Genomic DNA, 57671 nt, shown 5'->3' on the forward strand with positions numbered 1-57671 from the left:
CAAAACACTTTAATAATAACTACAATGTAAATTTAGGGTTTGCTTATAATTTTTAATCTAATTACCCCTTACTTATTATCATAATGAGAAGGGGGTAATTATAAATGTTTGATAAGTGTAAAAGTAACTATATAAATAATTTTAAATTAAGAAATATAAAATATTTTAGTATTTGTCTAATTTTTATAATTCAATTTATATTTAAATTAAATTTAAATCCATAAATATTTACATATTGTTTTATCAAAATCATATATTTAATAAAAAATACAATTAAAACATATATAATTTTAAAATTAATTATTTAGTTAATTTATTTAAGTATAATTTAATAATTACTTTATTTAAGGAGTATTAATGCAAAGAAGGGAATTTTTAAAAGGCTCTGCATTTTTAGGTTCATTGGCCTGTATTAATCCAGTTTTGAGTGCTAATGCCTTTACAAACGGGGATAAAAAAAGTGTTTTTTCGGTTTGCGAGATGTGTTCTACTCGCTGTCCTATTGAAATAAGCGTTAAAGACAATAAAGGTGTATTTATTAATGGTAATCCAAAATTTAGCACAAATAAAACTAGCGTATGTGCAAGGGGTGGAGCAGGAATTAATCAATTATATGATAAAAACCGCCTTATTAAGCCTTTAATTCGTGTAGGTAAGCGTGGGGAAAACAAATGGCGTGAAGCTAGTTGGGACGAAGCTTTAAACCTAGTTGCAACAAAGTTAAATGAAATAAAAGAAAAGCACGGAGCTAGTAGCGTAATATTTACAAGCAAAGCCGGAGAATCTCACACTCATATGAGTAATTTTGCCTGTGCTTACGGCAGTCCTAATATATTTTCACATTATTCAAGCTGTCCGATTACTTATAATATGGTTTTAGAGCATACTTATGGCGGCGGCTTATCAAGAGATTTTGCTAATGCAAAATATATTGTAAATTTCGGACATAATTTATTTGAAGGTATAGTAATAAGTGATGCTAAAAAACTAGCTAAATTTGCAGCTGCAAGTGATACAAAACTACTTGTCCTTGAGCCTAGATTTAGCGTAGTTGCTGCTAAGGCTGATGAGTGGCTACCTATTAAGCCAGGAACTGATGTGGCGTTTTTAATGGCATTAATTCATATTTGGCTAAGAGATGAAAAATACGATAAAGAATTTGTAAATGAATATTGCATAGGACTTGATGAACTTAAAGCTAGTGTAAAAGATACAAGCCCTAAATGGCAAGAAAGTATCACTGGAATTAGTGCTGATACCATTGAGCGAATTGCCGATGAAATCTATAAAGCTGCTCCTAAAGTAGTAATTGATTGGGGACATAAAACCACTACTACTTATGCAGAATATCAACGCACAAGAGCTATTGCAATAGCAAACGCTTTAATGGGAAATTACGAGAAAAAAGGTGGCATTCACACTAGCAAAAATACAAATACTTTAAACAAAATCATAGGCGAAGATATTTTCCCTACTCTTGATAATCCTAGCAATGTTTTTAAGGTTCCTAACACTCCTAGAATTGATGGTGCAGGTGAAGATGGAAATAAAAATTATTTTGTATCCAGAAAACACGGAGTTTTAATGGATATTGCCCCTGCAATACTTAGCAAAAAGCCATATCCTATTAAAGCTTGGGTAAATACTAGGTTTAATCACTTAGTAAATGTAGCAAATGTAAATGAGAGTTTAAAGGCTATAAATGAGCTAGATTTTATAGTAAGTATTGATATATATTTAAATGATTTTAGCAATTTAGCTGATGTGGTATTACCAGAAAGCTCATATTTAGAGCGAGATGAGAGCATTTTAAGCGTAGGCAATGGCTATTATATGAGAAATAAAGCCGTAGAAGTTATAGGCGATACAAAAAGTGGTTTTGATATTTTTAGAAAACTAGCAAGTATGATGAAAATTGATGAGCTTTATACTTATACAACAATAGATGAGTATAGAATGCAACAAGCTAAAGGCAATGTAGATTTACTAGCAAATCTTAAAAAAGATGGCATAGTAACTTATAAAGTCCCTAGTCTTTATTTAAGAGAGCCAAAAACCATAAAAGAATTTGCTAAAACTTATCCGCAAATTAAAGATAAAATTGATAGTAATGGCGAACTTAGTTCGCTAATTAACTTTAAGACACCTAGTAAAAAAATAGAGCTTTTCATAGAAAAAGTTGAAAACTTATTCCCAACTCACGGCTGTTTAAATACAACTGATTATGATGTGTTTAAAAATCATGAATTTTGTCTAACAAGTGGCAAAACTCCAATTCATACAAACGCTCATACTCAAAATATCCCAATTTTAAATGAATTAATGAGTGAAAGTCCTGTGTGGATAAATGAAACTAAGGCTAAAGAATTAGGCTTTAAAGATGGCGATTTAGTATATTTAGAAAATGAATTTGGCAAAATCCAAGTAAAACTTATGCTAACTCAAGGCATTCGTCCTGATACATTGTTTATTTATCACGGATTTGGTCGTAACACTCCAGCACTTAAAAACATTCACGAAATAGGTGCAAATGATAGCATAGTGCTAGGTTCAAGAAGTGGTTATGTTTGTAGCACAATGGTTACAAATATAGGCGTAGATATTAAAAGGGCTTAAAGATGAAAAAGTTTGTAATGATTCACGATGAAAATTTATGTATAGGTTGTCAGGCTTGTAGCGTAGCTTGTAAAAACGAAAATCAAATTCCAAGTGGGGTTTTTAGAGTGCAAGTTCATGCGAAAATGAAGGGAGTTTTTCCAAATCTTCAAACAGATTTTACAAGGGCAAGTTGTGTAATGTGCGAAGATAGCCCGTGTGTAAGCGTATGTCCTACGGGAGCTAGTTTTAAACTAGCAAATGGAATAACATTAATTGATGAAAATTTATGCGTATCTTGCAAATACTGCATATTAGCCTGTCCTTATAATGCAAGATTTCTTAATCCTATCACAAAAGCAATTGATAAATGCACTTTTTGTTATCCAAATAGAGTAAGCGATGGTTTAACCCCTGCTTGTGTTAGCGTATGTCCTACTGATGCACTAATTTTTGGGGATATAAATGATAACAATTCAGAAGTTAATAAAGTCTTAGCAAGTAAAAGCGTTGAATATCCTAAAGCTCATTTAGGCACTAAACCAAAACTAGGTTTTATAAAAAATACAAAAGGAGGACGCTATGAATAATATGGCAGGAAGCTTAATGCAATATAATGAGATTTATTGGCCTTGGCCTATTGCACTATATTTGTTTTTAGCAGGGCTTAGTGCTGGGTGTTTAATGGTTTCATTAATAGTAAAATTTAATAGATTTACACATAATACTAATAGTATTTGGGACGCAACGATTAAAGCAGGAGCGTTAATTTCTCCACTTGCTATTAGCTTGGGGCTTTTGCTTTTAATAATTGATTTAGGCAAACCGCTTACATTTTATTTATTGCTAATAAAATACAATTTTACTTCGGTTATGACTTTAGGTGTTTTATTTTTATTAGTTTATACACCTTTAGCATTTTTATACGCATTAATCATTTTTGAGCGTGAAATAGGGCTTTATTTTAGGTTCTTAATTCCTATTACAAATTCCATAAGAAAAATGGCTAATTTTGCAAAGATGATTGAATATGTATTGTTTTTCTTAGCTTTATGTGTTGGTGCTTATACTGGGTTTTTATTAAGTGCGATTTCTAAAATCCCTTTATGGAATACTCCTATTTTACCATTGCTTTTTGTGGTTTCTGCGTTTTCTTGTGGAATAGCTGCAAATATACTTGTGGGAATTTTATTTTTTAAAGCTCATTTAAATAAAGAAAACATAAAGTATTTATTAGTTTTAGATTTAAGAGCAATAATGCTTGAAATTCCTATCTTGCTTTTACTTTTTGTAGGAATGTATTATAGCGGGGGCGAGAGTTTAATATCGCTTAAGGCTATATTTACTCATGAGTTTTATTCAAAATTATTTTGGTTTGGAGTGCTAGGAACAGGGCTTATTTTACCTATTTTAATAGCCCTAACCGCACTTAAAAACCACGCCTATAAACCTGCATTCATAATAATAAACTCTCTTGCTGTGCTAGTTGGAGTAATAATGTTAAGATTTTTTATCGTTTATGCAGGACAAGTTTGCATTAGCTAAAGGTTTTTCCTTTAGCTAATAATAGATTTTGGAATTTATCTAAGATAAATTCCAATAAAATTTTATGAACGTTCAATATACCAAGTATCATTTATTTTTATCAAATCCACGCGATTATCAAAACTTTCACCATTTTTGTATGTTACCAAAACTTTAACTGTAGCTGTGTCTTCAAATAGATATAATAATTTTGTTTTAACTGATTTGATACCACCCGTTTTTTTTATAAATTCTTCTTGTCTACTTTTTGCTTCATCTGCTGATTTATCTATGAAAGTTAAGAATTCTTGTCTTTCATTTTCTTGAATACACTTTGCGAATTGTTTCGCTTGATTTATTTCATTTGTATAAAGCATATCAAAACATTTTTTTGCTACTACTTCGGGAGCATCACCGGCTTTAGGAACATAATTCCCACAAGCTACAAACATTACAGCAACAGCTACAAAACTAAATAATTTTTTCATATTTTCTCCTTTTGATTTGGTTTAAAGCCTAATGCTTTGCATTATGCTTTTTGTAAAATCAGTATAATACCCCCCCCCATTCTTAAGTTTTACTTAATTTATATTTAAATTATGAAAAATTTATTGTTTTTTGTTATGAGTTGTATTTGTTAAAGTTATAAATGCTTTTAGGTTTTGATTAATGAAATTCCTATTTCAAATTCTTTGATATTTTCGATGAATTTCCTATTTGAAATTCTTAGAATTTCAAATAGGAATTAGAATTTAAAAGCTCTTTCTTAAAGTCATATTAAGTGAATAATCTACATTCAAATCACCAAAAAATGTCCTTTCAAACTCGGTCATTAGCCTTAAATTATTCGTGAAATTATAATTAAATGAAGCATTAGTTAGCATTCTTGCGCTTTTTTGCCTTCAATTTGTCTAATTATATTTAAATCTCTTATGGTTTTATCGCCATTTTTAGCTAAATTGTGAGTTGAAATTCCTATTTTAAATCCAGCCTAAAATATAAAAATTATTATCTAATTTTGTAGGCAAGTACTTGCTAAAGACACTTAAAACCTGCTCATCACAACCAGTTTAATAACCTAAATCACAAGCTTTAACATAAAGTTCTTTTGCTTTTTAATTGATAAAAACTATTTTATCACTACCTAACATAATAAATTTCTAATTTTATAGGGTATTTTATGGTGTTTGGTGTCTGTACTAGTATTAACAAATCAAATAAAAATTTATAAAATTTGACTTTTATTTTAGTAAATATTGTAATTTTTTTATAAATTCAAAATTATAAATTTATCAAAATAACGCTTTTTAAAGATTTATGCTTTTATTTATATCTTTAAATGTCAATATATATTAAAAATTACAAATTTTAGACTTTGTTAAGTAAAAAAAAATATAATCTTGTCCGATGAACGAAAGGGGTAGACTTCTGCCCCACTCTAAGTTTCAAACCGTGTTTATTTTCTACTTTATTTTATATATTTAAAAATTGCTTAATATCCACATTTATCATATCTAAAACATCATCAAGAAAGACATTGATTTTATCTGGCATAATTCCTATTGTTGTGTTTTTGATATTTGTTGAAATACGCGGAAATACTTTGTCTGGATTGTTATTATTGATTTTTGTTTTTAACATATTTTCCCAGTGATAACTTCTGTTTCTAATATCAACAAGCAAACTTAAGATTATTTTCATCTTTTGCTGATTAGAAAGTTTTATTTTTTCGCCTTTGATATTTTTATAATAATTTATATTTAAAGAACAATATTTTTTAAAATCAATATTATCTATATTATCAAAAAACACAGAATGATTTAATCCACTTTGTTTTATAAGATAAACAACTTGTCCTAAAGTTAAATTTGATAAATATTGTTCGTGGTTAATACTATCATTGCCATATCTGTGTTGGATTATTTGAACTTGTTTTAAAATCTCATTATCTTGACTATTTATTATCCAATCTTTGGGCTGATACATATCAAATATATTTCTAACGCATATTTCAATTGTTGCTATTTTAGGCGTAATTTTGCTTATGAATATTAAGTTGTCAAAATGTTCGTTTATGTTTTTATAGCAGGATAATCTTTTTGCTGAAATCAAATCTTTTAGGCTTAAATTATTTGCCATAACGCTTCCTTAGTTTTGGCATATTATATCTTAAAACAAGCATTTAAAGTTTTTTATACAAACAAAAACATAAACTAAACTTAAAATATACGAAATTTATATAGATTAAAAAAGGTTCTTGGTTTTGTTTCAAATCAACAAAACCAACAGCATCTAATGAAAAGTTTATGCTATTCAATTATTTTCTTATATTCATCACAAAGGTTTGAATATTACTCCATAATAAGGGTCTAAATCACAAGCTTTTTTAAAGTATTTTTTAGCTTTTGATAGGTCTTTTTTTACAGATACTCCGGATTTATACATAAACCCTAAGTGATAACAACTTTTAACATGAGTTTTATTCAAAATTATTTTGGTTTGGAGTGTTAGGAACAGGGCTTATTTTACCTATTTTAATAGCCCTAACCGCACTTAAAAACCACGCCTATAAACCTGCATTCATAATAATAAACTCTCTTGCTGTGCTAGTTGGCGTAATAATGTTAAGATTTTTTATCGTTTATGCAGGGCAAGTTTGCATTAGCTAAAGGTTTTTCCTTTAGCTAATAATAGATTTTGGAATTTATCTAAGATAAATTCCGATAAATTTTTAAATTAAAATTTTAGTGGACGTTTAAAATACCAAGTATCATTTATTTTTATCAAATCCTCGTAATTATCAGAACTTTCACCATTTTTGAATGTTACCAAAACTTTAACTTCAGCTGTGTCTTCAAATAAAACTGATAATTTTGTTTCTAATGATTTGATACCACCCGTTTTTTCCATAAATTCTTCTTTTTTACTTTTTATGTTATCTGCTAAGTTATCTATATAAGTTAAGAATTCTTGTCTTTTATTTTCTTGAATACACTTTGCGTATTGTTTCATTTGATTTATTTCAAATGTACTATACATATCAAGACATTTTTTTGCTACTACTTCGGGAGCATCACCGGCTTTAGGAACATAATTCCCACAAGCAACTAGCATAAAAGCAAAAACTAAAAAACTTAATAATTTTTTCATATTTTCTCCTTAATTTTTCAAGTTTGAATTAGCTAAAGGTTTTTCCTTTAGCTAATAATAGATTTTGGAATTTATCTAAGATAAATTCCAATAAAATTTTATAAACGTTCAATATACCAAGTATCATTTATTTTTATTAAATCCACGTTTTTATCAAGACTATCACCACTTTTGAATGTTGCCAAAAGTTTAACTCTAGCTCTGTCTTCAAATAAACCTAATAATTTTGTTTCTAATGATTTGGTACCATCCGGTATTTGATTACTTCTTACTTTTCTTTCCATAAATTCTATGAAATTTTTCTTTTCATCTTCTGATTCAAAACGAAAGCAGTTAGCAAATTTTTTCACTTCTCCTTTAGCAAGCTCATCAAAACATTTTTTTGCTACTACTTCGGGAGCTTCACCGGCTTTAGGAGCATCACTCCCACAAGCTACAAACATTACAGCAACAGCCACAAAACTTAATAATTTTTTCATTAATTCTCCTTTTGATTTGGTTTAAAGCCTAATGCTTTGCATTATGCTTTTTGTAAAATCAGTATAATACCCCCCCCCAATCTTAAGTTTTACTTAATTTGTATTGTTTAATATGATTAAAAATTTTATTGCATTACAAATCCTAAAAATTAAATTAAAATATATTTTAAATTTTACTGGAATTTATTTTTGTATTTTTTAAAGAGTGCGTGTTAATATAATTTTATTAATTTAGTTTGGAATTTATTTTCGCAAATAAATTCCAATAAGTCTTAAGCTAAAATTATTTTTTCATAATATACCAAGTATTATTTACTTTTATCAAATCCACATTATCATCAAAACTTTTACCATTTTTGAATGTTGCTAAAACTTTAACTGTAGCTGTGTCTTCAAATAAAACTGATAATTTTGTTTCTAATGATTTGATACCACCCATTTTTTCATTACTTTTTGCTTTTTCGCCCGTAAATTCTATGAATTTTTTCTTTTCATCTTCTGATTCAAAACGAAAGCAGTTAGCAAATTTTTTCACTTCTCCTTTAGCAAACTCATCAAGACATTTTTTTGCTACTACTTCGGGAGCTTCACCAGCTTTAGGAGCATCACTTCCGCAAGCAACAAACATAGTAGCAACAGCTACAAAACTTAATAATTTTTTCATTTATTCTCCTTTTGATTTAGTTTAAAGCCTAATGCTTTGCATTATGCTTTTTGTAAAATCAGTATAATACCCCCCCCCAATCTTAATATTTACTTAAAATTTAAATTTGATTGAATATTGTTTTCAAGTAGCTATGGATTTTTAAATAATTTTAATATTTTAGCACCCAAAATAGGGTGCTATTAAATTTATTTCGTATTAAATATGAATTCATCTTTAAAATCCACATAAATTTCAGATTTTAAACTACCTTGTAAAATAAGCTCACTAAGTCTTGAATCAATTTCTTGATATATAGTTCTTTTTAAGGCTCTAGCACCATATTCATCACTATAACCTAGATTTAAAATTTCTAATCTTGCATTCTCACTAATACTAAAGCTAATTCCAAGTTCAGCTAATTTATTGCTAGTATTTTTAAGCAAAATATCAACAATTTGTAAGCATAAATCTTTATTTAAAGCATTAAATCCTACTATTTCATCAAGTCTATTTACAAATTCAGGTTTAAAGTATTTTAATAATTCTTTATTTATTAATTCATTTCTTTCTTTTTCATTTTTAATATCTACAAACTTAGCTGCTCCAATATTACTTGTAAATATTATTAAAGTGTTTTTAAAATCAACCCTAAAGCCTTTGTTATCACTCAAAGCTCCTTCATCTAACATATTTAAAAATATATTAAAAATATCAGGATGAGCCTTTTCTATCTCATCAAAAAGTAGCACCGAATAAGGTCTATTTTTAACAGCTTCTGTTAATTGTCCGCCTTCATCACTTCCTACATAACCAACCGCAGAGCCTATTAAATTGCTTACTCTATAACTTTCAGCGTATTCATTCATATCAAAACGAATTAAAGCCTTTTCATCATCAAAAAGCTCTTTTGCAATTGCTTTTGCTAATTCAGTTTTACCAACTCCTGTAGGCCCTAAGAATAAAAAGCTTCCTATAGGACGATTGCTATCACTAAGCCCTGCTTTATTTGCCCTTACTGCACGAGCTAGAGCTTTTATAGCTTTATCTTGTCCTACCACACGAGTTTGTAAATTATTTTCAAGATTTAAGTATTTTTCACTCTCATTGCTTAGTAATTTACTAACCTTTATTCCTGTCATTTTTGCCAAAATTAAAGCGACTTGCTCATCATCAACTTCGTTTTTAAGTAAAGTTCCGCTTTGTTTTAACTCTTGCCAATTTGCCTTAGCATTCTCAAGCTCGTTTTTAACTTGTGGGATTTTCCCATATTCAATCTCTCCTGCTTTTTGATAATCTCCTTTATTTTTTGCAATATTTGCTTCATTTTGCAAATTATTAATCTCGTTCATTTTCTTTGAAATTTCGGCAAATACTCTTTGCTCGTTTTCAAATTTCATTCTTAATTTTCTTTCTTCTTCGCTAAATTCACTTAATTCATTTTCAATTTCTTTTAATCTTTTTTTATTTTTTTCTTCGCCTTCCATTAATAAAGCTTCTTTTTCAACTCTTAATCTAACGATATTATTTTTTACATTTCTTAAAGCACTTGGCTCACTTTCAATTTGCATTTTAAGTTCAGCCGCAGCTTCATCTATTAAATCTATTGCTTTATCAGGTAAAAATCTTCCTTGAATATAACGATTACTAAGCTTAACAGCAGCTACTAAAGCTTTATCATTAATACTTACATTATGATGAGCACTTAATCTTTCTTTAAGACCCCTAAGCATTGCTATTGCATCATTTACGCTTGGTTCATTCACAATTATGCTTTGAAATCTTCTTTGCATTGCAGCATCTTTTTCAAAATATTTTTTATATTCTTTTAAAGTGGTTGCACCAATGGTTTTAAACTCGCCCCTACTTAAAGCAGGTTTAAGTATATTAGCAGCATCCATACTTCCTTCGCTTGCACCTGCACCTAATATTGTATGAATTTCATCAATGAAAATTATAATATTAGGATTTGCTTTTACACTTTCAATTATATTTTTAAGTCTTTCTTCAAATTCTCCGCGGTATTTTGCTCCTGCAACAAGTGCTGCTAAATCAAGACTTAATATTTGTTTATTAGCTAAAGAGCTTGGCACTTGTTTATTAGCAATTGCTTGAGCTAGGGCTTCTACTATAGCTGTTTTACCAACTCCTGGCTCACCTAATAAAATAGGATTATTTTTGCTTTTTCTAATTAAGATTTGCATAAGCCTTTCTAATTCATTATCTCTTCCTGTAATTGGGTCAAGTTTGCCTGATTTTGCTAATTCAACTAGATTTGTGGTGTATTTTTCTAATTCTTTATTACTTATATCATCTTGCTCTTTTTCGCTAATTTTTCTATCACCTCTTAAAGCATTTAAATCGCTTTTTAATACAAGTAAATCTAAATAATCTTTTAATAACTCACAAATTCCACCCTTATCACACTCACTAATTATCCACATATCAGTGCTTAAGTAGCTATCACCTTTACTTAAAGCAAATCCAATAGCCTTTTCAAGTGAAGTTAAAAGTGCATTACTAGGTTTTACATTATTAGCATTTACTCCATCGCTTTTTACTAAATTATCAGCCTTACTTTTTAGCATTAATGAAATTGCAGTTTTATCTATTGATAATTTATTAAATACTTGATTAAGAATAGAACTTGAATCATTAGCAATAGCCCATAAAATATGAAATGGTTCTATATTTGGATTTTTATTAAATACACATAAGCTGACTGCTTGACTTAAAGTTTCATTAAATTGATTTGTTAATTTATCTTGAATATTCATATTATCTCCTTTAATTGATATGGTTCGCATTATATTACTTTAGTCTATTATTGTCAAGTATAAAATTAAATTTATCACTTAAATATCTTAAGTGCTAAAATATAAATGCAAAAATGTTTAAAATTCTTACATAATATTAAAAAAAAACAGCTAGAATTAGCGTTTATCTTAATCTTATTGGAGCTATCGTGAAATTTAATAAAAAATTATTTTTATGTGTTGCATTAGGACTATCATTGTTCGCAAAAACCGATGAAGAAGCTGAAAGACAGGCGTTTTCTAAATTGATTCAGACTTTTAGAATGATTGAAGCAAATTATGTTGATGAAATTACTATACAACAGCTTGTGGATAAATCTTTAGAAGGATTATTGAGTAATCTTGACGCACATTCAGCATTTTTAAATGAGAAGAATTTCAAATCTTTACAAGAAAGCACAAACGGAGAATTTGGCGGTCTTGGAATGACTTTATCAATTAAAGATAATGCAATAACCGTTATTGCACCTATTGAAGGAACACCTGCTGATAAAATTGGTATAAAATCAGGCGATGTTATTTTAAAAATTGAAAATGAAAGCACAATAGGAATGAATCTTGATGACGCAGTTTCTAAAATGCGTGGCAAACCAAATACTAAGATTAATATTACAATATATAGAAAAGGCGAGAAAAAGCCACTAGATTTTACGATAACAAGAGATATTATAAAAGTTGAAAGCGTTTATACTAAAAAAATAGAAAATACAGACTTTTTATACATTAGAATTACAAGTTTTGATAGAAATGTTGTAAGTAAAGTAAAAGACGCATTAGCTATTAATAAGGATATTAAAGGGATAGTAATTGATTTAAGAAACAATCCAGGTGGTTTATTAAACCAAGCTACAGATTTATTGAATTTATTTATTGATAAAGGTATTTTAGTATCTCAAAAAGGAAGAAATGAAGAGAGTAAAGAAGATACTGTAGCTATTAAGAGTTTTGCAACTCATACTAAGCTTCCTATAAGCATTATTGTAAATGGTGGAAGTGCAAGTGCAAGCGAAATTGTAAGTGGAGCTATGCAAGATAGAAAAAGAGCGATTATTGTTGGGGAAAAAACATTTGGCAAAGGTAGTGTTCAAATGGTAAGAGAGATAGGAAATAATGAAGGTGTAAAATTAACAATAGCAAAATATTATCTACCAAGCGGAAGAACTATTCAAGCAGTAGGAGTTACCCCTGATATTATTGTTTATCCTGGCAAGGTAAATACTGAAGATAATGGTTTTAATATTAAAGAAAGTGATTTGAAAAAACATTTAGAAAATGAATTAGAAAAAATTGACGATAAAAAAGATGATAAAAAAGATGATAAAAATTTAATTACAGAAGAAAATATTAATAATGATGCACAATTAAAATCAGCCATAGATGCCTTAAGGATATTGGTTATTAAAGGAAATTAATGAAAAAAATATTATTGTTAATATTTAGTATCATTATGTTTGCAGCTCCTACAAAGGAGCTTAGTGTTATGGATGCGCAAGTTTATACAAATTTGACACAGAATGATGAAGCTAATTTTGATAGTAATGTTAAAGAAGAATTTAATGATAATATTGAATTAGTTATAGATACTAAATTTTCTAAAAAAAATGTTAAAGTAAATGAGATTTTTTATGTTGATGTTGTTATAAATAGTAATTATGAAATAAATTTTACACCTGAAATAAGTTTTAATAACAGTGTTGATATGCAAATATTAAATAAAAAATTTGATTTTATTAGCGAAAAAGGCGTATATAAAACAAGAATTTATATGCAGGCAAATACGGCAAATGCTAAACTTAGTGGAATGAGTGCTAGTTTGTTTAGAAATACTCAATTAGTTGGTAAAAGTAGTGTTTTGTTTGAACCAATTATTATAGAAACTTTACCATTTAATAAAGATTATTCAAATTTGGTTGCTAGTAATTTAGAAATTTCAGCATTAAAATGTACAATGTATGATGATGAAAATACTATTTGTGGTATGAATGCTAAGGCTAATAACACAAATTTTAATAATTTTTTATTTAAAAATGTTAAATCTCAAAGTATTACTAATATTGGAAAAAGCTATGAAGATGCTACTTGTTCAATAGCATTAATTTTTGATAATCATATAAAAAATTTTTCTTTTTCATATTATGACCCATTGGAAAATAAATTTATAGATAATAAATTTGAAGTTAAATTAGAAATAGATGAGGTTAGTACACAAACTGAATTAAATCCAATAAATAAGGAATTTAATTTTTATTTACAAATTATCAGTTTGTTGATAGCTATTATTTTATTAGTAATAGTATTGGTGTTTAAGCGCTTTTTTTCTTTGGTTGCTGTTGCTTTATTGCTGGCTGCTTTTAGTTTTTTAGGAGATACTAGTATTAAAAGTTCTACATTAAAAGATGGTGCTAATATTAGAATTTTACCGACTGATAATTCTACTATTTTTTATAAAAATAATGGCAAAAAAGAGGTTAAAATTTTAAATGAACAAAAAGGATTTGTGAAAATAGCACTTGATGAAAATACAAGTGGTTGGGTAAAAAATGAAGATATTGAATAAAATCTTAAGTATTTTTCTAGCAATAATCATAGCAATCAGCATTGCTTTTGTAATTGTTTTAATGTTTATTTTCCCTAAAAAAAATTGGGTTATTAGAAAAACTTGGGCAAAATTTATCCGTAAATTGTGCTGTTATAAAATAGAAATAAAAGGCGATTTTAATCCTAATGCAAGAATGATTATCCTAAATCATCGCTCAATGCTAGATATTATCGCACTTGAAGATATATATCCATACGATTTAGCTTGGATTGCAAAAAAACAGATTGAAGAATTATTTTTCTTTGGAAATATCATAAAATTACCTAAAATGATTTCAATAGATAGAGAAAACGCAAGAGATTTTGTAAGAGTTATAAATGAAGCAAACGATAGATTAAATAATAATAGAAACATATCTATGTTTCCTGAAGGAACTAGAAGTGATGGCTATGAGTTATTAAGATTTAAAAAAGGCGCTTCAATGCTAGCTACTAAATTAGATGTTTTAGTTCAACCTGTTGTAATTATTGGTTCAAAAGAGATTTTAGATAGTAAAAGAATAACAATTCACTTAGGTAAAAAACTTACAATAATACCTTTACAACCACTAAAAGCTAATGAATTAGACAATGCAAAAGACTTAATGCAAGAAGCAATTAATGAATATTTCAAGGCTAATGAGTGAATATTTTTATGGTTGCTTTAGGTGGAGCCATTGGTGCTGTTTTAAGATATATTTTAAGCACTTTTATAAATCGTAATTTTGATTTTAAATTCTTTATAGCTGGGACATTAATCGTTAATTTAATAGGCTGTTTTTTGATAGGATTATTTTATGCACTAGCTAAAAATTACGAGAGTTTAAACGAGATAAGATTATTAATAGTAGTAGGATTTTTAGGTGCTTTTACTACTTTTTCATCAATTACTTATGAGAGCATAACATTATTAAAATCATTAGGCTTCGTTGCCTTTAGTGCAAATATTATTTTAAATGTAGTATTTGGACTAATAGCAACTTATATTGCTTTAAATTTTTTTAAATAGGAGAAAATATGGAATTTAAAACCGAAGTAAATCAATTACTTAATTTAATGATTCATTCACTTTACTCAAATAAAGAAATATTTTTAAGAGAGCTTATATCAAACTCAAGCGACGCTATAGATAAGCTAAATTTCTTAAGCCTTAGCGATGAAGCTTATAAAGGAATTAGCTTTAATCCTAGTATTAAAATTAGCATTAATAAAGACGCTAAATTATTAATCATAGAAGATAACGGCATAGGTATGGACGAAGCTGATTTAAATAATAATTTAGGCACAATTGCTTCAAGTGGAACTAAGAAATTCTTAGAAAATTTAAGCGAAGATGCTAAGAAAAATAGCGATTTGATAGGTCAATTTGGTGTTGGATTTTATTCAGCATTTATGGTTGCAAATAAAATTGAAGTTTATACTAAAAAAGCCTTAAGCAATGATTCGTTTTTATGGAGTTCTGATACAAATGGTTATGAAATCACTAAAACAAATAAAGATAGTTTTGGCACAAAAATAGTTCTACATTTAAAAGATGATGAGTTTTTAAACACTCACACTATTGAAAACCTAGTTAGCAAGTATTCAAATCATATTTCTTATCCAATTTTCTTAGAAAAAGAAATAAGTGTTGGCGAAGGAGAAAACGCTAAAACTGAATTAAAATTCGAGCAAATCAATAAAGCAAAAGCTTTATGGAGAGAAAACAAAACAAGCCTTAAAAAAGAAGATTATTTAAAATTCTATGAAGGTATAAGTTATGATAGCAAAGAGCCGATTTTATATGTTCATACTAAAAGTGAGGGCGGTTCTTTAGAATATTCAAGCTTATTTTTTATCCCTGCAAATGCTCCACACGATTTATATAGAGTAGATTATGAAAAAGGTATAAAACTTTATGTAAAAAGAGTATTAATTAGCGAAAAAGAAGAGATTTTACCAAGTTACTTAAGATTTGTTAAAGGTGTGCTTGATGTTGAGGATTTACCTTTAAATGTAAGCCGTGAGATACTACAAGAAAATGTAATTTTAAGAAAAATCAAAGAAATCAGCACTAAAAAGATTTTAGGTGAATTAGAAAAATTACAAAAAAATGATGCTAATAAATATGATGAGTTTTATAAATTATTTGGTGCTGTATTAAAAGAAGCATTGTTTGACCCAAGTGCGAACAAAGATGAGATTTTAGCATTATGCAAATTTGATAATAGTCAAAACGATAGTCAAATCACACTTGATGAATATTGTGCTAATTTAGGCGAAAATAAAACTATTTATTATCTAATCGGTGAAAATAAAGAATTATTAAAACACTCACCTTTACTTGAAAGCTACAAAAAAAATGGCATAAATGTATTGCTTTTAAGCGACAAGATTGACCCAATTGTAATTCCTATGGTTCATAAATATAAAGATTTTGATTTAAAAGCTATAAACGAAGTTGATGAAATCAAAAAAGATGAATTAAACGATGAGCAAAAAGGCTTTTGTGAAAAACTAAGCAAAATATTAGAAAATGATGTAAAAGAAGTAGTTTTATCTAATTCTTTAGAAAGCTCATTATCAAGCTTAGTTTATGATACTAAAGACCAAGAATATATGATGGCTAAAATGATGGCTCAATTTAGCGGAGAAAAAATGAATGCTAAAGGCGTTTTACAATTAAATGCAAAACACGAATTAGTAGCAAAACTAATAAACGAAAATAACGAAGATAGCCTTAAAAATCTAGCATTTATAGCTTATGGCACCGCAGCACTTGCTCAAGGCTTAGAATTTGCTAAAGTTAGTGAGTTTAACGAAGCTGTTATAAATCTAGCTAAAAAAGCGTTTTAATGCAAGAAAACAAAGCCTATTTAAGCGAACAAATAATTACTTATTTAGGCAATAAACGCTCATTATTAGGCTTTATTGAAAAAGGCGTAAAATATGCAAAAACCGAGCTTAAAAAAGATAAATTAAGCTCGGTTGATTTGTTTAGTGGCAGTGGCATTGTCGCAAGATTTTTAAAACAACACTCAAGCTATTTAATAGCAAATGATTTAGAAAGTTATAGCAAAGCAATCAACGAATGCTATTTATCAAATATTGATAATAATTTTTATAAAGAGCTTGAAATAGAGCATAAAAAACTAAAAGAGCAAATCATTAATAATTTTAATGAAAACGGCTTTATAAGAGAGCTTTACTCTCCTAAAGATGAGCTAAATATCACTCAAAATGATAGAGCTTTTTATACAAATTATAATGCTAGTTATATTGATACGGTAAGATTATTACTAGAAAATCACAAATATAAAAAATACTTTTTAGCACCACTTTTATATGAAGCTAGTGTAAAAGTAAATACAAGTGGTGTTTTTAAAGGCTTTTACAAGAATAAAAACGGCATAGGAGAATGGGGCGGAAGTGGCAAAAATGCTCTTAGTAGAATTATTGCTAATATTGAATTAGCAATGCCTATTTTTTCAAACCATAATGTGCCTTTTAATGTGTTTTGGCAAGATGCAAATGTTTTAGCAAATGAGCTTGATTGTGATTTATGCTATATTGACCCGCCTTATAATCAGCATCCTTATGGCTCAAATTATTTTATGCTAAATCTAATTACAAATTATATTAAACCACAAGATATTTCTAAGGTTTCAGGTATTACAAAGGATTGGAATAAAAGCGTTTATAATTCTAAAAAAACAGCTAGCGAAAGCTTTTTTGAGCTAATAAACAATCTAAAAGCAAAAATAATTTTAATCTCATATAACAACGAAGGCATAATAAGTGAAGATGAATTTAAAAACACTCTTTTAAAATTTGGTAGCTTAAATATATTAGAGCAAAAATATAATACCTTTAGAGCAAGTAGAAATCTAAATAATCGTAAAATCCATGTAAAAGAGATTTTATATATCCTTAAAAAATACTAATTAAAGAGGTGATAATTATGAAAAAAAGATATTCTTTTTTAAAAAATGCAAGCTATGCTATAGCAGGTATTAAAAGAGCATTTAAAGAAAGTGCATTTAAGTTAGAATTATTTTGTGCTTTACCATTTTTATTATTTGCTATTTTATATGATTTTGACATATATGATAAAATTTTATTAATATTTAGTATAGTGTTGGTTTTCATATCAGAATGTTTTAATACTGCTATTGAATGTGTTGTTGATTTAGTTACTAAAAAATACGAGTTATTAGCAAAAGAGGCTAAAGATTTAGCGTCTGCTGGAGTATTTTTAACTATTTGTATGGCTATTTTTGTATGGATTATGATTTTATACAAGGAATTTTTATGAAAGTTAGTGAAATTTATAATTATTTAAATGAGTTAAGCCCATTTGAAATTCAGGAGAGTTGGGATAATAGTGGAATATTATTAGAAAATAATGGTTTTTGTGAAAGAATATATTTAAGCTTAGATTTAGATTATCAGCAAGTTAAACAATTTAAAAATAATTCTTTAATAATAACTCATCATCCATTGATTTTTAAGGGTTTAAAGAATATAAAAAATGATTATGTAGGTAATATTTTAAAGGAATTAATAATAAAAAATTGTGCATTGATATCAATGCATACAAATTATGATTTGAGTCACTTAAATAAATATTTTGTTGAAAAAATTTTAGAAAAAGAGATAATAAAAAATGATAATTTTTTATTGTATTTTAAAAATGATTTTTCTAATATATATGAGTTGTGTGATTATTTAAAATCTAAGTTAAATTTAAAAAATATTACTATTAGTTTAGCTAAAAATATGAAAAATTCTGAATTAATTGGTGTTTGTACTGGTTCTGGCATATCACTAGCATCAAATTTAAATAGTAATATTTTTCTTACTGGTGATATTAAATATCATGATGCATTAATGCTTAGTGAAAATGATATTAGTGTAATAGATATAAGGCATTATGAGAGTGAAATATGTTTTGCTAATTCTTTATATGATAATTTGCAAAAATTACCAATAGATATTATAATGTGCCATTCAAAGAACCCATTTTTAGATTATTAAGGACACATATAATGAACAAACATTTATCCCAATTAATTGAATTGTCAAAATTAGATAAAGAAATTGATAGTTTTTTACCACAAATTGAAAGTGTAAAGAGAGAATCAATTTTATTAGAAGAACAAATTAAACATTTAGAGCATAAAAATAATAAATTAGAAAATGTAATAAGTGAAATAAATGAGTCTAAAGTAAGGGTGGATAATCATATTGCACAATTTTCTAACAAAATTAATGACATAGCTAAAAAAGTTAACTTAGTAAAGTCTAATAAAGAGATAGAGGCTTTAAAATTAGAGGAAGAAATAGCAAGGGAACAATTATATACTGCTAATCTTGAAATAGAAAGATTAGATAAATTATTATCTTCTAAAAATGAAGAAATTCAAGAAAATAATAAACAAATTTCAATATTAAAAGATAATTTATTAATAGCTATAAACAATCAAAAATCATCCCTTGATGCTATTGAGGAAAAAAGAAAAAATATTTATGTTAAAAAAGATTCTTTGGCTAGTGAAATAGATAGCAAAGTTTTTAGTTTTTATGAAAAAATTAGAAAATGGGCTAAAAATACATCTGTAGTTCCTGTAAAAAAACAAGCTTGTTATGGTTGTTTTATGCAATTAAATAGTAAAACTTATAGCCTAGTTTTAAAAGGAGATGATATTATTAATTGCCCACACTGTGGAAGGATTTTATATATTGAAGAATAAAAAATAGTGAAAAATGTACTTTTTATATATAGTTGTTAGTATTTTTTTATATATATTAGGTTTAATAATATTAATACCATTAAGTTTTAAAAAAAAATATAATCAACTTTATAAAAAGTTTTTTCCTTTTGAAAGACATAATTTAGCTGATATACATTTTCATCTAGCAAGTTATGGGGAAGTTAAATCGTTAACTCCGTTGATTAATTATTATAAAAGTAAAAATAAAAATATACTTATAACGGTTGCTTCAAAGACTGGCTATAATGAGGCTAAAAAAATAGTTGATAATACATTTTTTTTACCATTAGAGCCGATACTTTTTTTTTGGTTAAAACCAGCTAAAACTTTAATTGTTTTTGAGGCAGAATTTTGGTTAAATTTATTAAAAATTTATAAAAATCATAATAAACAAACAATTTTATTAAATGCTAGAATTAAAAAAAATAGTTTTAAAAAATATTACAAATTTAGATTTTTTTATAATGAAATTTTTAAAAATTTTGATTTTATAATAGCACAAAGCTATCAAGATTATAAAAGATTACAGATGCTTGGTGGAGAAAATATTGAAGTTTTTACAAACATTAAGTTACTAACAAATTTTACACCTAATAAAAAATTGCAAAAAAATAAAGAAATAGTTTTAATAGCAAGTACTCATAAAGGTGAGGAAGAAATAATTTTATCAAAAATAGATTTTAAATTTTTAGAAAATAAGACATTGATATTAGCACCACGACATCCAGAAAGATTTATAGAAGTTGAGAATTTATTAAAGAATAAAGGTATTAAATATTTTAAATTTAGCGATAGTGAAAATGCGTATTTAGATTCTAATGTGTTTTTGTTAGATACTTTGGGTGAGCTTATAAATTTTTATGCCATAAGTGATTATGTTATTTTAGGTGGTTCGTATGTGCCTATTGGAGGGCATAATTTTGTAGAACCAGCATTTTTTGGGTGTAAAATTATTGCTGGTAAGTTTATTTATTCGCAACTTGCTGTATTAGATTGCATCGAAAATGTTGTGATTAGTGATGATATTAATTTTGATAATGTAAAACCAGCTAAAATAAAGTCAAAATATAGTTTTGAAACATTAGTAAGTATATTAGATAGGATTTTAAATGAAACAAGAAAAAGCATATAAACTATTAGCATTGCAAGAAAAAATTTCAAATAGTGCTGCAAAAGAATTAATTGATTTAGGACTTGTTTTGCACGGAGGTAAAAGATTAGAAATAGCTAGAGGACTCATGCCTGTTAATACTATTTTTAAAATTACAAAGCCAAAAACAGATATAATTTTTGAAGATGAAAATTTATTAGCGATAAATAAACCAATAGGTGTTAGTGTTGAATTTATAAAAACACAGCATATTCTTCTTAATAGACTAGATAAGGATACAAGTGGGATTGTGCTCTATGCAAAAAATGATGAATTCTTAAAAGCTGCTAAAAATGAGTATAAAAATGAAAAAGTAGGAAAAATTTATTTAGCTATTGTAAATAAAATTATCAGTGAACCTATTGTTATTGATGAGCCGATATTGACTATAAAAGGTAAGAGTGCATTTAGTAAAATTTCTTATAGTGAAAATGCAAAAAGAGCATATACTAGCATTGAACCATTAAAAATTGAAGGTAAAAAAACTTTATTAAAGGTTCAAATTTCTACCGGTAGAACTCATCAAATAAGAGTGCATTTAAATAGCATAGGAGCTGGAATTTTAGGCGATGTAAAATATAGCAAAATCGTAAGCTCAAGGCTAATGCTTCATTGTGTTAGGACAAAAATATTTGATTATGATATAAAAACTCCTATGCCTAATGATTTTCATAGAGATTTTGATATGAGCGGATTAAATTTAGATTTTATTTTTTAAAATTTATATATTTTATTTGTTGCATTTGCTTATGTGATTTAGTTTTTTATTTTGGATAATTTTAATACCATTCTTTGTTAATATTAGCACGATTTTTTTTAAAACAAAGGATTTGTATTATGAAAAAACCTGTCATTATAGGAGTAGGTGGTCCTGTTGGAGCTGGTAAAACTCTTTTAATAGAAAGATTAGTAAGAGTTATGAGTAAAGATTATGAAATAGGCGTTGTAACAAATGATATTTATACAAAAGAAGATGCCTTGTTTTTAGCGAAAAACAGTGTTTTACCACCAGAAAGAATTATAGGTGTAGAAACTGGTGGGTGTCCGCACACTGCGATTAGAGAAGATGCTTCAATGAATGAAGCTGCATTAAATGAATTACAAAAGAAATTTAATTTAGATTTACTTTTTTTAGAAAGTGGTGGGGATAATTTAGCTGCTACTTTTAGTCCTGATTTAGTTAATTTTAGTATTTATGTAATTGATGTGGCACAAGGTGAAAAAATCCCACGCAAAGCAGGTGCTGGAATGATTAAATCAGATTTATTTATAATTAATAAAACCGATTTAGCTCCCTATGTTGGTGCAAATCTTGATATTATGAAAAGCGATACTTTACATTTTAGAAAAAATAAAGACTTTTTCTTTACAAATCTTAAAAAAGATGAAGGTTTGTCTGATGTTATTAATTGGATTGAGAAAAATTGTCTTCTTAAAGGCTTAGAGTGAATACTTTAAAAATCACTCTTTATGATAATAAACTTAAAAACAATTTTCAACTTGGGATGACTAGATTACTAGAAGTTCCTTGTTATGATGATATGTTTTTTGCATATCTTATTACACTAGGTGGTGGTCTTGTTGATAAAGATATGTATGAATTAGATTTTGAGTTATTAAATTCAAAAGCTTATTTGAGTTCACAATCAAATCAAAAAATATATAAAGGTAAACAAAAATTAAATACTAAAATTACATTAAATAATTCTAGTTTAATATTTCATAATGATGCTAATATATTTTATGAAGATGCAAATTTTAACAGCACATCTACTATTTATTTTGATAGTTTATCTAAATTTATTTATATAGATGGTGGTTTTATAGGATATTCAAAAGCTAAATTTAAAGCTAATTTAAGATTAAAACTATTTATCAATTATAAATTAATTTTTAACGATAATTTTATTTATGAAAATATAAATAGTTTGCTTTCTAATTTAAATTATGAATATTTTTATAATTTAATACTTAATGAAAATATTGATATTAAAGAAATTTTTAATGAAAATATAATAATTACTCATAGTAATATTAATAATATTTTAATAGTTAGAATATTATCTAATAGTAACGACTTAGCAATGTCTTACATAAATGATATAAAACAAGAATTTTTATTAAAACAATCTTAAGGAGAAATTATGACATTAACAAAAAAAGAGCAAGAAAAACTCTTATTAAGCTATGCAGCAGTAGTTGCTAGAAAGCGTTTAGACAATGGTCTTAAGTTAAATTGCCCTGAAGCAATTGCTATTATAAGTGATTATGTAATGGAAGGTGCAAGAGCAGGTAAGAGCGTAAGCGACCTTATGAACGAAGGTAAAAATGTTTTACGCAAAGACCAAGTTATGGAAGGTGTTGCTGATATAGTAAATGAAGTTCAAATTGAAGCTACTTTCAAAGATGGAACCAAATTAGTAACTATCCATAATCCAATTAACTAAGGAGGAATTATGAAATTAGGTGAAATAATTTATGCACAAGGTGATATAGTTTGCAACGAAGGTCGTGAAAGTATAGAAATTGAAGTTGTAAATACAGGAGATAGACCAGTTCAAGTAGGTTCTCATTATCATTTTTATGAAACAAATAAACTTTTAGAATTTGATAGAGAAAAAGCTCGTGGAAAGCGTTTAGATATTATTAGTGGAACTGCAGTTCGTTTTGAACCAGGTATGAAAAAAAGTGTTAAGTTAATTGATTTAGCAGGTAGTCGTGAAGTTTGGGGACAAAATTGCAAAATCAATGGTAAATTAGATAAATAAGGAGCAATAATGTTTAAAATAACTAGAGCAGAATACGCATCTCATTTTGGACCAACTACTGGTGATAGTATAAGATTAGCTGATACAAATCTTTTTGCTAGAGTTGAAAAAGACTATACAAAATATGGCGAAGAGTGCAAATTCGGTGGTGGAAAAACTCTTCGTGATGGTATGGGTCAAAACTCAAGATTTTTAGATAAAGATGTAGTTGATTTAGTAATTACAAATGCACTTATAATTGATTATACAGGTATTTATAAAGCAGATATAGGTATTAAAAATGGGAAAATCCACGCAATTGGTAAAGGTGGAAACCCTGATATTACTGATGATATTGACTTTGTAACTGGAGTTGGCACTGAAGCACTTGCAGGAGAAGGTCTTATAGTTACAGCAGGTGGGATTGATACTCATATACATTTTATAAATCCTGAACAAGTTGATGAAGCTTTAAGCAATGGTATTACTACTTTATTTGGTGGTGGAACAGGTCCAAACGATGGTTCTAAGGCTACAACTTGCACCCCTGGTATATTTAATATAAAAAGAATGCTTCAAGGCACTGATGATTTACCTATTAATATAGGTCTTTATGCTAAAGGTCATGGTTCTAATGTAGAAGTGAATTTAGAACAACTTCGTGCAGGTGCAGCAGGACTTAAAATTCACGAAGACTGGGGAACTACAAAAAGTGCTATTGATAACGCATTAAAAGCTGCAGAGATTGCTGATGTATCAGTAGGTATTCACACAGATACATTAAATGAATATGGTTGTGTAGAAGATACAAAAGCAGCAATTAATGGTAGAACTATTCATACATTCCATACAGAAGGTGCTGGTGGCGGTCATGCTCCTGATATTATTAAATTAGCAGGCGAGCCAAATATTTTACCAGCTTCAACAAACCCAACAATGCCATTTACGGTTAATACTATTGAAGAGCATTTAGATATGTTAATGGTTTGCCATCACTTAAGTAAAAATGTTAAAGAAGATGTTGCTTTTGCTGATAGTAGAATTAGAAAAGAAACAATCGGTGCTGAAGATGTATTACACGATATGGGTGTAATCTCAATTATGAGTAGTGATTCTCAAGCTATGGGAAGAATTGGTGAAGTTGTAAGTAGAACTTGGCAAACAGCTCATAAGATGAAAATCCAGCGTGGAGCATTAGGTAATGATAGTGAATATTCTGATAATGAGCGTATTAAAAGATATATTGCAAAATATACAATAAATCCAGCAATAGCAGCAGGAATTTCTACTTATGTAGGTAGTGTTGAAGTTGGTAAAATCGCTGATTTAGTATTATGGGATCCAAAATCATTTGGAACTAAACCTAAATTAATAATTAAAGGTGGATTTTGCTTACATTCAGTAATGGGAGATAGCAACGCATCAATTCCAACTCCACAACCAGTAATGCATAGAAAAATGTTTGGTGCTTTAGGTGTTGCATTACACGAAACTTGCTATAGTTTTATGTGCAAAATGGCAGTAGATGCAAATGTTGCTAAAGAATACGGAATTAAAAAACAAGTATTACCAATACAAGGTGCAGCTAGTGCTAAAAAATCTGATATGAAATTAAACAATGCAACTCCAAAAATTGAAGTTGACCCACAAACTTATGTAGTAACGGTTGATGGAGAAGTTGCATATAGCGAACCAGCTACAGAATTACCACTAACTCAAAGATATTATTTATTTTAGGAGAAAAAATGATAGTAAAAACCATACTAGGCAATATAAAAGATTATGATACTAAAGGCAAAATGATAGATAATGTAAAAGTTTCGCCTGATGATAGATTAAAACACATACTTCGCTTAACAAGTGATAGTGGAGTAGAAATTGGCATAAGCCTAGATAATGGTCATTTTCATAATGGCGATATTTTAGGCGAAGATGATAAGAGAGTTTTTGTAATAGAATGTTTGCCACAGAGTGTAATTTTGATTAAGCCAAAAGATATGATGCAAATGGGTTTTGTAGCTCATTCAATAGGCAATAGACATATGCCTGCTGTTTTTGAAGATGGTTTTATGATAGTTGAAGATGATTATTTAATAATTGAGTGGCTAGAAGAAAATCAAGTAAGCTATGAAAAAACGCAAAAAGTTTTGCGTCATGCTTTAAAACACGCGAGTCATCATCACTAATGTTAGGGCAGTTTTTATTTGATAGTGCCTTTGCAAATGGTGCTTATTCGCATAGTTTTGGTTTAGAAAGCTATATTTCTTGGGGCGTTGTAAAAGACGCTTCAAGCTTTCAAAAATGGTTAGAAAGTTATATGCTAGATGTATTTGCTACTAGCGATGGTGCTATTTATGCTATTGCTTGTGGTTTAAAGGGTAAAAAATTAAGTTTATTAAAATTAGCAAAAGTAGCTAATTCATCAATGGCTAGTGCTGAATACAAGGCTGCAGGTATTAGTATGGCAAGAGCTACTTTAAAAAATACAGAATTTATGCACGATGAATATGCAAGTTGGTATTATAAGGCTTGTGAGAACGATGAATTTTGCAATCCTGCTATTGCTTTTAGTGTTTTGGGGCAAAATATGGCTGTTGAATACGCATATTCAAGTATAAAAACACTAACTCAAAATGCAACTCGTGCTATACCATTATCTTATAAAAAATCAAGCGAGTTATTACATATTAATTTAGATTTAGCTAAACGCTCTGCTGATAAATCATTTTATTTAGCAAGTAATATTTTAAAAGATGGCTTTGTTAGTTTGGAAAATACTAAGATGTTGTTTAGTACTCATTATGAACTTGATATAGCTATGTTATCGCACGAAAGATTAGATTTTAGATTATTTATGAGTTAGTATTAAAGAATTTAAATCTTATTTTAAATTCTTTATTTTTTTAGCATAATTTTTAATTCTTATAGAATTAAGTATCACACAAATTGAGCTAAGCGACATAAAAATGCTAGCAATTAATGGATTTATAAGCCCCATAAAAGCTAGTGGAATGCTAACTATATTGTATAAAAAGCTTAATGCTAGGTTTGTTTTTATTAGTCTATAAGTTCTTTTTGCTAATAAATGAGAGTTTTTAATGCCTATTAATTTATTATCAAGCATAATTATATCACTTGAATTAAGGGCTAAATTAGTAGCGTTTTTAAAGCTAATTGATACTAATGCTAATTTTAAAGCTAGTGCGTCATTTATGCCATCACCTACCATTAAGACTTTATTATTTTTACTAAGGTTTTGAATTATTTTAAGCTTATCTTCGGGCAAGCATTCACTATATAAATCATCAATTTGTAGTTCTTTTGCTATTTTTTCGCAAGGCTTTTGCTTATCTCCTGATAGCATTATTACTTTTATATTTTGCTTTTTAAAATAATTTATTAGCTCTAAAGCATCATCATTTAATTGATTAGAAAATACAAAATGCTCTAAAATCTCATCATTTTTAGCAAAAAACATTTCAGTTTCGTTTTTAGAATTTGCATTAATATTATGATTATTTAATAATTTTGCAGAGCCTAGATAGTATTTATCATTTTCAAATTCCGCAATCACTCCTAAGCCGCTTAATTGCGTGAGCTTAAAGTCTTTTAAACTAGGTTTAGTATCTTTTATATATTCATTTAACGAACTTGCTATGAAGTGATTATTTTTATCTAAAATTGCTTTTAAAATGCTTTTTTCATAATTATTTAGATTTATTTGGCTTAATAATTCTAATTTTGATTTTGTTAAAACCCCAGTTTTATCAAATACAGCTATGTCAATTTTACTAAGATTTTCAATATAATTTGAGTTTTTAAATAATACTTTAAGCTTTAAAGCTTCGTGTAAGCACAAAAGATTTCCAACAGGAGCGCTAAGTGCAAGAGCGCAAGGACAAGCAATAATTAATAAACTAACGCTTCTAATAATTGCTTCTTGAATATCGCTCATATTATATAAAAAGCACAAAAACGCAATGCTAAAAATCGCATAACAAAAATAAACACCAATTTTATCAGTTAGTTTTTCTAGGTTTGATTTTTTAGTTTTATTTAGTAATTTTGCAAGTTTATTAATATAGCTATCTTGAAAAGTGCAATTTGCTATGTAATCAAAACTAGCACATTCAACCACACTAGCGCTTTTTATAAAATCTCCTTGCTTAATATCAACTAATTCGCTCTCACCTGTAATAGCACTTAGATTTAATCTAGCTTGTAAGCTTTTACAAGTGCCATCTATTAAGATTTTATCTCCTAAAAATACTCTAATTACATCATCTTTTTTTATTTTAGTAACGCTTATTTTTTCTATTTTGTCATTTTTAACAATATTTACACTAGCGTTTAATAAATCACTTAAAAAATCAATATTTTCTAAAGCTTGTTTATATGATAATTGTTCTAAAAATCTACCTATAAAAACAAAGCAAATTATCATAGCTACGCTATCAAAATACACATAAGAAAGTCTTGCAAACATAGCATAAATACTATAAATATAAACTAAACTAGCCCCAAAAGTAACTAGACAATCCATATTTAAAATCTTATTTTTTAAAGCAGAAATTGCGCTCTTAAACATAGATGAAGCACTATAAAAAAGCACAGGAGTGCATAAAACAAATTCAGCAAAATTAATAATATCTTGAACGCTTTGCTCCATACTAGAAAAATACCCAGCATATCTTGCGATACTAAGCCACATAATATTCATAACACAAGCAATTGCTACAATTAGTTTTGAATAAAACTCAATATGAGTTCTTTTAGCTTTCATTGTTGTATTTGGATTGTAAGCTAGTGGGATATAGCCTAGAGATATTATTATATTTAATATATCTTTTGCTTTAGTTTTATTAGGATTATATTCTATACTTGCTCTTTTTGTTTGATAATTTATATTAATTTCTAATACGCCTTCATTTTTAAGCAGCATTTTTTCAATAAGCCATACACAAGCTGCGCAATGTAAATTATCTATTAAAATTAAAATTTTTTCATAATTATTTTCTTTTTCTATGAAAAAAGAGTTCTCATCATAAGAAATTTGCTCATTAATTTTAGATAAATTTGAAGCATTTTTGTAAAAATCTTCTAAATTATTTTCATTTATGAGATTAAAAACATTTTTACAACCATTACAGCAAAATGCGTTATTGCCTTGAAAAATCATACTATTTTTATCAAAATCTATTTTACAATGAGAACATTTCAATATAAATTCCTTTAATTTTATTGACAATTTTATCTTTAATTTATACAATAATTTTTAATACTTCGTTTTTTTACAATAAGGAAATCAATGGATAAAGATACACAGGTTGAAACTAAACCAGAGAAAAAAAATCAAAAAAAACATATCCCAGTAGATGGATACAAAATAGAAGAATTAAAATTATTACCTTTAGAAAAGTTAATTGAAATAGCTTATGAGGCTGATGTTGAAAATCCTAGAGAATTTCGTCGTCAAGAGTTAATGTTTGAAATTTTAAAAGCTCAAACAAAAAAAGGTGGTTTTATACTCTTTACAGGTATTTTAGAGATTAACCAAGAAGGTTATGGCTTTTTAAGAGCTATGGATGCAAATTTAAGTGATAGTGTAAATGATGCTTATGTTAGTAACTCACAGATTAAAAAATTTGCTTTAAGGGTAGGTGATATTGTAACGGGTCAAGTAAGAGAGCCAAGAGAACAAGAAAAATATTATGCACTTTTGAAAATCGAAGCGATTAATTATTTACCTTTAGCAGAAGCTAGAAAAAGAGCTTTATTTGATAACTTAACTCCAATTTTTCCAACAGAAAAATTACAACTTGAATACGACCCTTTAAAGCTAACGGGTAGGGTGCTTGATTTATTCACACCTATTGGAAAAGGTCAGCGTGGATTAATAGTAGCACCTCCTAGAACAGGAAAAACTGAATTAATGAAAGAATTAGCAACTGCAATTGCTAAAAATCATCCTGAAAGCCAACTAATAGTGCTTTTAATTGATGAGCGACCTGAAGAAGTAACTGATATGCAAAGATGTGTAAAAGGTGAAGTTTTTAGCTCTACATTTGATCAACCTGCATTAAATCATGTGCGTGTGGCTGAACTTGTGATTGAAAAAGCTAAGCGTTTAGTAGAAATGGGTAAAGATGTAATAATCTTACTTGATAGTATCACAAGACTTGCTCGTGCTTATAATACTGCAACTCCTAGTAGTGGTAAGGTTTTAAGTGGTGGTGTTGATGCAAATGCACTTCATAAGCCAAAAAGATTTTTTGGAGCTGCTAGAAATATTGAGCATGGTGGAAGCTTAACAATAGTTGCAACTGCTTTAATTGATACGGGTTCAAGAATGGATGATGTGATTTTTGAAGAATTTAAAGGAACAGGAAATAGCGAAATCGTTCTTGATAGAAATATTTCAGATAGAAGAATATATCCAGCTATAAATATTACAAAGAGTGGAACGAGAAAAGAAGAATTATTGCAAGGGCCAATTAACTTACCTAAGATTTGGGCAATTCGCTCAGCTATGAATTCTATGGAAGATGTAGAAGCGCTTAAATTTTTATATGCAAAAATGCTAAAAACTCAAAATAATGAAGAATTATTGTCAGGATTAAATGAATAATATGCAAAATTTATCACTTAAATATCGTCCAAAAAATTACGATGATTTAGTAGGACAAAGTGCTGTTAGTAAGAGTTTAAAATATGCACTAGATAGTAAAAACATAGCTAATGCTTATCTTTTTTCTGGTCTTCGCGGGAGTGGAAAGACTAGCTCTGCTAGGATATTAGCAAAAGCACTAAATTGTGAGCGTGGGATTAGCTCAAAACCTTGCGGAATGTGTGCTAGTTGCGTTAGTAATGATGGAATAGATATTTATGAGCTTGATGCGGCTAGTAATCGTGGTATTGATAGTATTCAAGATTTAATAGAAAATACAAAATATGCACCACTTCATTCAAGATTTAAGATTTTTATAATTGATGAAGTGCATATGCTTACTCGTGAAGCCTTTAATGCACTTTTAAAAACACTTGAAGAACCACCTAGTCATGTTAAATTTATTTTAGCAACAACAGACCCTAATAAATTACCAGCTACTATTTTAAGTAGGGTTTTACATTTTAGATTTAAAAAAATTCCTTTACAAGATATAGTAAGTAGAATGGAATTTATATTAACAAATGAACAAATTCCTTATGAAAAAGAAGCCTTAAATTTAATCGCAAGAAGTGGTGGTGGCTCTATGCGTGATAGTCTTACTTTATTAGAGCAAGGCATAATTTATTCTCAAAAAAGACTTAGCAAAGAAAGCATTGCTTTAATGTTAGGATTAATAGATGTAAATATTATTAGAAATTTTTTTAATAGTATTTTAAATTCAGATGAAAGTGGTATATTTAAATTTTTAGAACTTGCTAAATCTTATGAGATAGAAACTATTTTAGATGAAATGAGTGCTTACTTAAAAGATTGTTTTTATAGTAAAAATAATAATTTTTCATTACTTTTATATGATAGATTTTTTCATATTTTAGCAAAAGCAAAAAATATGGCAAAAATTAGCGATGATGATGATTTTATATTATGCGTTATGTCGTTTATGCTAAAAGAGGCTGTAAATTTAAAAAGCATTGATGAAAAAATAGATGAATTAAATGAAGTGAATGATAATGAAAAAGACTTTAATAATTTTGTAAATAGTGTTGCTAAACGTGATTATAAATTAGGTGAAATTTTAAAAAATAGAGCATCATTTGTTAGTTTTGATGGTAATGAATATTGTATTAAGGTAAATCCTGAAAATGAAGATGAGAAACAACATTTTAGGACTTTTTATTCATCAGTTATAAAACCGATATTTACTAATATATTTAACGATGCTAAGTTAGTAATTAAGACTGATATTGTAAAAAATGATGAAGTAAAAAAAGTTGATAGTTCTAATGAAATAAGTGTTAAAAATAATATAAATTATCAAAGTGTAGAAAATGAAATAAGATATCCTGAGTATCAAAGCGATGATTATTTAGACGACTTAGCTAATACAAACGATTATAACGATGAATTAGATATACCTGATGAAGTTATGGAAAAATACGATGGTTATTTACAAGATTTGTTAATTGAAAGTATTTGTTTTATTAAAATTGAAGATGATATATTGTGTTTGTATGTTAATCCACCAGTTGATGAACAAAGAAAAGGAATTTTAAGAAATAATATTTTAAAATTTTTAAAAGAATGTCAAAATTATTACAAAATTGATAAATCAAAAATCATTAACATAAACGAAGATAGTAAAAAAAAACTTTAATTAATAATTCTCACAAAGAATTTATAAGAGAGCAAGAATATACAATAGCCAGAGAATTAGGTGTTAATGTAGTAAAGAAATTTGTATTAAAAGATGAAGTTAATAGCGATGATAAGATAATAAATTTAGAATTTAGTGATGTACAATTAAGTGAAGAAGAAAAGGAATTAAAAAATAAAATAAAAATTATTGAAGAAATTTTAGGACCTTTAAGCGAGATAAAACCTTGAAAAGTAATTTTATTTTGTTATAATCACCATTTGCTTACTGGGGTTGATTGGTTTCGACAGGATTAGTAAGGGATTAGTTGCATGCCGTGTTGCTACGTTAAACGCTAAATTAAAATTAAACGCAAACAAAAAAGAATTAGCTCCTGCTTACGCTTACGCTGCGTAAGCTCAGTTGAGCCCTGCGATGCTTAAAGCTTGTAATAGCATTAGCGGGTCATCATTCAAGCTAGTTTAAAGTTTTGGCTAGACTTTAAATAAAATAAAAGCCTTAGTTTTTACTAAAGTCGTAAGCTGCACTTGGTAAAAATGAATTTAAGCAGCCTACTAAGCATGTAGACGCTGGTTTTGAGCTAGTTTTGGACTGGAGTTCAAATCTCCACAACTCCACCAGACTTTATTACTTCTATTAATAATTATTAAATAATATAAATATATTTTTAAATATTTAGGAGAGAAAATGGAGCTTTTACATAAGGATTGCAAAAGTAAATTAGATATATTAAAAGAGCATTTTGCTGAATGTTTTGATAAAGATGGAAAATTTAATTTAGAAAAATTCCAAAGCGAAATAGTTGCTAACGGGGGGGGGGATTTTACAAATGAGAGTTATAGTTTAAATTTTTTAGGCAAAAAACACGCAAAATATCTAGCAAATCTAAAACCATCAAGCTACCTTAAACAAAACGGCACATTTAATGAAAATCTAAAACAAAATCTACTCATAAAAGGCGATAATTTAGAAGTCTTAAAACACTTACAAAATAGCTATTATAAAAATTATTATTTTATTTGCTAATAATATTTAAAATATTATTTCTTATTTTAATAGTTAAAGGAGAAATAATGCAAAGAAATAGAAGTCAAGGATGGCAACATGCCAAGAAAAGCGGTCATAGCAATGAATAATTAGTGGCTTTTGAAATTAGTAATAATGAAAATTTTAGAAATAATTTATTGCAAAGATTGGGTTTGTTAGGATATATCGTTAAGTCAGAAATTGAATTTACAGGTCTATCAGAAAAAAATATAGATAGCATTTTAGAATCTAAAACCAAATCTAAAACCGATTTAAAATTACAATTAGGTTTTTGCAGTAATGATAAAATAGTAAATATTTCCATAAAAAAGAGCCTTGGAGGGCAGGTTTATTTAATTACACCTAATAATTTTATAAACGGAATGGAGAATAAAATTGGCAAAATAAACGACGATATTAAACTTGCTATCAACTTGTATTGGGGTAGCTACGATGATATTGATAATATTATAGACAAGCATGGTGTGAATAAATCATACGAATTTAGAAAATCTAGATTGCTAGGTGATACATTAAAAAATTTTAATACAAAGCTTTATAATGATTTACTTCTATGGTTTAAAACAAATATTTATGCAATAACAAAATTTGTATTTTCTACTGGGTTAAGTTTGGATAAAAATACTTGGGCTGAATATCTATGGTATATAAATTTTGTTGATAATAAAAACATTGATAAAATATTTAGCATTGAAGATATATGTAAAAAATCAGAAGAGCATAAAGAGCTTATATCTTATAGTATAAGAAAAGGCAGTACGATTAATCTACCTTTTGGTTTTGTTCAATGGCATCAAAATTCAATTCAGTTTCATCATAAGTATGATAAAATTGAAAAGCTTTTTCAACTTCACGAGCTAGGGCAATAGACAATAATGGTGGGACCGCATTTCCTATTTGAAGTCGTTTTGTCCCATCTGATCCATAAAATTTATAATCGTCTGGAAAGCTTTGTAATCTTGCACCTTCTCTAATGCTTAAAGCCCTTGAATCCCTAGGGTGAATACATCTTGACGATGATGGACATGCAAAATTTCTAGTAATTGTAGTTGAAGGTTTATCCCACCACAATTTAGCGTATGTATTATTATATCCGCTACTAGGTTTTAAATGTTCTGGTAATGAATTTTTATCTTCTCCATCTTTAAGTGTTTGCATGATTTCTATAAGTTTTTTATTATTTAACGGGCTTTTATGCTCAGTTAAAACATTTGTGGTTCTAACAAAATTTAAAAATTCATTATCTGCTTTTTTAATAAATTTTAATCCAGTTTCGCCACTTTTAATCTGTTCTAAATCTCCAATTGCCTCCGCTAAGGTTACAATTTTTTTATTATTGTCTTTACCGTGTGTTTCGGTTGGAAAATTGAAGTTTATGTTGTTTTTTACTCCTACCAAGATAACCCTTTCTCTATTTTGTGGAACTCCAAAATTTACTGCATTTAAAATTTTATAAGAAAGCTTATACCCTAATTCTTGAAAAGTTGTTTTAATATTGTTAAACACATTACCATTGTCCATGCTTAAAACTCCACAAACATTTTCAAACATAAACAGTTTAGGTTTTAATATGTTAATAACTCTTGCATATTCTAAAAATAATTTAGCTCTATCATCATTTTGTCTTTTTCCCAATGTTGAATAGCTTTGACAAGGAGGACCACCTATAATTACATCAACATTGCAATCAAAATAATTTTTGAATACATCTTTATTTAAATTTTTAATATCTGCTTGTAGTGTATTTATTTTTGGGTGATTTAACTTATATGCTTTAACCATATCTAATTCTATATCGTTAGCTAACAGTATTTTAAATTTATTATTCTTCGCAAAACCATAGCTTAACCCACCAATACCAGAAAATAATTCTACTACTGTTATTTGTTGCATTCTTAATCCTATGATAAATAATATTGTGATATTATAAATTAAAAAACTTAAAAAATAGTAAATTTATACTATAAATTATAAATTAATTAGTACAGGTGTCTTAATGAGTGCTAGAAATAAATTAAATGAAGTAAAAAAGGTATACAACATTAGCAATGATTTAGAATTGTCAAAGTTTTTAAAAACCAACAAACACAACATTGATAGTTGGGTTAAACGCAATAAAATTCCAAATTCTTGGTTAAATTATATAGAACTTCTTTTACAAAAAAGAGAAAATGCAGTTAATATGACACATTCTATAGAGATTGATGAAATTGTTTTATTATTAAAAACATATGGAACTCCTAAAATATTACAGGAACTTAAAAATAAATTGTTGACTATTAAAAACATAGATGATAAAACTATTTAATCTATAGATTTAGTCTTGATATGGGCAAAATTTCACTTGTTTTTATGATTTTTTAGATATTTTCGTGCAAGATTTAAACAAGCAAAAAGTGCTATTATCAAATGGCGTAGAGCTAATTAAAGATAACAAATTTAATCCTTTTAGCTTTAATGATGATTTAGCTAAGCAAATGATAAATGCTTGTTTAGATGAGCATTTTAAGTTAGAGCGAGAATTTTTAAATCAAAAGATAAAATTAAAGCCTTTAAGCTTATTTTTTATAGATGATATAAATTCTTATCGTGGAGAAAACGCAAGGCTAAAAGAATATTTTGAAAAGGCATTAAAAAGCAAACTAGAAGAAGAATTAAAGCTTAGCACAGGATTTTATAAAGAATATTTACAAAAATCTTTAAACGATATTAGCCTTACTCACGGCGGTTATTTTTCAAAAGATAATAGTGATAAAGATGATAAAATAGAGCAAGAAATCAATGAGATTTTGCACGATAAAATGAGCCTACTTAGTCTTAATAATACTAGAAGATTTATATTTTCAAAATGGACGCTTAAAGAAGGTTGGGATAATCCAAATGTATTTAATATTTGCAAACTTAGAAGTAGCGGAAGTGAGATAAGTAAGCTTCAAGAAGTTGGGCGTGGGCTTAGGCTTCCTGTTGATGAATACGGCAATAGAATTACTAATAAAGAGCATTATTTAAATTATTTCGTAGATGCTAGTGAGAGTGATTTTACTCAAAAACTTATAAACGAAATTGAGATAAGTGATGAGTGTTTTGATATAAAAATAGATGATTTATTAGATGAGAAAATTTATAAAATAATTTTAAGTGAATATGATTTAGATGAAGATTTGATTTATGATGAGCTTTTAGAATGCGGTGCTATAAACAAGCGAAGTAAGATAATAAATGTAGATATTTTAAAAGCAAAATATCCAAAAGCATTTAGCAAAAATAACATTAAAAAAGGTAAGATTAAAAACTCTAATGAATTAGAAAATAAAGTAAAAATCAAAACTAATTTATATCCACAAATCAAGGCTTTATGGGAAGAAATAAACAAAAAAGTATTTTTAAAATACGATGCCATTGAAAATGTGTTTTTAGCTAATTTTAAAGAGTTTTTAAAAGAATTTAAAGCAAAAGATAATTCAAGTTATATAAAAATTACACAATTAAGCGTAAATAATAATCAATTAAAAAGCCAAAAAGATATTTTAAATAATAAAATAAATATAAAAACTCTAAATTATGGAGAGTTTTTGCTAGGACTTAGCACAAAATTAGGTCTTAATCTAAACACTTTACATAAAGCCTTTTATGAGTTAATGAAAGATGGTTTATTTAACATAAATGATTATTTAAATGAGCCTAGTTTGAATGCTATTTGTAAGGAATTTAATTTTTATCTTTTAAGTAATTCTAATAGGCTTTTTAGCATATCTTACGAAGAGTTTTCACACCACATTCATCCTACCAAAATCACTAATGAAAAAGGTGAAATATTAAATGAAATAAATGCTAGTGATATAGGTGTTTTAGGCGGAGATGAATTAGCAAATAATACCTTTTTATACGAGCAGATTTTTTATGATAGTAAAATTGAGCAAGAGATAATAAAAGAAGATATAAAAAACATACAAGTCTTTATGAAAATACCTAAAAACTCATTAAAAATCCCTGTAGTGGGTGGATTTAGTTATTCACCTGATTTTGCTTATGTATTAAAAGATGATAAAGAAAATATCCATTATTTTGTGCTTGAAAGTAAAGGCGTAGATAGTAAAATCAATCTAAGAAGTGATGAAAATGCGAAAATTACTAACGCAGAAAGTCTTTTTAAAGGTATAAATATTACTTTTGAAAAACAATTTAATAATGATAAATTAGAAGAAATTATAAATAAGGTAATTAAAAAGATTTGATATTTATAATTATTTAAGCCCTAGAAATAGGGCTATTATATAAAGAAAAGCTCTTTAGCATTATCTTGTAATATAATTTTAGCTTTATCATTAGTAACTTTTAAAAAATCATCTAAAGCTTTTTGATAATTTATTTTGCTTTCGTAATTAGTATGCGGCCAATCACTCCCATAAACAAAGCGTTTTATATCAAAAATATCGCTTAATTTATCAAATACATCTTTACTAAACGCTAAATCTTCATCTAATCTATAAAAACCACTTACTTTAAAATTAATATCTAAATTTTTATAATTATTAAACTCATCTAATAATTTAAAAGTATCTTTATTAGGTCTTGCAAGATGATCAATCATAATTTTTACATTATATTTGGCTAAATCATCAATGATAAATAATAATTTATCTAATTCTTTATGTAATTCTATGTGAAGATTAAATTCTTTAATATACTCTAAAGCTTCTTTATAATCATCAAAATTAGGCTTATCTTTTCCTATTAGATTAAGCCTTAATCCACAGACATTTTTTTCTTTTAAATCACTAATATTATTAGGGTCAATTACCACAATTCCCCTTAAATTAGAATGCTCTTTTAAAGCTTGTAATAAATATGAATTATCAAAACCTAAAAAACTAGGCTGAACTAAAACACCATAAGAAAAATTAAATTCCTTTAAATTAGCCAAATATTGTTCGCAACTTGCATCATAATTTGGCACATATCTAACTACATTAGCCGAACTTATATTTGCTCTAAAAATGTGAGCGTGAGTATCTATATACATAACCTTTCCTTAAAAAATATTCATAACAATAATTCCAGCAATTAATGCTGCTATAAAACCTATAGGAATTGCTCTTACAAGTAAGCCTTTAAATAAACTATCCTTATGCTCGTTTGCAATCGCTCCTAAAACCAATGAACCCCCAGAGCTAAATGGAGAAATAGCACTAGCTTGTGCTCCAATTACTATGCAAGTAAATAACACAACTTCACTAAAACCACTTGCATTGCTTAATGTAGGCACAAGTGGGAAAAGTGCAGGAGTAACCACTCCTAAAGTGCTAGAAAATAGCGACATAATAGCTGCAATTATCATCATCATAATAGGGACAATTATTTTTGGCACATTGCTTTCTACAAAGCCTGATAATTGATTAATCACACCTGCTTTAGTAGCAATGCTAACAAGTATCCCAACTCCGCAAATCATAATCAAAGTCCCCCAAGGAATAAGTGCTATAACTTGCTTTTCATCTCCTAATTTTAAAAGCAATGATATAGCTACAAAAACAATAGCTATTAATCCTATATCTATTTTAGAATTTATAAAAGTTATAGTTTTTTCATTAGGAAATGCAATGTGTAATAAAGGAAATGCTAATACAAAAACCATCATAAGTGCCATTAAAATTAGTGTGGTTTTTTGTTTATCATTAAAAGTAATTTTTTCGCTTAATAATTCTATTTTTATATTAGATTTTTTTGCTTTAAATACAAAAAGACTGATTACAAAAATAGGCAAAATAAAAGTAAATAAAAATATCACAAAAGCATTAGAAAATGCAATATCAGGATTTATACTTGATTTTTCCATAAGAGAGCGAAATATTATTCCACTTTGAGAAGTTGGGAAATTTGCCCCGCCTAAAGCACCATAATTAATAGCCATAGCTCCACCAACTCTATCAAGACCTGTTTTTTCACAGAGTAAAAAAGTAATTGGAGCCATAAAGGCTAAAACACTATAAAATCCAGCTCCCATTGCAGCAATTAAAGCCGATACTAAAAATATAGCATAAGGTAAAAAATATGGATAATTTTCAAATTTTTTAATCAAAAATGCAGCTAGTTTTTCTAATGTCCCATTAACACTTGCAAAATTATAAAATAACGAAACCGCAAAAATAACAAAAAATATAGAAACAGGCCAATAAGAAATAATTTCTTTAGGCTTTAAATCCATAAAAAACGCACCAATAATATAGGCAAATATAATTGCAAAAAATCCTATATTTAAGCGAGTTTTATAGCCAATTAGAATTGATAAAATAATGGCTAAGATAATAAAACTTGTAAGCATATTAATCCTTTAATTTTCTATAAAAGCTTGATAAAATTCCACCGCTAATATTATGCCATACACTAAATAAAGCGGCAGGAACAGCAGCTAGTGGGTAATTTGCAAAATGTATGCTAGCAAGGGCAGTAGCTAAACCTGAATTTTGCATTCCTACTTCTATTGATATAGTTTTTGTTTTTGCTAAATTTAATTTGAAAATTTTACCTATTAAATACCCTAAGATATAGCCTAAAATATTATGCAATATAACAACTATTAAAATAATCCCTAAATTTGCTAAAATTTTACTAGCATTAGCACCGACTACACTCATTACGATAGCGATTATTCCAAGAGTTGAAATTAGTGGCAAAATATCATTTAAAGCCTTAGTAATTTTTGGGAAAAATTTATGCATTAATATTCCTAAAATTATAGGAATTATAACGACATTTATAATGCTAATAAACATATTAAAAGCATTTATATCAACACTTTTTCCTACTAATAAATATGTAAGAAACGGAGTTATTATAGGTGCTAATAATGTAGTGCAACTCGTAATACTTAAAGATAATGGGACATCAGCCTTGCTAAGATAAGAAATGACATTAGAACTAGTTCCACCTGGACATGCTCCAACTAATGCAACACCTATAGCTAAGGCAATATCTAGTTTAAAAAAATATATTAAAAGATATGCAATAAATGGCATTATACAAAATTGAGCTAATATTCCTAAAATAACATCTTTGGGTCTTAAGAAAATTTCTTTAAAATCACTAGCCTTAACGCAAAGACCCATTCCAAACATAATAATTCCTAAAATATAGGTAACATAACTTGTCTTAATAATATTGCTAATATTAGGATATATTATGGCGAAAATAGTTGCAATTAGCACAAATAACGCTAAAAATTTTGATACAAAATCACTAATAAATTTCATAATTACTCCTTTAAAATAAAAACGTTACTTTATTTAAGATTTCTTTTATTTTGTTTAAGATTAATCTAAATTTGATTAGTTTTTATTAGTTATTATTATAAAAAAGGTGGTAATTATGAAAAAACTTGTTGTTATTGATACTTTAAATTTGTTATTTAGGTCATATTATGCTATGAGAAATTTAAGAAGCAATAAGGAGGAAACTCCTATAGGTATGATTTTCGGACTTTTAAATTTTATGCTTAAATTAAAAGAAGAAATAGAGTGTGATTATGTAATTTTTGCACTTGATAGTTCTGGTGGGTCGTTTAGAAAAGAATTTTTAGAAGATTATAAAGCTAATAGAAAAGATTTAGAAGAAGATTTAAAAAATCAAATTCCTGTTTGTATAGAAATGATAAAAAAAGCTGGATTTTTGACAATAGAAAAAGAAAAATTTGAAGCTGATGATATTATTGCAAGTGTCGCAAAATTAGCTAGAAAAAATGAAATTTTTACAAGTATTTATTCAACTGATAAAGACCTTTATCAATTAATTGAAGATGGATTTATAGAATTAGTTGGTAAAAATTATGAAGTAATTAATCAAGCATCGTGTAATGAAAAATTTGGAATCAACCCAAATCAAATGGTAGATTATTTAGCATTAGTTGGTGATAGTGCTGATAATTTTAAGGGTGTTCCTGGTATTGGTCCTGTTGCTGCTAGAAAACTTTTAAAAGAATATGAAAGTCTTGAAAATATTTATAAAAATTTAAATGTAATTGGCAATAAAAGTGCTAAAAATAAATTAAATGAGTATAGAGAAGATGCAAAATTATCATTAAAATTAGCAAAATTAGTTGATGATATAGATTTAGGTGATATTTTTAATCTATCATTAAAACCTAGTAATAATTTTTTTGCAAATTTAATAGACGATTTAGAAAAATATGAATTATATAAATTTTTAAAAATTGCTAAAAATACAGATGAAATCACAGACAAAAAAGATAAAGATATAAATTTAAATTATGAATGTGTATTATTAAATGATGAAAATGAATTATTAAAAATTGTCAAAAATTTAAATTCTATTAATATTGGTTTTGATACCGAAACTACTGGGTTAGATTATAATGATGAGGTGGTTGGTTTTTCGTTTTGTAAGGAAAATATTAGCTATTATGTCCCTATTTTGCATAAGAATACAAAAAATATAAGTAAGGATATAGCAATACAAGCTATAAATGAAATTTTTAAAAATCCTATTATAGGTCATAATTTGAAATTTGATTTTAAAATGCTAAAAACAAATTATGGTATAGATTATCCAAAAGTTTATATGGATAGTATGATATGTGCTTGGCTACTTAATCCTAGTGATAAATTTTCACTTGATTATTTAGCTGATAAATATTTAAATTACACTTGCACTAATTATGATGATATTGTAGAAAAAAATCAAAAATTTTGTGATATAGATATTGATATAGCTTATAAATATGGTGCTCAAGATGCTTTTATTACTAAGGCTATTTTTGAATATATTATGAATAATTTAGATTATGAACGCAAAGAATGTATAAAAAATGAAATGGAATTTATAAAAGTTTTAGTTCAGATGGAAAATAATGGAATTTGTTTAGATAAATTTAAACTTATAAAATTGAAAGATATTTTAGAATTAGAATTAAAAGATTTAGAAAAAGAAATTTTTAATATAGCTGGAGTTAATTTTAATTTAAATTCTCCAAAACAATTAAAAGAAATTTTATATGATAAATTATCTTTACCTGATAATAATAAGGGTTCTACAAATGAAGCGACATTAGTAAAAATAGACCATCCTATAACAAATTTAATTTTAGAATATAGAAATGCTATGAAGGTTTTAAGCACTTATGTTTTACCACTTTTAGATTTTAATAAAAATGATGAAGAAATTTATGTAGTTCGTTCAAATTTTTTACAAACAGGCACATCTACTGGTAGGCTTAGTTCAAATAATCCAAATTTACAAAATATTCCTGCAAGGGGTAAATATTCAAAACCATTAAAAGAGGCTTTTGTTTCAAAAAAAGGCTATTCTTTTATTAGCCTTGATTATTCTCAAATAGAACTTAGAATGCTAGCTCATTTTAGCAAAGATGAAAATTTATTGAAAGCTTTTTTAAATGATGAAGATATACATACAAGAACAGCTAGTGAGATTTTTGGTGAAGTAGATAGTATAAAAAGAGCTTATGCAAAAAGTATAAATTTTGGTTTAATATATGGAATGGGTGCTAAAAGACTTAGTGAAGAATTAAAAATATCATATAGTGATGCTAGTGAGTATATTAAAAAATATTTTGAATCATTCCCTACAATTAAACAATATTTTGAAGATACTAGAAAACATGCTAAAGATGTTGGTTTTATTACTACACTTTTAAGGCGAAAAAGATTTTTTTCATACACTAATGATATTCGTATTAATAATTCAAACGATAGAGAATGTATTAATAGTATTTTACAGGGTTCAGCTGCTGATTTGATTAAAGTTGCTATGATAAAAATCATACCTTATTTAAATGATAATGCTAGATTGATATTGCAAATTCATGATGAGTTAGTATTTGAGGTAAATGATGAATATATTAATGAATTTAGTAAAATAGCAAGAAATATAATGGAAAATGCCTACCCATTGAGAGTAAAAATAAAAACTAGTTTAAGTGTTGGTAAGAATTTAGCAGAACTAAAATAAGTTAGAAATCTAACTTATTTTTTATTTTTACTTTCAGTATGGTTATTATTTAGAAGTGAGCAAATTCTAATACCGTTTAAGAAAATTATCCAAGAAAAATAAAGCCATATAAAGAAAAATAAAACAGCAGAAAAGCTACCATAAATACTAGCATATACTTTATTTAACGATATATAAAATACAAAAAGATTTTTAAAAATACTCCAAATTAAAGCTACAAGAAAGCTTGTAATTACTGTTATTTTTGTGTTTAAATTTTTATTAATTGATATATGAAAGCATACGAAAAATAAAGCCCAAATGATTAAAAATGGTAAAATACCTAAAAAATTAAATTTTAATCCTATTGCATCTATATATTTTTGAATTTTATAACTCAAATAAAAACTAGCAAAAAGTCCTAAAGGAGCTAATGTAATTAATGACCAATAAATACTAAGAGATGAAAAAAAACCTCTTTTATTTGTATTGCTAACATGTGAAATTGTATTTTCATAAGCATTAAAAAACATAAATAATGCAAATATCATAGCTATGAATCCTGCTGGGTCTAGCTTTGTGCTATTTTGTAAAAATTCTTCTATATAGTTAATGCTAGTAGCTTCATTATTAGGTAGGATTAATCCTAATATAAAATTATTTATTTGCATACTTTGTTCTTTGAAATTTGGCATATGAGCGAACACAAAAAAACTAAGCGATAATATAGGTATTATGTTTAAAACACTATAAAATGATAAAGAACTAGCATGTTGTAAAATACCTTTATCATTAACATCAATAACCATTTTTAAAATTTGTAAAATCTTTTTCATAAAAATCCTAAATAAAAATAAAAAATCATATTTATACTTATAACAAAAATTGCTAAATATCTATGAAAAATTGAAAGTAAGGATAAAAATATATAAGATATAAAAAATACAAAATCAACTTTAAAATCTATTGCAAATAATTTAAAATTTAAAAAATTTATTAAAATACCATCTAATAAATTTCCTTGATTTATTATGTGTAAAAATAATACTAATGGATAAAAAATTACAAATAAAGGGGTTAAAATTATCCCAAATAGTTGTTGAAAACTAAGTAATGGAAAAAAATATAAAACAGGTGTAATCATTGCGAAAAAAACGCTAATTTCTAATAATATAATCATATAAATATTATTAATTTTAAAATGATATAAAAATAAATAAATATAAAAAACTCCAAGACATGAAAAGAAAAATCCTACACTAAAAATTAAGCTAGGGTTTATAGCTACACAAATTAAAAATGCTAATAATAAGTGCAAAAATGAAAGTAATTTTATAGCTCTTATAACGAAGTAAAATCCTAAAATTGCCATAATAAATGAGCGAAAATAGCTAGCTATCATCCCTATTTGATAAAAATACAAGGCTAAAATTATGAAAATAATTATCCCTAAATCAAAATGAATTGACCTATATGGGAAAAATCTTTTTTGAAAATACTTATAAATAATTGAAAAAATAAAGAAAAATATGGAATAAATAAGCCCTAAATGATAGCCAGAAATTGCTATTAAGTGTGCTATACCATAATAATTTACATCGTTTCTTAATTCTTTATTTATTGATTTTGCAAAAAATAAAGCTCCATATAGTTGTTTTATTTTTTCGTCTTTATGCTGGTCTAAAAAATAATTTACAAAAAAATTATCTTTGAATTCTTTTAATTCTACAATGTTATAACTAGGTAAATAAAACTTGGATTTAAAATATTCATAAAATGATAGTTTTTCCTTTGCTGCAAAATTTAATAATATATGATTTGAATTAATTTTTTTGCTTGTAGTCGTATAAATTATTATGTCTTTATATTGTAGTGATAATACATAATAAGAACGATTATTTTTAGTTTTTAAATAATTATTTAATACTAAGACTTCATATTTATCTTCGTATAAAAAATTTTGAAAATTTATAAATTTTAAGTGCGTTTGTAAGCAAAATAACATACTTAAAATTATTATTAATATAGAAAAATATTTTTTATTTATATTAAGAGTTTTTTTGTTGTTTAAATTCATCACATAAATCGTTTAAAAAACAATTATTACAATCAGGTTTTTTAGCCTTGCAAATATATCTTCCAAACAAAACTATACCTTTATGCAATTTATCAAGGTCGGTTTTAAATAGTTTCGTAAGCTCTTTAGCACAATCATTAGGAGTTTTTGCATTTGATATTTTTAATCTTTTGCTAACTCTAAAAATATGAGTATCCACAGCCATTACATTAGCACCAATTCCTTCACATAAAACTACATTAGCAGTCTTTTCTCCAACCCCCGCTAATTTTGTTAAATCATTAAAATTCATAGGAATAATACTATTGTGATTTTCCACAACGCTTTTTGCCATTTTGATAAGATTAATTGCTTTGTTTTGATAAAAATTACAACTTTTAATTAATTCTTTTATATTCATTAAATTTGCATTTGCTAAAGAATTTATATCAGGATAGTTTGCAAATAAACTTGGTGTTATTAGATTAACTCTACTATCAAGACATTGAGCTGATAACATTACACATACGATTAATTCATAGTGATTTTTAAAAATTAGTTCACTTTTAGCATTATTATATTTATCTAAAAATCTTTTTTTAATAATTAGTTCTCTTTTTAACATTATAAACCTTACTATTTTTTTACACAATATTTGTAAAATCATACATTAAATCAATTAAAGGAATAGAAAATGAAAAAAATTTCATTAGTCCTAGCAGGGCTTTTATGTGGTGTAAGTTTAAATGCAGCTGTTGTTGCTACTTTTAAAGGTGGGGAAGTTACAACTGAAGAATTAGCTCCTTATTTAGCACAATTTCAAATTAGTGATGTAAATGCACTACCAAAAGAAGCTAAAGAAGGTTTAATAAAAGATGTTGTTACTAAGAAATTATTTGCTAAAGAAGCAGAAAAATTAAAACTAGATAAAGACGATGCTTTTAAATCAGCTTTAAATAGTGCAAAAGAAGTTTTATTAGCTCAACAATATTTATTAAAAAAATTTAATGATATTAAAGTAAGTGATGCAGAAATTACTGATTATTATAATAAACATTTAAATGATTTTAAAGTTCCTGAAGCTGTAAAAACTAAACATATTTTAGTTAAAACTGAAGCTGAAGCGAGAGATATTATTAAACAATTAAAAGGTTTAAAAGATGATGCTTTAGTAAATAAATTTAGTGAATTAGCTAAAACTAAGTCAAATGATAAAGGTTCAGGTGCAATGGGTGGAGATTTGCCTTATATGAGTGTAAATGAATTAGTTCCAGAATATTTTAATGCAGCTAAAAAACTTAAAAAAGGTGAAATTTCAGAGCCAGTTAAGTCTCAATTTGGCTTTCATGTAATTTTAGGAGAGGATTACAAAGCTAGTAGACAAGGAAGTTTACAAGAAGCTAAACCTTTCATTGAAAATGGTTTAAAAAATGAAAAACATAAAGCTTTAGTAAAACAAGAGGCTGATAAATTAATAAATGGTGCAGGCTTACAAGTTAAATAAGGATTTATAATGGGTGTTTTAGAATTGGTAAAACCAGGTGTTATTTATGGTAAAGATTTAGAGCGCGTTTATGCTTACGCAAAAGAAAATAAATTTGCAATTCCAGCAGTAAATGTTGTAGGAACAAATTCTATAAACGCCGCATTAAAAGCTGCTCGTGAAGCAAATTCGCCTATTATTATTCAATTTAGTAATGGCGGAGCAAGTTTTTTTGCAGGAAAAGATTGTCCTAATTCAGCAGTAATTGGGGCAATTGCAGGTGCAAAGTATGTGCATGAAGTAGCAGCTGCTTATGGAGTAGTTGCTATTTTACATACCGATCACGCAGCAAAAAAACTTTTACCTTGGATAGATGATTTAATTAAGGCAAATGAAGAATTTTATGCAATTCATAAAAAACCTTTATTTAGTTCTCATATGCTTGATTTAAGCGAAGAAAGTTTAAACGAAAATATTGAAATTTCTTGCGAATATTTTAAGAAATTTAACGCATTAGAAATCGGTATAGAAATTGAATTAGGTTGCACTGGTGGAGAAGAAGATGGAGTTGATAATACAAATATTGACAATGCTAAATTATACACTCAACCAAGCGATGTAGCACTAGCTCATAAAGAATTAAGCAAAATTGGGACAAATTATACAATCGCAGCAAGTTTTGGTAATGTTCATGGGGTTTATAAACCAGGAAATGTAAGACTTGAGCCAGTAATTTTGCATAATTGTCAAGAATATTTGCAAAAGGGTGCAAAACCACTTAATTTTGTATTCCATGGCGGAAGTGGTAGTGAAGCAGAAAAAATCACTGAAGCAATCAATTACGGCGTAATTAAAATGAATATAGATACTGATACTCAATGGGCATTTTGGGATGGTGTTCGTGAATATGAAGTAAAAAATCACGGATATTTACAAGGACAAATCGGAAATCCTGAAGGTGATGATAAGCCTAATAAGAAATATTATGACCCAAGAATGTGGTTAGTTGCTGGAGAAAAATCTATGCAAAAACGCCTTTCACAAGCGTTTAGCGAGTTAAATTGTATGAATAGGAATTAATCTTGCAAACAATAATTGTTAAAAAGAAGAAAAGTGTATTTTCTTCTTTTTTATTTTTAATCTTTTTACCCTTATTAGTCTTCGTGTTAGCGATTTTAGCTTATTTAAATATTATAAAACTTATTATGCCATTACATACTATTATAATGTGTGCTGTGCTCTTAGTATTTGCTATGTTTTTTGCACCGCAAAATGAATATTGTGTATATGCAAAAATTAAAAAGAATTCGTCAATTTTTGAAAATGATTTAAAAGATTTTATTAAAGATAATTCTTTAAGAATTGATGAAATTAGTAAGGCTAATGTGAGTTTTGATGAATTTTTTGATAATTATTTACATAAGCTAAAGCCACTTTCATTTGGATATATTGCTAGTGCTGTTTTTCCAATGATTGGAATTTTAGGAACTTTTATAAGTATTGCAATATCTATGCCTGATTTTAAAGTAGGTAGTTCAGCTGCGCTTGAAGGAGAAATTAGCTTATTGCTTAGTGGAATTTCAACTGCTTTTTATGTTTCAATTTATGGGATTTTTCTTACTATTTGGTGGATGTTTTATTCAAGACTTGGTATTGCTAAAATTAATAATTTTAAAGAAAATTATAGAATTAATAGTAAAAAATATTTTTGGAGCAAAGAAGAATTAGAAAGAATTTCTCTTAGAAAAAATAGTGAGTTATTTTCTAATACAAATTTATTATTATCAAAGCTTTATGATAATGAGTTTTTTAATGAAATATCAAAACTCCATCAAGATAAATTTACAGGTTTTAAAGAATTATTTAAATCTTATGAAAAAATTGCGATAGTTCATACAAATTTAGCTCAAAAATCTTTAGAATTAAGCAATAAAAATACTAAGCAAATGCAAGAAAAGATAGATGAATTTTCATTAAGAATTGAAAATAGCTTGAAAGAATTTGCTAAATTAAAAGAAGATTTAGAAGCTAAATTATTAGATTTTAAAAATATTTATGAAGATGAAAAACACGAATTTAGAATAGTTGATGAATTAAAAGCCGATATTGAAAACCTTAGTAAAGAAGCAAATCAGGTATTAAATAAAATAAATAATGCGTAATAAAGATAATAATAATTTTTGGATAGTTTATGCTGATTTGATGGCTGGATTGTTGTTTGTATTTATTTTAGTTCTTAGTGCTATTGTTTTAAAATATATTTTTACACAAAATGAGCTAAAAAATGAACAAAAACATTTAGATGAATCAAAAGCTTTAATAATTAGCAAAGATGAGCTTTTGAGTTCTTTAAATGAAGAGCTTGAAAAACTCAATATTTCATTAAACGATGAGCTAAATAAAAATAAAGATGCAAATGATTATATTAAAAAATTGCTTCTTAATTTAGATGAAAATGCAAAAAATAAGGAAGAATTATTAAGCAATATTGACAAAAAAGATGCACAAATTTTAATGCTACTTAAAAATCTTGAAGATACTGAAATAAAAATAAAAAATAAAGATGATAAAATAGACGAATTAGCAAAGCAATTGAGTGGGTTTAAGGTTGAATACGAAAAGCTTAAAAATAATAAAACAAAATTAATTCAAGCTTTACAAAATAAATTATCAAATGATATTTTAATCAATCTTAATTCAGGCAGTATTAGCTTAAATGCTAGTATTTTGTTTGATAGTGCGGAGTATTTGATTAAAGATAGTGCAAAAGAAGAGCTTAAAAAAACTCTAATTAAGTATTTTGATGCCTTGCTTAGCTCACCTGAAATTCTAGCTAATATTGATAGTATAGTGATTGAAGGACATACTGATAGTGTTGGTGGATTTACTTATAATCTTGAGTTATCTCAAAAAAGAGCTTTGGAAATTATGAAATTTATTAATTCGTTTTATAATGATAAAAGATTAGAAAAACTACTTGTAGCAGTTGGCAAAAGCTATAATGATTTAAAATTTAAAGATGGCGTTGAAGATAAACAAGCAAGCAGAAGAATAGAAATAAAATTACAATTTTCAAATGAACAAGCAATCAAGGAATTTGAAAGCGTAATTTCAAAGGATTTAAGTGAAAATAGCAATAATTAGACTTAGTGCAATGGGCGATATTTTTCATATGCTATGGCATATTAATTATATAAGAGCTGCATATCCTAAAGCTAGGATTGATTTTTTTGTAGATTCTAGGTTTTATTTTTTACTTGATGGGCTTGTTTGGTTTGATAATATTTATTCATTACCACTTAAAAAACACCCAATAAAAGCAATAAAAGAGATAAAACATTTAAAAAAATCATATGATATTAGTATTGATTATCAAGGAAGAATAAAATCAGGTTTTTTAGCAAATTATTTGAGTACAAATTCTTATGGATATTCTAAAAATGGCTTAAGAGAAAAGTTAGCTTATTATTTTTATAAAAACCATTGTAATTGTGATTATTTAGAAAATGTGTATAAAAGAAGCCTTGAATTAACTCGCTTTGCTTTAAAAGAATTTAAAAATGATGAGTTAGTAACTAGTGATGTATTAATTTATGATGAGATAAAAACTCAAAATATTATGAATAAAATAAAGCCTTTAGTAGAAGATGAATTTATATTATTACATAATGGCTCAAGCAAGATAAATAAAATGCTTCCTTTAGAAAAATTGATTGATATTTGTAAAAATTGTGATTATAAAATATTGCTTAGTTGGGGTTCTCAAATAGAACTTGATAGGGCAAATGAGATTGCAAAAGAATGTAAAAATGCTAAAGTCTTGCCTAAAATTTCATTAAATGAATTAGTATTTTTAAGCAAATTAGCAAAATTAATTATAGGAAATGATAGCGGGACTACTCATATTGCTGTGGTTTTAAATCGTCCTAATATAACTTTTTTAAACGAATGTGATAAAAAACCTGCAAAAAGATTTGTTAAACCTAGTGAAATTCATTATTATTTTTCAACTTTTAAAGAAGTTAGTGCTGATAAGGTTTTAGCAATTATAAAAAAGGTATTTAATGAGTAGAATAAAAGATTATTTTTATTTGTTAATATTTTATTTTCTAAATTTTTTACTAAAATTAATTCCTAATAAGATTTTAAAATTCTTTGCTAATTTAATCGGTAGCCTAGCATTTAGAATTAATAAAAAACATAAAAATATAATCTTAAAAAACTTAGAGCATTTTTGCAAACTCACACAAGCTCCAAAAAGTATAGAAATTACCAAACAAGTTTATAAAAAATTTGCCTTTTATATATTATCAATGGTAAAAAATCAAAATATAAGCCAAGAAAAATTATTAAAACAAATAAAATTATTCAAAAACGAAGAATATTTACAAGATTTATTAAGTGCTAATGCAAAAATAGTTTTTACAACAGCACATTATGGATATTGGGAGATTTTGCCATCTGCTGTTGCTATTAAGTTTAATTGTAAAATAAATGTAATAGGAAGAGCCTTAGAGAGTGCAAAAATTAATGCAATACTTACTAAATATAGAGAAAATTTCGGAGTAAAACTAATAGAAAAAACAAATGCTTTAAGACCTATGATTAAGGCTTTAAATAGTAATGAATTAGTAGGAATTGTAAGCGATCAAGACGCACATATTAAAGAAAGTAGCGAGTTTATTTTATATGGTAGAAAGGTTACTCAAAGCAATGCAGCAAGTCTTATAGCTAAAAGGTGTGATGCTTATTTATTGCCTGTTTATATTTATGAAATTAGCGATGGTTATTGTATAGAGTTTTTTAAGCCATTAAAGGCTAGTGAAAAAACAATAGAAGAACTTAGCTTTTATCAATTAGAATGCACGAAAAAAATGTGGGAGAAAAATCCTAGTGAGTATTTTTGGTTTCACAAAAGATTTAAGACATTTTATGAGGATGAGTATTGAAAATTTTTATATATTTACCTAATTGGCTAGGCGATGCTATTATGGCTGCTGGTGCTATTAATGCTTTAATTAAAAAATATCCTAATGCAAAAATTACTTTTTATGGAAGTTTTGTAGCTTGTGAGCTTTATAAGGATTTAGGTGAAGTTGTAGTAGAGATAAAAAAACAAAGATTAAAGCAAATTAAGGCTTTAAAAGAAGAATTTGATTTAGGAATTTCATTTAAGGCAAGTTTGTCATCTAAGTTTTTGTTATTTATATTAAATGCTAAGAAAAAATTTTATTTTAAAGCAAACAAAAGTGATAATACTCATCAAGTTTTAAAATATTTTAATCTAATAAAGCCACTTGGATTGGATGAACAATTAAACACAGCTTTACCTTTTAAAAAGCTTAAAACAAGAAAACTAATAGGAATAGCAGCTGGTGCTAATTATGGTGCTGCTAAATGCTATGAGCCTAGTTATTTTGCAAAAATTGCTAGTACTTTTAAAGAGCATAAAATAATACTTTTTGGGACTAAGAATGAAGCTGGAATTTGTAATTTTATTGAAGATGAGCTTAAAAAATACGATATAAAAGCCATTAATTTGTGTGGTAAAACTAATATTAAAAGATTGGCTTTAGCAGTTTCTAGCCTTGATTATTTATTGGCAAATGATAGTGGAATTATGCATTTAGGTGCTAGTTTTAATATAAAAGTTCTAGCATTTTTCGGAGCTACAAATATTAAACAAACTTCACCATTTTGCAAAAATGCAAAAGTTTTTAGTATCAATTTAGCCTGTTCGCCTTGTATGAAAAGAGTATGTCCTTTAAAGCACCACAATTGCATGAAACAAATGACACCTGAATTTGTGTTAAATAATTTATATACTTAAAATAATTTTTAAAGTAAATTTATTAAAAGCATTGAGTTCATTATCTAAACTCAATGCTAAAGCTAGAATTAGAGCTTATTACATTTGTTGAATATGTTCTAATTAAATCTTTTACATATTCGTTATTTTGCTTATTTTTATCTAATTCTATTAAAACCTCACCTTTAGGTAGTTTTGTGACCGTAGAATTATAATCGCTATTAAATATAATTGAATTTACAATATTTTCTATACTCTCTAAATAATAATGCCCTGTGGTGCTTTTTGTATTATATAATTCACTTATTTTACCATTTTTATCAATATAATTTAAATTTAAATCTGTAGATAATAATTTAATATATTTTGAATTTTTTGGTGCTTTTAAGTCTTTGTAACTAGCACTTGCAAATATGAAAGAGTAATTATTACTTAATATAGTATCAACCCCATCAATTTTAATTGTACTTGTTTTATCTATACTAAATTCACTAGCCATAGGGTTTATTATAGCTTTATTCGTCGGTGCATATTGGTTTGTTTCATGAAATTTTGTATAGCCTATTTTTGTAATAAATTCTAAATCTTTTTCTTTTGCTAGATAGTTTTTTGCAATATCACTTAATTTTTTATTATTTATATTTACATCTTTATTTAATTCGCTTAATTTTTTATCAAATGGTTTATTCAATATATTTTTTGTAGCTATAAAATTCATTTTAATATTTTGGTTTGTTATATTAATTAATTCTTCTTTTAATGTATTAGTATAAATTCTATATCTTTTATCAGCATTAGTATCATTATTATCTAAAAATTTCAAATCAAATTCTATACTAATATCATTAGGAAAATATTTATAAACTAATTTATTATTATCAATTATTCCGTGGTTTTTAATCACAATAGGCAGTTCTAATGAATGTGTAAAATCACATCCTAATCCAAAACATTTACCTAAATCAGCTTCACTTTGACCTATAACTTCATCGCTAAATAATACAGCATCTGATAAATTATTTGACGTTTTAATATCTTCTAAACTTTTTGTAGAATTGCTTTTAAAGTTAATATTGACTTCATTTATTTTTACATTACAAGAAATTTTGCCATCAACATTTACAGTGTTAGAAAAGCCATTTGTATGACATTTATCATTTAATATATCATCACCTACGAAGTCGTTTTCTAAAAATTCAATTTTACCTTCATTTGAGAAAGGATATCCTATTTTTAATTCTAATTCATTTGACTTATTAATCATAGCAGGAGTAGTTTTGCTAACTTTATTGTAATTTATATTTTCTAAGTCAAATTTATATTCATTACTTAATGAGTCATAAACTTTGAGTTTTGCAAGTTTTACCCCTAAGTTATTTACATTTATAACTCTATCTTGGGTATCATAAATAGTAGCTTTTATTTTTGTAATAGTATCTTGAAAACTATCATCAACATTTAGATTAATATCATCTAATTGTATTCTAGCAGGACGAACCATAAATTCTCTACATTCTTTTTTAATTACTGTGTTTTGTTTATTTAGTTCTTCATAACAAATATCGTGCTTTCCAATGGTTGTATTAATAAATTCAATTACATAATCTCCTGTAGGAAGTCCATTACCATCCACGCCATCTGGGTTTACTACATAATCTTTTGAACAGCCATTAAAATCACATTTTTTATAAATTATAATATTATTTATATTTTTTACTCTATCGGTGTTTGAATAAAATTTAATTTTATTTGCCGTTTCATTTTGTAATAATCCGATATAAATATCATTTCCAGCTACTCTTGTATAAGCTTTATTTGCTATTTTTGCTTTATCGTTTTCTAAATCGCTAAGTTTAGGTCGTAGTTCTTCGTTAATACTTGGTTTATTATCAAAAATTTTCCATATACTACCGAACATAAATTTATTAATATTATCACCAGTTTCATCGTAAATAAATGCAATTTTTGGTTTATTTGAAGTATTTAAAAACATTGCAGTATTTGTATTGCTATCATAAATATTTTGTATTTCTAATTCAATAAGCATAATATCATTAGCATTAATTTTAAAATCTCTTATAAAAAATTCCATTTTATTTGAATTTATATAATCTAGTATTTTACTTTCATTATATGTATTTATTGTATTTGTTTTTTCATATATATTTTTATTTTTTGTTAAATTTATAACTTGGATTTTATAGGATATTTTATATTGTTTTACAACATTATTAGTGTTACTATTTTTATAAATTGAATCTATAATTAATTCTGGTATTTTTTTATAAATTTGATATTTTTTATTATTTATAATACCTTCACCTTTATGATAAAAGTTACTATTACTATTAAAATTTATTTGAACAGCATTAAAATCAGGGTAAAAATTTTTAAAATTATCATTTGCTAAAAGTTCAAAAAAAGCAATAAACAATAATATTATTTTTTTCATACTAATCCTTAATTTAAATTTATTTTTTTATATTATATTAAGTTAAATTTAATTTATAGTTTTAATTATTATTTAATTTTGTGAGATTTTTAATAAAATTTAAATATACAAAGTATTTAAAATATGCTTTAAATTTATTTAATTTAAGATAATTATGTCTTTTAGTAATATAAAATCTTTTTTGATTTAAAGAAAATGTATAAAGATTAGGTTTAGCACTTGGATTAAAATTATTAAATACCATGATATATATTATTAAAGACCATCAATATAATTTAGTTCTAATTAGACTATAGCAATAATTTTTATGATGATTAAAGCTATTCTTTAAGAATAGCTTTTGATTAGCTTTTACAACTAGCACCTTCTTTAAACACTGCTCCATAATCGTTTTTTGAATCAGGTTTAACTAAATCTAAATTCTTTTGCACTTCTAAGCTCTAATCAATCTAAACAAACAAGTTTTTTAAAACTAATAGCAATACGATTAAGTAATTTAAGGTATTACGAAAGGCTGAAAATATTTACAATGCGTTGTTTTTTTTATTATTTAACAAATAAATCAAAATAGGAGAAAATTATGTCAAAAGATACAAAAACGATGATATGTCCTTTTTGTGATGAGGAATTAAGATTTGGTGTAAAAGTATGTAGGGGCTGTCAAGCTGAAATTACTTACGACGATGGGAGTAGTGCAGGAGGTATAATTTCACTTTTTGCTTTTGCATTAGCTTATGTAATATTTTTTATTAGTTTTTTAGGTGATAGTTTTTTTGATAAATTAACTAATTTTGGGTTCTACTTCTATCTTCTAATAGATGTAGCGCTTTGTATTGGTGCTATTAAAACAATGGATGGAGCAAAACCTAAAGCAAAATTTGAAAGAAGGCAATTTAGATAATTAAAAACTATAAAAATTTTAAAAGCTCATCGCTTAATCAAAAAATACAAAATTAATTTAAGCGAGAGCTTTTTTGAGCCTACACTTAGCAAAACTCTCATTTTAACAATTATAATAATTTTATTTCGTGTTACATATACTCTTTATAATCATTTTATAGTGTAGAAGATTGTTAAATAATTCTATTAATTATCTAATAAATTTTGATATTAAGTGGCTTTAACACTATGATGATTAAAGCTATTCTTTAAGAATAGCTTTTGATTAGCTTTTACAACTAGCACCTTCTTTAAACACTGCTCCATAATCGTTTTTTGAATCAGGTTTAACTAAATCTAAATTCTTTTGCACTTCTAAGCTCTCATCCATTTGCCAAGCATTCCAGCCACCATCATATACATAAATATTTTCCCAACCATCAAGTAAGGCAATAAACCAAGCAACACTAGCTCTCCAGCCTGTGCCACAATAAAAAGCTAAATTATCATTTTTATTAATGCCTTGACTTTGCCATAATTCATATATTTCATAAGGATTTCTAAGCGTTCCATCAGGGTCGTAATAATCAGCCACATTAGATGAATTTGTCCCTGCAAATCCCCAAATAGCTCCTTTTGGCTCACCGCTTTTTGGTATATAATCATAACCACTAATTTTGCCTATAAACTCATCCCAAGCCCTAATACTTACTAGCTTTAAATCCCCTTTATAATTTTTAATATCATCTGGCATTGATATATTTATATTAGCATTTGCAGGAATTATCGCTTTAAAATCACTTTCTTTATTAGGTATATTTGGAGTTTTTTCTATGCTAAATCCTGCTTCTTGCCAAGAATATAGCCCACCATTTAAAAATCTAACATCTTTAACCCCAGCGTATTTTAATGCAAAAAACACTCTTAAAGCTGCCATTTGATTTTTAGAATATAAAATTATAGTTTTTTCACTTGTAATCCCTAAGTTTAAAAGATTATTTTCTAAAGTTTTTGCATCACTTAAATTCCAAACAGGAGCATTCTCTATTAAATCCGTATTAAAATGATAAGCACCTTTTATATGCTCGCTGTATTCATCACTATTTTCTCCCCAACTAACCTCAAAAACCATAAAGTCTTTGCCATCAAAACTCTCAACTTTTTTGCCTTGCATTAAATCATTTAGCCATTTAGGATAGACTGCTAGTTGATAATTTTTAAGTTTTACTAAATCATTATTATTTGCATAATCTATAAAATCAGCATAAATCTCGCCTTTATAACCACGAGCTAAAAACTCCGAGCTAACTTTTTTTATCTCATCTAAATTAGAGCCATAAAATACGAGCTTTTTATCCTTTGTAATGCCTTTGCCTTTGAAATATTCTTCAAATTTTTTATTTTCAATAAAATCCATTGATAAAGCACTAATATTTAAAGCCTCTTTAATATGACCGCCGTTTTTTGCCCCATCTTCGCTAAAACCATTATAATAACTATCAATTCTTGTATCAATTATCAAATAATCACTATTTAATCTAGCTTTAAACTCATCAGTATTTAATAATTTAACATTATCAGCATTAAAACAAGCACTAAAAATAAGTGCAAACAATAAAATTAATTTTTTCACGATACTCTCCTTAAAATAATCAAAAATCCAAAAAGCATAAAAGGTAAAAATATAAAAGCTTGAAAGCTAAAATAAGCACTAGCTATTAAAATATTTGCCACATTGCAACCACTTGCAAGAGAAGCTCCAAAAGCCATCAAAAAGCCTCCAATTACACTAAAATATCCTTGTTTTAGCGATACACCTTGAAGCGAAAATGATTTTAAATTCGCAACAATCCCACCTAAAATACAACCAAATAAAAAATAAACTCCAGAATCTAAATACCTATATTGATTGGTTACTAGATATAAAATCATATTTTTACTAGGCACTGATAAAGTAAAACTAAAACCAATCATTTTCCACATTAAAAGACTTAAAATTGCTAAAACTATTGCTAGAATACTGATTTTTTTGGCTTTATAGATTAAATATATACTTAAAATTCCAAGTAAAATCACTAAGATAAAAGGCGAAATATTTAAAAAAGTATGAATATTAGTAAGCTCATTTTTTGTAAAAATATCTATATATTTTTTAAATATTCCATTAAATAAAGCCATACTAAAAGCAAAAGAAAAAGCCGTTATTAAATAAGAACTATTATTAATA

General features: G+C 26.7%; 54 protein-coding genes, 1 other RNA gene and 1 pseudogene (1 of these 56 running past the window's edge). 38 read left to right on the forward strand and 18 right to left on the reverse strand.

Annotated elements, in window-relative coordinates; genetic code table 11:
* The first annotated feature begins 357 nt into the window (after positions 1–357).
* Genes phsA through nrfD (NY022_RS04140) form a run of 3 tightly spaced genes read left to right on the forward strand, consistent with a single transcriptional unit; the run spans position 358 to position 4140 of the window.
* Positions 358–2616 (forward strand): thiosulfate reductase PhsA, encoded by a 2259-nt coding sequence (phsA, locus tag NY022_RS04130; protein WP_267523765.1) that lies wholly within the window; start codon positions 358–360, stop codon positions 2614–2616.
* Between the two features lie 2 nt (positions 2617–2618).
* Positions 2619–3185 carry a 4Fe-4S dicluster domain-containing protein gene (locus NY022_RS04135; RefSeq protein ID WP_267523767.1) on the forward strand — a complete coding sequence of 189 codons (567 nt, stop codon included), beginning with the start codon at positions 2619–2621 and terminating at the stop codon, positions 3183–3185.
* Positions 3178–4140 (forward strand): NrfD/PsrC family molybdoenzyme membrane anchor subunit, encoded by a 963-nt coding sequence (gene nrfD / locus NY022_RS04140; RefSeq protein ID WP_267523769.1) that lies wholly within the window; start codon positions 3178–3180, stop codon positions 4138–4140. Before NY022_RS04135 ends, nrfD (NY022_RS04140) begins: the two co-directional genes overlap by 8 nt.
* Before the next feature lie 62 nt (positions 4141–4202).
* Here the strand turns inward: nrfD (NY022_RS04140) and NY022_RS04145 are convergent, their stop codons facing one another.
* The 3 genes from NY022_RS04145 to NY022_RS04155 all read right to left on the reverse strand — a co-directional run bounded on the left by NY022_RS04145 (position 4203) and on the right by NY022_RS04155 (position 6606).
* Positions 4203–4607, reverse strand: a complete 405-nt coding sequence (locus NY022_RS04145; protein WP_267523771.1) for a DUF4878 domain-containing protein — start codon at positions 4605–4607, stop codon at positions 4203–4205.
* Positions 4608–5592: 985 nt separating this feature from the next.
* On the reverse strand, positions 5593–6258 hold the full coding sequence (locus tag NY022_RS04150) for a hypothetical protein (protein ID WP_267523773.1): 666 nt from the start codon (positions 6256–6258) through the stop codon (positions 5593–5595).
* 195 nt (positions 6259–6453) lie between these two features.
* Positions 6454–6606 (reverse strand): SEL1-like repeat protein, encoded by a 153-nt coding sequence (locus NY022_RS04155; RefSeq protein ID WP_267523775.1) that lies wholly within the window; start codon positions 6604–6606, stop codon positions 6454–6456.
* 2 nt (positions 6607–6608) lie between these two features.
* Here NY022_RS04155 and nrfD (NY022_RS04160) point away from each other — a divergent pair.
* Positions 6609–6788: pseudogene (gene nrfD / locus NY022_RS04160) on the forward strand (NrfD/PsrC family molybdoenzyme membrane anchor subunit); the annotation flags it as partial.
* Between the two features lie 67 nt (positions 6789–6855).
* Here the strand turns inward: nrfD (NY022_RS04160) and NY022_RS04165 are convergent.
* The 4 genes from NY022_RS04165 to NY022_RS04180 form a co-directional block, all read right to left on the reverse strand.
* Positions 6856–7269: a DUF4878 domain-containing protein gene (locus NY022_RS04165; protein WP_267523777.1), complete on the reverse strand. Its 414-nt coding sequence runs from the start codon at positions 7267–7269 to the stop codon at positions 6856–6858.
* A 98-nt stretch (positions 7270–7367) separates the two neighbouring features.
* The gene (locus NY022_RS04170; RefSeq protein ID WP_267523778.1) at positions 7368–7748 is read right to left on the reverse strand and encodes a DUF4878 domain-containing protein; all 381 of its coding nucleotides are present in this window, start codon (positions 7746–7748) and stop codon (positions 7368–7370) included.
* A gap of 283 nt (positions 7749–8031) precedes the next feature.
* On the reverse strand, positions 8032–8412 hold the full coding sequence (locus NY022_RS04175; protein ID WP_267523780.1) for a DUF4878 domain-containing protein: 381 nt from the start codon (positions 8410–8412) through the stop codon (positions 8032–8034).
* 188 nt (positions 8413–8600) lie between these two features.
* Complete coding sequence (locus tag NY022_RS04180) at positions 8601–11168, reverse strand: ATP-dependent Clp protease ATP-binding subunit (protein WP_267523782.1); 2568 nt, start codon at positions 11166–11168, stop codon at positions 8601–8603.
* A 155-nt stretch (positions 11169–11323) separates the two neighbouring features.
* Here NY022_RS04180 and NY022_RS04185 point away from each other — a divergent pair, with 155 nt between their 5' ends.
* The 18 genes from NY022_RS04185 to NY022_RS04270 all read left to right on the forward strand — a co-directional run bounded on the left by NY022_RS04185 (position 11324) and on the right by NY022_RS04270 (position 26297).
* Positions 11324–12619 (forward strand): S41 family peptidase, encoded by a 1296-nt coding sequence (locus NY022_RS04185; protein WP_420707984.1) that lies wholly within the window; start codon positions 11324–11326, stop codon positions 12617–12619.
* Entirely contained in the window at positions 12619–13764 is a 1146-nt protein-coding gene (locus NY022_RS04190) for an SH3 domain-containing protein (RefSeq protein ID WP_267523786.1), read from the forward strand. Before NY022_RS04185 ends, NY022_RS04190 begins: the two co-directional genes overlap by 1 nt.
* Positions 13748–14431 carry a lysophospholipid acyltransferase family protein gene (locus NY022_RS04195; protein ID WP_214117326.1) on the forward strand — a complete coding sequence of 228 codons (684 nt, stop codon included), beginning with the start codon at positions 13748–13750 and terminating at the stop codon, positions 14429–14431. The genes NY022_RS04190 and NY022_RS04195 overlap by 17 nt, the downstream gene beginning before the upstream one ends.
* A complete protein-coding gene (gene crcB, locus NY022_RS04200; RefSeq protein ID WP_214117327.1) occupies positions 14428–14793 on the forward strand; it encodes a fluoride efflux transporter CrcB in 366 nt (121 codons plus the stop codon). Before NY022_RS04195 ends, crcB begins: the two co-directional genes overlap by 4 nt.
* 8 nt (positions 14794–14801) lie before the next feature.
* Positions 14802–16619, forward strand: a complete 1818-nt coding sequence (htpG, locus tag NY022_RS04205) for a molecular chaperone HtpG (RefSeq protein ID WP_267523791.1) — start codon at positions 14802–14804, stop codon at positions 16617–16619.
* Entirely contained in the window at positions 16619–17707 is a 1089-nt protein-coding gene (locus NY022_RS04210; RefSeq protein ID WP_267523793.1) for a DNA adenine methylase, read from the forward strand. Before htpG ends, NY022_RS04210 begins: the two co-directional genes overlap by 1 nt.
* 17 nt (positions 17708–17724) lie before the next feature.
* Complete coding sequence (locus NY022_RS04215; RefSeq protein WP_267523794.1) at positions 17725–18078, forward strand: diacylglycerol kinase; 354 nt, start codon at positions 17725–17727, stop codon at positions 18076–18078.
* On the forward strand, positions 18075–18800 hold the full coding sequence (locus tag NY022_RS04220; RefSeq protein ID WP_267523796.1) for a Nif3-like dinuclear metal center hexameric protein: 726 nt from the start codon (positions 18075–18077) through the stop codon (positions 18798–18800). Before NY022_RS04215 ends, NY022_RS04220 begins: the two co-directional genes overlap by 4 nt.
* Positions 18801–18811: 11 nt before the next feature.
* Entirely contained in the window at positions 18812–19516 is a 705-nt protein-coding gene (locus NY022_RS04225; protein WP_267523797.1) for a zinc ribbon domain-containing protein, read from the forward strand.
* A 13-nt stretch (positions 19517–19529) separates the two neighbouring features.
* The gene (locus NY022_RS04230; protein WP_267523799.1) at positions 19530–20669 is read left to right on the forward strand and encodes a glycosyltransferase N-terminal domain-containing protein; all 1140 of its coding nucleotides are present in this window, start codon (positions 19530–19532) and stop codon (positions 20667–20669) included.
* On the forward strand, positions 20647–21405 hold the full coding sequence (locus NY022_RS04235; RefSeq protein WP_267523801.1) for an RluA family pseudouridine synthase: 759 nt from the start codon (positions 20647–20649) through the stop codon (positions 21403–21405). The genes NY022_RS04230 and NY022_RS04235 overlap by 23 nt, the downstream gene beginning before the upstream one ends.
* A gap of 119 nt (positions 21406–21524) precedes the next feature.
* Positions 21525–22136 (forward strand): urease accessory protein UreG, encoded by a 612-nt coding sequence (gene ureG, locus NY022_RS04240; RefSeq protein ID WP_214118767.1) that lies wholly within the window; start codon positions 21525–21527, stop codon positions 22134–22136.
* Positions 22133–22822: an urease accessory protein UreD gene (locus tag NY022_RS04245; RefSeq protein ID WP_267523804.1), complete on the forward strand. Its 690-nt coding sequence runs from the start codon at positions 22133–22135 to the stop codon at positions 22820–22822. Before ureG ends, NY022_RS04245 begins: the two co-directional genes overlap by 4 nt.
* Positions 22823–22831: 9 nt before the next feature.
* On the forward strand, positions 22832–23134 hold the full coding sequence (locus tag NY022_RS04250; RefSeq protein WP_214118762.1) for an urease subunit gamma: 303 nt from the start codon (positions 22832–22834) through the stop codon (positions 23132–23134).
* Between the two features lie 9 nt (positions 23135–23143).
* A complete protein-coding gene (gene ureB / locus NY022_RS04255) occupies positions 23144–23455 on the forward strand; it encodes an urease subunit beta (protein WP_214118760.1) in 312 nt (103 codons plus the stop codon).
* A gap of 9 nt (positions 23456–23464) precedes the next feature.
* A complete protein-coding gene (gene ureC / locus NY022_RS04260) occupies positions 23465–25171 on the forward strand; it encodes an urease subunit alpha (RefSeq protein WP_214118758.1) in 1707 nt (568 codons plus the stop codon).
* Between the two features lie 8 nt (positions 25172–25179).
* A complete protein-coding gene (locus tag NY022_RS04265) occupies positions 25180–25620 on the forward strand; it encodes an urease accessory protein UreE (protein WP_239803350.1) in 441 nt (146 codons plus the stop codon).
* Complete coding sequence (locus NY022_RS04270; RefSeq protein ID WP_267523808.1) at positions 25620–26297, forward strand: urease accessory protein UreF; 678 nt, start codon at positions 25620–25622, stop codon at positions 26295–26297. Before NY022_RS04265 ends, NY022_RS04270 begins: the two co-directional genes overlap by 1 nt.
* A gap of 18 nt (positions 26298–26315) precedes the next feature.
* Here the strand turns inward: NY022_RS04270 and NY022_RS04275 are convergent, their stop codons facing one another.
* Positions 26316–28655, reverse strand: a complete 2340-nt coding sequence (locus tag NY022_RS04275; RefSeq protein WP_267523810.1) for a heavy metal translocating P-type ATPase — start codon at positions 28653–28655, stop codon at positions 26316–26318.
* Between the two features lie 87 nt (positions 28656–28742).
* Here NY022_RS04275 and rho point away from each other — a divergent pair, with 87 nt between their 5' ends.
* The 5 genes from rho to NY022_RS04300 all read left to right on the forward strand — a co-directional run bounded on the left by rho (position 28743) and on the right by NY022_RS04300 (position 33674).
* On the forward strand, positions 28743–30062 hold the full coding sequence (rho, locus tag NY022_RS04280) for a transcription termination factor Rho (protein WP_267523811.1): 1320 nt from the start codon (positions 28743–28745) through the stop codon (positions 30060–30062).
* Complete coding sequence (dnaX, locus tag NY022_RS04285) at positions 30055–31758, forward strand: DNA polymerase III subunit gamma/tau (RefSeq protein WP_267523813.1); 1704 nt, start codon at positions 30055–30057, stop codon at positions 31756–31758. The genes rho and dnaX overlap by 8 nt, the downstream gene beginning before the upstream one ends.
* Before the next feature lie 269 nt (positions 31759–32027).
* Positions 32028–32378: a transfer-messenger RNA gene (gene ssrA / locus NY022_RS04290) on the forward strand.
* A gap of 67 nt (positions 32379–32445) precedes the next feature.
* Positions 32446–32784 carry a hypothetical protein gene (locus NY022_RS04295; protein WP_267523815.1) on the forward strand — a complete coding sequence of 113 codons (339 nt, stop codon included), beginning with the start codon at positions 32446–32448 and terminating at the stop codon, positions 32782–32784.
* A gap of 113 nt (positions 32785–32897) precedes the next feature.
* Positions 32898–33674: a hypothetical protein gene (locus NY022_RS04300; protein ID WP_267523817.1), complete on the forward strand. Its 777-nt coding sequence runs from the start codon at positions 32898–32900 to the stop codon at positions 33672–33674.
* Here NY022_RS04300 and NY022_RS04305 read toward each other — a convergent pair.
* Positions 33568–34698 carry a DNA cytosine methyltransferase gene (locus NY022_RS04305; protein ID WP_267523819.1) on the reverse strand — a complete coding sequence of 377 codons (1131 nt, stop codon included), beginning with the start codon at positions 34696–34698 and terminating at the stop codon, positions 33568–33570. The genes NY022_RS04300 and NY022_RS04305 overlap by 107 nt on opposite strands.
* Before the next feature lie 103 nt (positions 34699–34801).
* Here NY022_RS04305 and NY022_RS04310 point away from each other — a divergent pair, with 103 nt between their 5' ends.
* The gene (locus NY022_RS04310) at positions 34802–35113 is read left to right on the forward strand and encodes a hypothetical protein (RefSeq protein ID WP_267523821.1); all 312 of its coding nucleotides are present in this window, start codon (positions 34802–34804) and stop codon (positions 35111–35113) included.
* Positions 35114–35171: 58 nt separating this feature from the next.
* A complete protein-coding gene (locus NY022_RS04315) occupies positions 35172–37040 on the forward strand; it encodes a type III restriction-modification system endonuclease (protein WP_267524041.1) in 1869 nt (622 codons plus the stop codon).
* Positions 37041–37075: 35 nt separating this feature from the next.
* On the opposite strand, the gene NY022_RS04320 is transcribed toward NY022_RS04315, so the two are convergent.
* The 3 genes from NY022_RS04320 to NY022_RS04330 are packed head-to-tail and all read right to left on the reverse strand — an operon-like array spanning position 37076 to position 40055.
* Positions 37076–37828: an amidohydrolase family protein gene (locus tag NY022_RS04320; RefSeq protein ID WP_214120164.1), complete on the reverse strand. Its 753-nt coding sequence runs from the start codon at positions 37826–37828 to the stop codon at positions 37076–37078.
* A 9-nt stretch (positions 37829–37837) separates the two neighbouring features.
* On the reverse strand, positions 37838–39127 hold the full coding sequence (locus NY022_RS04325) for an SLC13 family permease (protein ID WP_267523824.1): 1290 nt from the start codon (positions 39125–39127) through the stop codon (positions 37838–37840).
* A 1-nt stretch (position 39128) separates the two neighbouring features.
* Positions 39129–40055 carry a bile acid:sodium symporter family protein gene (locus tag NY022_RS04330; protein ID WP_267523826.1) on the reverse strand — a complete coding sequence of 309 codons (927 nt, stop codon included), beginning with the start codon at positions 40053–40055 and terminating at the stop codon, positions 39129–39131.
* A 115-nt stretch (positions 40056–40170) separates the two neighbouring features.
* Between NY022_RS04330 and polA the strand changes: the two genes are divergently transcribed.
* Positions 40171–42786: a DNA polymerase I gene (gene polA, locus NY022_RS04335; protein WP_267523828.1), complete on the forward strand. Its 2616-nt coding sequence runs from the start codon at positions 40171–40173 to the stop codon at positions 42784–42786.
* A 14-nt stretch (positions 42787–42800) separates the two neighbouring features.
* Here the strand turns inward: polA and NY022_RS04340 are convergent, their stop codons facing one another.
* The 3 genes from NY022_RS04340 to nth are packed head-to-tail and all read right to left on the reverse strand — an operon-like array spanning position 42801 to position 45446.
* Positions 42801–43601 (reverse strand): YihY family inner membrane protein, encoded by an 801-nt coding sequence (locus NY022_RS04340; protein WP_267523830.1) that lies wholly within the window; start codon positions 43599–43601, stop codon positions 42801–42803.
* A complete protein-coding gene (locus NY022_RS04345) occupies positions 43598–44770 on the reverse strand; it encodes a ComEC/Rec2 family competence protein (protein WP_267523832.1) in 1173 nt (390 codons plus the stop codon). The genes NY022_RS04340 and NY022_RS04345 overlap by 4 nt, the downstream gene beginning before the upstream one ends.
* Before the next feature lie 43 nt (positions 44771–44813).
* Entirely contained in the window at positions 44814–45446 is a 633-nt protein-coding gene (nth, locus tag NY022_RS04350) for an endonuclease III (protein WP_267523833.1), read from the reverse strand.
* Positions 45447–45515: 69 nt separating this feature from the next.
* Here nth and NY022_RS04355 point away from each other — a divergent pair, with 69 nt between their 5' ends.
* The 7 genes from NY022_RS04355 (at position 45516) to NY022_RS04385 (ending at position 52134) form a co-directional block, all read left to right on the forward strand.
* Positions 45516–46325 (forward strand): peptidylprolyl isomerase, encoded by an 810-nt coding sequence (locus NY022_RS04355; protein ID WP_267523834.1) that lies wholly within the window; start codon positions 45516–45518, stop codon positions 46323–46325.
* Positions 46326–46334: 9 nt separating this feature from the next.
* Positions 46335–47384 carry a class II fructose-bisphosphate aldolase gene (gene fbaA / locus NY022_RS04360; RefSeq protein ID WP_267523836.1) on the forward strand — a complete coding sequence of 350 codons (1050 nt, stop codon included), beginning with the start codon at positions 46335–46337 and terminating at the stop codon, positions 47382–47384.
* An 83-nt stretch (positions 47385–47467) separates the two neighbouring features.
* Positions 47468–48466 (forward strand): MotA/TolQ/ExbB proton channel family protein, encoded by a 999-nt coding sequence (locus NY022_RS04365; protein ID WP_267523837.1) that lies wholly within the window; start codon positions 47468–47470, stop codon positions 48464–48466.
* The gene (locus tag NY022_RS04370; RefSeq protein ID WP_214115765.1) at positions 48459–49448 is read left to right on the forward strand and encodes an OmpA family protein; all 990 of its coding nucleotides are present in this window, start codon (positions 48459–48461) and stop codon (positions 49446–49448) included. The genes NY022_RS04365 and NY022_RS04370 overlap by 8 nt, the downstream gene beginning before the upstream one ends.
* A complete protein-coding gene (locus NY022_RS04375; RefSeq protein WP_267523838.1) occupies positions 49429–50376 on the forward strand; it encodes a glycosyltransferase family 9 protein in 948 nt (315 codons plus the stop codon). Before NY022_RS04370 ends, NY022_RS04375 begins: the two co-directional genes overlap by 20 nt.
* The gene (locus tag NY022_RS04380; RefSeq protein WP_267523840.1) at positions 50369–51253 is read left to right on the forward strand and encodes a lipid A biosynthesis lauroyl acyltransferase; all 885 of its coding nucleotides are present in this window, start codon (positions 50369–50371) and stop codon (positions 51251–51253) included. Before NY022_RS04375 ends, NY022_RS04380 begins: the two co-directional genes overlap by 8 nt.
* Positions 51250–52134 carry a glycosyltransferase family 9 protein gene (locus NY022_RS04385; protein ID WP_267523841.1) on the forward strand — a complete coding sequence of 295 codons (885 nt, stop codon included), beginning with the start codon at positions 51250–51252 and terminating at the stop codon, positions 52132–52134. The genes NY022_RS04380 and NY022_RS04385 overlap by 4 nt, the downstream gene beginning before the upstream one ends.
* 40 nt (positions 52135–52174) lie before the next feature.
* Here NY022_RS04385 and NY022_RS04390 read toward each other — a convergent pair whose 3' ends face one another.
* Positions 52175–54565, reverse strand: a complete 2391-nt coding sequence (locus NY022_RS04390) for a hypothetical protein (protein WP_267523842.1) — start codon at positions 54563–54565, stop codon at positions 52175–52177.
* A 580-nt stretch (positions 54566–55145) separates the two neighbouring features.
* Here NY022_RS04390 and NY022_RS04395 point away from each other — a divergent pair.
* A complete protein-coding gene (locus NY022_RS04395; RefSeq protein ID WP_267523844.1) occupies positions 55146–55466 on the forward strand; it encodes a hypothetical protein in 321 nt (106 codons plus the stop codon).
* Positions 55467–55730: 264 nt separating this feature from the next.
* Here the strand turns inward: NY022_RS04395 and NY022_RS04400 are convergent, their stop codons facing one another.
* Both NY022_RS04400 and NY022_RS04405 read right to left on the reverse strand, forming a co-directional pair.
* Positions 55731–57077, reverse strand: coding sequence for a rhodanese-like domain-containing protein (locus tag NY022_RS04400; RefSeq protein WP_267523845.1), 1347 nt, complete (start codon positions 57075–57077; stop codon positions 55731–55733).
* A protein-coding gene (locus NY022_RS04405) for a YeeE/YedE family protein (protein WP_267523846.1) crosses the window boundary here: on the reverse strand, positions 57074–57671 show its 3' portion. It continues 290 nt past the right edge of the window; 598 of the gene's 888 nt are visible here — the last part of the coding sequence; its start codon lies off the right edge, out of view; it ends in the stop codon at positions 57074–57076. Before NY022_RS04405 ends, NY022_RS04400 begins: the two co-directional genes overlap by 4 nt.

The sequence above is a fragment of the Campylobacter sp. MG1 genome (assembly GCF_026616895.1).
Taxonomy (GTDB): Bacteria; Campylobacterota; Campylobacteria; order Campylobacterales; family Campylobacteraceae; genus Campylobacter_E.

What these genes read in the sequence shown, in the direction of transcription:
- NY022_RS04135 (WP_267523767.1), top strand. Translation starts at nt 2,619, where the DNA reads ATGAAAAAGTTTGTAATGATTCACGATGAAAATTTATGTATAGGTTGT.
- NY022_RS04150 (WP_267523773.1), bottom strand. Translation starts at nt 6,258, where the DNA reads ATGGCAAATAATTTAAGCCTAAAAGATTTGATTTCAGCAAAAAGATTA.
- NY022_RS04270 (WP_267523808.1), top strand. Translation starts at nt 25,620, where the DNA reads ATGTTAGGGCAGTTTTTATTTGATAGTGCCTTTGCAAATGGTGCTTAT.
- NY022_RS04380 (WP_267523840.1), top strand. Translation starts at nt 50,369, where the DNA reads ATGAGTAGAATAAAAGATTATTTTTATTTGTTAATATTTTATTTTCTA.
- NY022_RS04330 (WP_267523826.1), bottom strand. Translation starts at nt 40,055, where the DNA reads ATGAAATTTATTAGTGATTTTGTATCAAAATTTTTAGCGTTATTTGTG.
- nth (WP_267523833.1), bottom strand. Translation starts at nt 45,446, where the DNA reads ATGTTAAAAAGAGAACTAATTATTAAAAAAAGATTTTTAGATAAATAT.
- NY022_RS04230 (WP_267523799.1), top strand. Translation starts at nt 19,530, where the DNA reads ATGTACTTTTTATATATAGTTGTTAGTATTTTTTTATATATATTAGGT.
- NY022_RS04395 (WP_267523844.1), top strand. Translation starts at nt 55,146, where the DNA reads ATGTCAAAAGATACAAAAACGATGATATGTCCTTTTTGTGATGAGGAA.
- fbaA (WP_267523836.1), top strand. Translation starts at nt 46,335, where the DNA reads ATGGGTGTTTTAGAATTGGTAAAACCAGGTGTTATTTATGGTAAAGAT.
- NY022_RS04355 (WP_267523834.1), top strand. Translation starts at nt 45,516, where the DNA reads ATGAAAAAAATTTCATTAGTCCTAGCAGGGCTTTTATGTGGTGTAAGT.
- dnaX (WP_267523813.1), top strand. Translation starts at nt 30,055, where the DNA reads ATGAATAATATGCAAAATTTATCACTTAAATATCGTCCAAAAAATTAC.
- NY022_RS04305 (WP_267523819.1), bottom strand. Translation starts at nt 34,698, where the DNA reads ATGCAACAAATAACAGTAGTAGAATTATTTTCTGGTATTGGTGGGTTA.
- rho (WP_267523811.1), top strand. Translation starts at nt 28,743, where the DNA reads ATGGATAAAGATACACAGGTTGAAACTAAACCAGAGAAAAAAAATCAA.
- NY022_RS04320 (WP_214120164.1), bottom strand. Translation starts at nt 37,828, where the DNA reads ATGTATATAGATACTCACGCTCACATTTTTAGAGCAAATATAAGTTCG.
- polA (WP_267523828.1), top strand. Translation starts at nt 40,171, where the DNA reads ATGAAAAAACTTGTTGTTATTGATACTTTAAATTTGTTATTTAGGTCA.
- phsA (WP_267523765.1), top strand. Translation starts at nt 358, where the DNA reads ATGCAAAGAAGGGAATTTTTAAAAGGCTCTGCATTTTTAGGTTCATTG.
- NY022_RS04190 (WP_267523786.1), top strand. Translation starts at nt 12,619, where the DNA reads ATGAAAAAAATATTATTGTTAATATTTAGTATCATTATGTTTGCAGCT.
- nrfD (WP_267523769.1), top strand. Translation starts at nt 3,178, where the DNA reads ATGAATAATATGGCAGGAAGCTTAATGCAATATAATGAGATTTATTGG.
- NY022_RS04195 (WP_214117326.1), top strand. Translation starts at nt 13,748, where the DNA reads ATGAAGATATTGAATAAAATCTTAAGTATTTTTCTAGCAATAATCATA.
- ureB (WP_214118760.1), top strand. Translation starts at nt 23,144, where the DNA reads ATGAAATTAGGTGAAATAATTTATGCACAAGGTGATATAGTTTGCAAC.
- NY022_RS04340 (WP_267523830.1), bottom strand. Translation starts at nt 43,601, where the DNA reads ATGAAAAAGATTTTACAAATTTTAAAAATGGTTATTGATGTTAATGAT.
- NY022_RS04175 (WP_267523780.1), bottom strand. Translation starts at nt 8,412, where the DNA reads ATGAAAAAATTATTAAGTTTTGTAGCTGTTGCTACTATGTTTGTTGCT.
- NY022_RS04180 (WP_267523782.1), bottom strand. Translation starts at nt 11,168, where the DNA reads ATGAATATTCAAGATAAATTAACAAATCAATTTAATGAAACTTTAAGT.
- NY022_RS04235 (WP_267523801.1), top strand. Translation starts at nt 20,647, where the DNA reads ATGAAACAAGAAAAAGCATATAAACTATTAGCATTGCAAGAAAAAATT.
- NY022_RS04370 (WP_214115765.1), top strand. Translation starts at nt 48,459, where the DNA reads ATGCGTAATAAAGATAATAATAATTTTTGGATAGTTTATGCTGATTTG.
- NY022_RS04250 (WP_214118762.1), top strand. Translation starts at nt 22,832, where the DNA reads ATGACATTAACAAAAAAAGAGCAAGAAAAACTCTTATTAAGCTATGCA.
- NY022_RS04295 (WP_267523815.1), top strand. Translation starts at nt 32,446, where the DNA reads ATGGAGCTTTTACATAAGGATTGCAAAAGTAAATTAGATATATTAAAA.
- ureC (WP_214118758.1), top strand. Translation starts at nt 23,465, where the DNA reads ATGTTTAAAATAACTAGAGCAGAATACGCATCTCATTTTGGACCAACT.
- htpG (WP_267523791.1), top strand. Translation starts at nt 14,802, where the DNA reads ATGGAATTTAAAACCGAAGTAAATCAATTACTTAATTTAATGATTCAT.
- NY022_RS04145 (WP_267523771.1), bottom strand. Translation starts at nt 4,607, where the DNA reads ATGAAAAAATTATTTAGTTTTGTAGCTGTTGCTGTAATGTTTGTAGCT.
- NY022_RS04225 (WP_267523797.1), top strand. Translation starts at nt 18,812, where the DNA reads ATGAACAAACATTTATCCCAATTAATTGAATTGTCAAAATTAGATAAA.
- NY022_RS04210 (WP_267523793.1), top strand. Translation starts at nt 16,619, where the DNA reads ATGCAAGAAAACAAAGCCTATTTAAGCGAACAAATAATTACTTATTTA.
- NY022_RS04390 (WP_267523842.1), bottom strand. Translation starts at nt 54,565, where the DNA reads ATGAAAAAAATAATATTATTGTTTATTGCTTTTTTTGAACTTTTAGCA.
- NY022_RS04165 (WP_267523777.1), bottom strand. Translation starts at nt 7,269, where the DNA reads ATGAAAAAATTATTAAGTTTTTTAGTTTTTGCTTTTATGCTAGTTGCT.
- NY022_RS04170 (WP_267523778.1), bottom strand. Translation starts at nt 7,748, where the DNA reads ATGAAAAAATTATTAAGTTTTGTGGCTGTTGCTGTAATGTTTGTAGCT.
- NY022_RS04265 (WP_239803350.1), top strand. Translation starts at nt 25,180, where the DNA reads ATGATAGTAAAAACCATACTAGGCAATATAAAAGATTATGATACTAAA.
- NY022_RS04345 (WP_267523832.1), bottom strand. Translation starts at nt 44,770, where the DNA reads ATGTTATTTTGCTTACAAACGCACTTAAAATTTATAAATTTTCAAAAT.
- NY022_RS04215 (WP_267523794.1), top strand. Translation starts at nt 17,725, where the DNA reads ATGAAAAAAAGATATTCTTTTTTAAAAAATGCAAGCTATGCTATAGCA.
- ureG (WP_214118767.1), top strand. Translation starts at nt 21,525, where the DNA reads ATGAAAAAACCTGTCATTATAGGAGTAGGTGGTCCTGTTGGAGCTGGT.
- NY022_RS04310 (WP_267523821.1), top strand. Translation starts at nt 34,802, where the DNA reads ATGAGTGCTAGAAATAAATTAAATGAAGTAAAAAAGGTATACAACATT.
- NY022_RS04325 (WP_267523824.1), bottom strand. Translation starts at nt 39,127, where the DNA reads ATGCTTACAAGTTTTATTATCTTAGCCATTATTTTATCAATTCTAATT.
- NY022_RS04220 (WP_267523796.1), top strand. Translation starts at nt 18,075, where the DNA reads ATGAAAGTTAGTGAAATTTATAATTATTTAAATGAGTTAAGCCCATTT.